The 54,811-nt window shown below is 68.6% G+C and carries 56 protein-coding genes and 1 pseudogene (2 of these 57 only partly in view); 23 read left to right on the top strand and 34 right to left on the bottom strand.

The features are described 5' to 3' along the window. Positions 1–1,412 carry the 3' portion of an ATP-binding protein gene (locus tag ABDW31_RS19370; RefSeq protein WP_221444740.1) on the top strand. Its footprint begins 250 nt before the window's first position, so the window shows 1,412 of its 1,662 coding nt (coding positions 251–1,662); its start codon lies beyond the left edge, outside the window; it ends in the stop codon at positions 1,410–1,412. Here the strand turns inward: ABDW31_RS19370 and ABDW31_RS19375 are convergent. Continuing rightward, positions 1,409–3,133: a S41 family peptidase gene (locus tag ABDW31_RS19375; protein ID WP_184722048.1), complete on the bottom strand. Its 1,725-nt coding sequence runs from the start codon at positions 3,131–3,133 to the stop codon at positions 1,409–1,411. The genes ABDW31_RS19370 and ABDW31_RS19375 overlap by 4 nt on opposite strands. Positions 3,134–3,328: 195 nt before the next feature. Here ABDW31_RS19375 and ABDW31_RS19380 point away from each other — a divergent pair, with 195 nt between their 5' ends. The 3 genes from ABDW31_RS19380 (at position 3,329) to ABDW31_RS19390 (ending at position 8,168) form a co-directional block, all read left to right on the top strand. Then, positions 3,329–4,477 (top strand): hypothetical protein, encoded by a 1,149-nt coding sequence (locus tag ABDW31_RS19380; protein ID WP_343699433.1) that lies wholly within the window; start codon positions 3,329–3,331, stop codon positions 4,475–4,477. Positions 4,478–4,553: 76 nt separating this feature from the next. Continuing rightward, positions 4,554–5,354: a response regulator gene (locus tag ABDW31_RS19385; protein ID WP_184722045.1), complete on the top strand. Its 801-nt coding sequence runs from the start codon at positions 4,554–4,556 to the stop codon at positions 5,352–5,354. 117 nt (positions 5,355–5,471) lie between these two features. Then, positions 5,472–8,168 (top strand): TonB-dependent receptor, encoded by a 2,697-nt coding sequence (locus ABDW31_RS19390; protein WP_184722042.1) that lies wholly within the window; start codon positions 5,472–5,474, stop codon positions 8,166–8,168. A gap of 156 nt (positions 8,169–8,324) precedes the next feature. On the opposite strand, the gene ABDW31_RS19395 is transcribed toward ABDW31_RS19390, so the two are convergent. After that, the gene (locus ABDW31_RS19395) at positions 8,325–9,053 is read right to left on the bottom strand and encodes an alpha/beta hydrolase (RefSeq protein ID WP_221444739.1); all 729 of its coding nucleotides are present in this window, start codon (positions 9,051–9,053) and stop codon (positions 8,325–8,327) included. A gap of 41 nt (positions 9,054–9,094) precedes the next feature. On the opposite strand from ABDW31_RS19395, the gene prmC reads away from it, so the two are divergent. The 7 genes from prmC (at position 9,095) to clpB (ending at position 17,652) form a co-directional block, all read left to right on the top strand. Continuing rightward, on the top strand, positions 9,095–9,964 hold the full coding sequence (gene prmC, locus ABDW31_RS19400) for a peptide chain release factor N(5)-glutamine methyltransferase (RefSeq protein WP_184722039.1): 870 nt from the start codon (positions 9,095–9,097) through the stop codon (positions 9,962–9,964). A 244-nt stretch (positions 9,965–10,208) separates the two neighbouring features. Beyond that, entirely contained in the window at positions 10,209–11,345 is a 1,137-nt protein-coding gene (locus ABDW31_RS19405; RefSeq protein WP_184722036.1) for a DUF4167 domain-containing protein, read from the top strand. Positions 11,346–11,444: 99 nt separating this feature from the next. After that, positions 11,445–12,686 (top strand): SGNH/GDSL hydrolase family protein, encoded by a 1,242-nt coding sequence (locus ABDW31_RS19410; RefSeq protein ID WP_184722032.1) that lies wholly within the window; start codon positions 11,445–11,447, stop codon positions 12,684–12,686. Further along, on the top strand, positions 12,683–13,465 hold the full coding sequence (locus ABDW31_RS19415) for a sialate O-acetylesterase (protein ID WP_184722029.1): 783 nt from the start codon (positions 12,683–12,685) through the stop codon (positions 13,463–13,465). The genes ABDW31_RS19410 and ABDW31_RS19415 overlap by 4 nt, the downstream gene beginning before the upstream one ends. Positions 13,466–13,520: 55 nt before the next feature. After that, entirely contained in the window at positions 13,521–14,111 is a 591-nt protein-coding gene (locus ABDW31_RS19420; protein ID WP_343699434.1) for a DUF4893 domain-containing protein, read from the top strand. A gap of 74 nt (positions 14,112–14,185) precedes the next feature. Beyond that, entirely contained in the window at positions 14,186–14,953 is a 768-nt protein-coding gene (locus ABDW31_RS19425) for a M48 family metallopeptidase (protein ID WP_184722024.1), read from the top strand. 104 nt (positions 14,954–15,057) lie between these two features. Beyond that, a complete protein-coding gene (clpB, locus tag ABDW31_RS19430; protein ID WP_184722021.1) occupies positions 15,058–17,652 on the top strand; it encodes an ATP-dependent chaperone ClpB in 2,595 nt (864 codons plus the stop codon). A 41-nt stretch (positions 17,653–17,693) separates the two neighbouring features. Here the strand turns inward: clpB and ABDW31_RS19435 are convergent, their stop codons facing one another. From ABDW31_RS19435 to ABDW31_RS19485, 11 genes are all read right to left on the bottom strand, one after another. Beyond that, positions 17,694–18,134: an SRPBCC domain-containing protein gene (locus ABDW31_RS19435; RefSeq protein ID WP_184722018.1), complete on the bottom strand. Its 441-nt coding sequence runs from the start codon at positions 18,132–18,134 to the stop codon at positions 17,694–17,696. Positions 18,135–18,211: 77 nt separating this feature from the next. After that, positions 18,212–18,676 (bottom strand): SRPBCC domain-containing protein, encoded by a 465-nt coding sequence (locus tag ABDW31_RS19440; protein ID WP_184722015.1) that lies wholly within the window; start codon positions 18,674–18,676, stop codon positions 18,212–18,214. Continuing rightward, positions 18,673–19,005 (bottom strand): metalloregulator ArsR/SmtB family transcription factor, encoded by a 333-nt coding sequence (locus ABDW31_RS19445; protein WP_343699435.1) that lies wholly within the window; start codon positions 19,003–19,005, stop codon positions 18,673–18,675. The genes ABDW31_RS19440 and ABDW31_RS19445 overlap by 4 nt, the downstream gene beginning before the upstream one ends. A 57-nt stretch (positions 19,006–19,062) precedes the next feature. After that, the gene (locus ABDW31_RS19450) at positions 19,063–19,626 is read right to left on the bottom strand and encodes a hypothetical protein (protein ID WP_184722009.1); all 564 of its coding nucleotides are present in this window, start codon (positions 19,624–19,626) and stop codon (positions 19,063–19,065) included. Positions 19,627–19,710: 84 nt separating this feature from the next. Continuing rightward, positions 19,711–20,436 (bottom strand): class I SAM-dependent methyltransferase, encoded by a 726-nt coding sequence (locus ABDW31_RS19455; protein ID WP_184722006.1) that lies wholly within the window; start codon positions 20,434–20,436, stop codon positions 19,711–19,713. Between the two features lie 16 nt (positions 20,437–20,452). Then, the gene (locus ABDW31_RS19460) at positions 20,453–20,878 is read right to left on the bottom strand and encodes a GtrA family protein (RefSeq protein ID WP_343699470.1); all 426 of its coding nucleotides are present in this window, start codon (positions 20,876–20,878) and stop codon (positions 20,453–20,455) included. 2 nt (positions 20,879–20,880) lie between these two features. Beyond that, complete coding sequence (locus tag ABDW31_RS19465; RefSeq protein ID WP_184722001.1) at positions 20,881–21,900, bottom strand: glycosyltransferase family 2 protein; 1,020 nt, start codon at positions 21,898–21,900, stop codon at positions 20,881–20,883. A gap of 60 nt (positions 21,901–21,960) precedes the next feature. Further along, entirely contained in the window at positions 21,961–23,073 is a 1,113-nt protein-coding gene (locus ABDW31_RS19470) for a TonB family protein (RefSeq protein ID WP_184721999.1), read from the bottom strand. A gap of 69 nt (positions 23,074–23,142) precedes the next feature. Next, positions 23,143–25,056, bottom strand: a complete 1,914-nt coding sequence (gene uvrC / locus ABDW31_RS19475; RefSeq protein ID WP_343699471.1) for an excinuclease ABC subunit UvrC — start codon at positions 25,054–25,056, stop codon at positions 23,143–23,145. 19 nt (positions 25,057–25,075) lie between these two features. Next, positions 25,076–25,357 (bottom strand): type II toxin-antitoxin system RelE/ParE family toxin, encoded by a 282-nt coding sequence (locus ABDW31_RS19480; protein WP_184721993.1) that lies wholly within the window; start codon positions 25,355–25,357, stop codon positions 25,076–25,078. 2 nt (positions 25,358–25,359) lie between these two features. Further along, on the bottom strand, positions 25,360–25,743 hold the full coding sequence (locus ABDW31_RS19485) for a hypothetical protein (protein WP_184721991.1): 384 nt from the start codon (positions 25,741–25,743) through the stop codon (positions 25,360–25,362). Here ABDW31_RS19485 and ABDW31_RS19490 point away from each other — a divergent pair. Beyond that, complete coding sequence (locus ABDW31_RS19490) at positions 25,736–26,356, top strand: TIGR02466 family protein (protein WP_184721988.1); 621 nt, start codon at positions 25,736–25,738, stop codon at positions 26,354–26,356. The genes ABDW31_RS19485 and ABDW31_RS19490 overlap by 8 nt on opposite strands. Here the strand turns inward: ABDW31_RS19490 and ABDW31_RS19495 are convergent. Together ABDW31_RS19495 and ABDW31_RS19500 are read right to left on the bottom strand one after the other, a co-directional pair. Beyond that, positions 26,353–27,049 (bottom strand): annotated as a pseudogene (locus ABDW31_RS19495) (DUF998 domain-containing protein). The gene ABDW31_RS19490 and the pseudogene ABDW31_RS19495 sit on opposite strands and share 4 nt — an antisense overlap. A 19-nt stretch (positions 27,050–27,068) precedes the next feature. After that, positions 27,069–28,763 carry a M20/M25/M40 family metallo-hydrolase gene (locus ABDW31_RS19500; protein WP_184721985.1) on the bottom strand — a complete coding sequence of 565 codons (1,695 nt, stop codon included), beginning with the start codon at positions 28,761–28,763 and terminating at the stop codon, positions 27,069–27,071. 376 nt (positions 28,764–29,139) lie between these two features. On the opposite strand from ABDW31_RS19500, the gene ABDW31_RS19505 reads away from it, so the two are divergent. Then, complete coding sequence (locus ABDW31_RS19505; RefSeq protein ID WP_184721982.1) at positions 29,140–29,379, top strand: flagellar basal body rod C-terminal domain-containing protein; 240 nt, start codon at positions 29,140–29,142, stop codon at positions 29,377–29,379. A gap of 389 nt (positions 29,380–29,768) precedes the next feature. On the opposite strand, the gene carA is transcribed toward ABDW31_RS19505, so the two are convergent. Next, positions 29,769–30,935 carry a glutamine-hydrolyzing carbamoyl-phosphate synthase small subunit gene (gene carA, locus ABDW31_RS19510; protein ID WP_184721979.1) on the bottom strand — a complete coding sequence of 389 codons (1,167 nt, stop codon included), beginning with the start codon at positions 30,933–30,935 and terminating at the stop codon, positions 29,769–29,771. Positions 30,936–31,196: 261 nt separating this feature from the next. Between carA and ABDW31_RS19515 the strand changes: the two genes are divergently transcribed. Together ABDW31_RS19515 and ABDW31_RS19520 are read left to right on the top strand one after the other, a co-directional pair. After that, positions 31,197–31,436, top strand: coding sequence for a DUF1272 domain-containing protein (locus ABDW31_RS19515; protein ID WP_184721977.1), 240 nt, complete (start codon positions 31,197–31,199; stop codon positions 31,434–31,436). A gap of 112 nt (positions 31,437–31,548) precedes the next feature. Beyond that, a complete protein-coding gene (locus tag ABDW31_RS19520) occupies positions 31,549–31,689 on the top strand; it encodes a hypothetical protein (protein WP_172263625.1) in 141 nt (46 codons plus the stop codon). Positions 31,690–31,729: 40 nt separating this feature from the next. On the opposite strand, the gene ABDW31_RS19525 is transcribed toward ABDW31_RS19520, so the two are convergent. The 4 genes from ABDW31_RS19525 to ABDW31_RS19540 all read right to left on the bottom strand — a co-directional run bounded on the left by ABDW31_RS19525 (position 31,730) and on the right by ABDW31_RS19540 (position 35,327). Continuing rightward, positions 31,730–32,302: an SCO family protein gene (locus ABDW31_RS19525; RefSeq protein ID WP_184721974.1), complete on the bottom strand. Its 573-nt coding sequence runs from the start codon at positions 32,300–32,302 to the stop codon at positions 31,730–31,732. Beyond that, complete coding sequence (locus ABDW31_RS19530) at positions 32,302–32,751, bottom strand: copper chaperone PCu(A)C (RefSeq protein ID WP_184721971.1); 450 nt, start codon at positions 32,749–32,751, stop codon at positions 32,302–32,304. The genes ABDW31_RS19525 and ABDW31_RS19530 overlap by 1 nt, the downstream gene beginning before the upstream one ends. A gap of 16 nt (positions 32,752–32,767) precedes the next feature. Beyond that, positions 32,768–34,855 (bottom strand): TonB-dependent siderophore receptor, encoded by a 2,088-nt coding sequence (locus tag ABDW31_RS19535; protein WP_184721969.1) that lies wholly within the window; start codon positions 34,853–34,855, stop codon positions 32,768–32,770. Between the two features lie 61 nt (positions 34,856–34,916). After that, positions 34,917–35,327 (bottom strand): hypothetical protein, encoded by a 411-nt coding sequence (locus ABDW31_RS19540; RefSeq protein ID WP_184721966.1) that lies wholly within the window; start codon positions 35,325–35,327, stop codon positions 34,917–34,919. Between the two features lie 110 nt (positions 35,328–35,437). Here ABDW31_RS19540 and ABDW31_RS19545 point away from each other — a divergent pair, with 110 nt between their 5' ends. After that, entirely contained in the window at positions 35,438–36,136 is a 699-nt protein-coding gene (locus ABDW31_RS19545) for an HAD family hydrolase (protein WP_184721963.1), read from the top strand. On the opposite strand, the gene ABDW31_RS19550 is transcribed toward ABDW31_RS19545, so the two are convergent. Further along, positions 36,133–37,209: an acyltransferase gene (locus ABDW31_RS19550; RefSeq protein WP_184721960.1), complete on the bottom strand. Its 1,077-nt coding sequence runs from the start codon at positions 37,207–37,209 to the stop codon at positions 36,133–36,135. The genes ABDW31_RS19545 and ABDW31_RS19550 overlap by 4 nt on opposite strands. Positions 37,210–37,251: 42 nt before the next feature. After that, positions 37,252–38,574: an oxygenase MpaB family protein gene (locus tag ABDW31_RS19555; protein WP_184721958.1), complete on the bottom strand. Its 1,323-nt coding sequence runs from the start codon at positions 38,572–38,574 to the stop codon at positions 37,252–37,254. 123 nt (positions 38,575–38,697) lie between these two features. Between ABDW31_RS19555 and ABDW31_RS19560 the strand changes: the two genes are divergently transcribed. From ABDW31_RS19560 to ABDW31_RS19570, 3 genes are all read left to right on the top strand, one after another. Next, a complete protein-coding gene (locus ABDW31_RS19560; protein WP_184721954.1) occupies positions 38,698–39,291 on the top strand; it encodes a TetR/AcrR family transcriptional regulator in 594 nt (197 codons plus the stop codon). A 104-nt stretch (positions 39,292–39,395) separates the two neighbouring features. Next, entirely contained in the window at positions 39,396–39,902 is a 507-nt protein-coding gene (locus tag ABDW31_RS19565) for a hypothetical protein (protein ID WP_184721951.1), read from the top strand. A gap of 105 nt (positions 39,903–40,007) precedes the next feature. Next, positions 40,008–40,436: a DUF4282 domain-containing protein gene (locus ABDW31_RS19570; protein WP_184721948.1), complete on the top strand. Its 429-nt coding sequence runs from the start codon at positions 40,008–40,010 to the stop codon at positions 40,434–40,436. Here ABDW31_RS19570 and ABDW31_RS19575 read toward each other — a convergent pair. The 4 genes from ABDW31_RS19575 to ABDW31_RS19590 form a co-directional block, all read right to left on the bottom strand. Then, positions 40,433–41,377, bottom strand: coding sequence for a WcbI family polysaccharide biosynthesis putative acetyltransferase (locus ABDW31_RS19575; RefSeq protein ID WP_184721944.1), 945 nt, complete (start codon positions 41,375–41,377; stop codon positions 40,433–40,435). The genes ABDW31_RS19570 and ABDW31_RS19575 overlap by 4 nt on opposite strands. 13 nt (positions 41,378–41,390) lie before the next feature. After that, the gene (locus ABDW31_RS19580) at positions 41,391–41,837 is read right to left on the bottom strand and encodes a MarR family transcriptional regulator (RefSeq protein ID WP_184721942.1); all 447 of its coding nucleotides are present in this window, start codon (positions 41,835–41,837) and stop codon (positions 41,391–41,393) included. Between the two features lie 11 nt (positions 41,838–41,848). Further along, positions 41,849–42,265, bottom strand: a complete 417-nt coding sequence (locus ABDW31_RS19585; RefSeq protein WP_172263605.1) for an organic hydroperoxide resistance protein — start codon at positions 42,263–42,265, stop codon at positions 41,849–41,851. A 96-nt stretch (positions 42,266–42,361) separates the two neighbouring features. After that, the gene (locus ABDW31_RS19590) at positions 42,362–43,063 is read right to left on the bottom strand and encodes a J domain-containing protein (RefSeq protein ID WP_184721939.1); all 702 of its coding nucleotides are present in this window, start codon (positions 43,061–43,063) and stop codon (positions 42,362–42,364) included. Between the two features lie 101 nt (positions 43,064–43,164). On the opposite strand from ABDW31_RS19590, the gene pdxH reads away from it, so the two are divergent. Together pdxH and ABDW31_RS19600 are read left to right on the top strand one after the other, a co-directional pair. Then, entirely contained in the window at positions 43,165–43,833 is a 669-nt protein-coding gene (pdxH, locus tag ABDW31_RS19595) for a pyridoxamine 5'-phosphate oxidase (protein WP_184721936.1), read from the top strand. Positions 43,834–43,946: 113 nt separating this feature from the next. Next, the gene (locus tag ABDW31_RS19600) at positions 43,947–44,960 is read left to right on the top strand and encodes a protein CsuE (protein WP_184721933.1); all 1,014 of its coding nucleotides are present in this window, start codon (positions 43,947–43,949) and stop codon (positions 44,958–44,960) included. Between the two features lie 15 nt (positions 44,961–44,975). On the opposite strand, the gene ABDW31_RS19605 is transcribed toward ABDW31_RS19600, so the two are convergent. From ABDW31_RS19605 to ABDW31_RS19620, 4 genes are all read right to left on the bottom strand, one after another. Then, positions 44,976–45,458 (bottom strand): hypothetical protein, encoded by a 483-nt coding sequence (locus tag ABDW31_RS19605; protein WP_221444738.1) that lies wholly within the window; start codon positions 45,456–45,458, stop codon positions 44,976–44,978. Between the two features lies 1 nt (position 45,459). Next, positions 45,460–45,834 carry a DUF6152 family protein gene (locus ABDW31_RS19610; protein ID WP_221444737.1) on the bottom strand — a complete coding sequence of 125 codons (375 nt, stop codon included), beginning with the start codon at positions 45,832–45,834 and terminating at the stop codon, positions 45,460–45,462. A 148-nt stretch (positions 45,835–45,982) separates the two neighbouring features. Continuing rightward, the gene (locus ABDW31_RS19615) at positions 45,983–46,516 is read right to left on the bottom strand and encodes a TIGR02594 family protein (RefSeq protein WP_221444736.1); all 534 of its coding nucleotides are present in this window, start codon (positions 46,514–46,516) and stop codon (positions 45,983–45,985) included. A gap of 172 nt (positions 46,517–46,688) precedes the next feature. Beyond that, complete coding sequence (locus ABDW31_RS19620; RefSeq protein ID WP_184721930.1) at positions 46,689–47,309, bottom strand: TetR/AcrR family transcriptional regulator; 621 nt, start codon at positions 47,307–47,309, stop codon at positions 46,689–46,691. 141 nt (positions 47,310–47,450) lie between these two features. Between ABDW31_RS19620 and ABDW31_RS19625 the strand changes: the two genes are divergently transcribed. Further along, on the top strand, positions 47,451–48,950 hold the full coding sequence (locus tag ABDW31_RS19625; protein WP_184721927.1) for a bifunctional aminoglycoside phosphotransferase/ATP-binding protein: 1,500 nt from the start codon (positions 47,451–47,453) through the stop codon (positions 48,948–48,950). 3 nt (positions 48,951–48,953) lie between these two features. Here ABDW31_RS19625 and ABDW31_RS19630 read toward each other — a convergent pair whose 3' ends face one another. Then, a complete protein-coding gene (locus tag ABDW31_RS19630) occupies positions 48,954–50,705 on the bottom strand; it encodes an ATP-binding protein (RefSeq protein ID WP_343699436.1) in 1,752 nt (583 codons plus the stop codon). A gap of 232 nt (positions 50,706–50,937) precedes the next feature. On the opposite strand from ABDW31_RS19630, the gene ABDW31_RS19635 reads away from it, so the two are divergent. Beyond that, on the top strand, positions 50,938–53,799 hold the full coding sequence (locus ABDW31_RS19635; RefSeq protein ID WP_184721920.1) for a long-chain-fatty-acid--CoA ligase: 2,862 nt from the start codon (positions 50,938–50,940) through the stop codon (positions 53,797–53,799). Positions 53,800–53,861: 62 nt separating this feature from the next. Here ABDW31_RS19635 and ABDW31_RS19640 read toward each other — a convergent pair whose 3' ends face one another. The 3 genes from ABDW31_RS19640 to ABDW31_RS19650 form a co-directional block, all read right to left on the bottom strand. After that, entirely contained in the window at positions 53,862–54,083 is a 222-nt protein-coding gene (locus tag ABDW31_RS19640) for a hypothetical protein (RefSeq protein WP_184721917.1), read from the bottom strand. A gap of 11 nt (positions 54,084–54,094) precedes the next feature. Continuing rightward, entirely contained in the window at positions 54,095–54,493 is a 399-nt protein-coding gene (gene arr, locus ABDW31_RS19645) for an NAD(+)--rifampin ADP-ribosyltransferase (RefSeq protein ID WP_343699437.1), read from the bottom strand. 84 nt (positions 54,494–54,577) lie between these two features. Continuing rightward, a protein-coding gene (locus ABDW31_RS19650) for an MBL fold metallo-hydrolase (protein ID WP_184721911.1) crosses the window boundary here: on the bottom strand, positions 54,578–54,811 show its 3' end. Its footprint extends 657 nt past the window's final position; the window shows 234 of its 891 coding nt (coding positions 658–891); its start codon lies off the right edge, out of view; the stop codon is at positions 54,578–54,580.

Below are 54,811 nucleotides of genomic sequence, written 5' to 3' on the forward strand. Positions count from 1 at the left end.
GCCCCACCTCGATGAAGTTCGCGGCGCTGATCGTGCTATTCGGCCTGATGATCGAGGCGATGAAGTACGCCGCCGTTAGCCGGGCGGCGATGCTGGCCATCCTGCCGGGACCGTTCATCGCCCTGACCCTGGCGCCGCTGCTGGGGACCAAGTTCAACACTTGGGACAAGACCATCGCCCTGGTCGCCATCTTCGGCCTGGCCGGCTACATGGCCGACGCTGTGCGGCTGATGCGCGATGCGGCCCGGGCGCTGGAGAAGGCCGAGGCCGACGCCCTGGAGGCCAGCCGCGCCAAGTCGGCCTTCCTGGCGATGATGAGTCACGAGCTGCGCACGCCGATGAACGGCGTCCTGGGCCTGGCCCACGCCCTGCGCGGGACCCCTCTGGACAATCGCCAGGCCCAGTACCTGGAAAGCATCGAGCAGTCGGGCCACGGCCTGCTGACCATCCTCAACGACATCCTGGACCTGTCCAAGGTCGAGGCCGGCAAGCTGGAGCTGGAGGTCGCGCCGTTCGACATCCGCAAGTCGGCCGCCCAGATCCTGCTGGTGTGGAGCGAGACCGCGCGGCTCAAGGGTGTGGACCTGGTTCTGGAGGTCGATCCCGAGACCCCCGCCTGGCTGGCCGGCGATGACGCCCGCGTGCGCCAGATCCTGCGCAACCTGGTCTCCAACGCCCTGAAGTTCACCGAGGCCGGCCGGGTGTCGGTGCATGTGGTGGCCATTCCCGACGGTCTCCTGCTGGCCGTGTCCGACACCGGCGTGGGCATGAACGCCGAGCAGTGCGCGCGTCTGTTCACCCCGTTCTCGCAGGGCGATCGCTCGACCGCCCGGCGGTTCGGCGGCACCGGCCTGGGCCTGGCCATCTGCCGCCAGCTGGCGACGATGATGGGCGGCGAGATCGGCGTCGAAAGCACGCAGGGGCAGGGTTCGACCTTCACCGTCCGCCTGGCCCTGCCGACCGCCGTCGCGCCCGACGAGGACGGCGACGCCGCACCCAGCCTGGACCTGGCCGGCGCCCGCGTGCTGGTGGTCGACGACAACCGCGTCAACCAGATGGTGGCCCGCGCCATCCTCGAAGCCGCCGGCGTCGCGGTGGCCACGGCCGACGACGGCCACACCGCCCTGGCGCGCCTGCGTGGCGAGGACTTCGACGTCGTGCTGATGGATGTCCACATGCCGGTGATGGACGGGGTCGAGACCGTGCGCCGCATCCGAGCGGGCGAGGGCGGCCGCATCGGCATGCCCGTGGTGGCCCTGACCGCCGACGCCATGGTTGGCGACGCCGAACGCCTGCTGGCCCAGGGCTTCGACGACGCCCATCCCAAACCGATCCAGCCCGCCGGACTGCTGGCCACGGTGGCGGGCCTGCGCCGCGCCCCGACGCCGGCCGAGGCGCGCCTGACCGCCTAGGCTTCGCCCGCCGCCAAGGCCACGCCACGTTCCAGCACCTCGTCCCGCCCGGCGCGGACGCCGGCGATCGTCTGGGCGACGGGGACGGTCGGCAGGATCCCGACGCCATGATGCGGCGAGCCATCATGCTTGCGCACGCGCATGCCCGTGAAGGTCACGCCATAGCGCCCGGGCAGAGGTATCCAATTGATGTTGCCGTTGGTCCCGGCCGTGGGGCCGCCGACGATGGGGCCGATGCGCTCGCCCTCGAACACGCCCGCCCAGCTTTCGGCATAGCTGATGGCCTCGCCGCCAGTCAGCAACACCAGGCGGCCGGTCAGCCGGGGCGTCTGGGGCGGAAGGGTCCAGCCGCCCCCGCCGTCGAACGTGATGTCCTGGCGATCTGGGGCGGTGATCAGGGGAACCTCGAACCGCGCCGAATGAAGCGGACGATCGCTGAAATGGGCCAGCAGCCGCCGGGCCGAGCCCGAAGGATAGCCGCGATCGTCGAACACCACGCCCTTGGCCTGGGCCAGTAGCGGAAGCTTGTCGCGCACGTCCTGTTCGCTGACCCGGCTCAGATCCACATAGACCACGCCGGGGCTGGGCTCGGAGAAGTTGGCGTGGACGGCCCTGGCGTTCACGGCGTTCGCCGTCGGCCAGTCGGTCGGCGTCAGCAGGGCCTTGAAGGTCGCGCCGTCCGCGGCCTGGCCTTCCAGCGTCGCCGCCGCCTTGTCGAGGCGGGCTCTCAGGCGAAACAGCGTCCTGGCGCGGCGCGAATGCGGCGTCGCGGCGCTGACCTGCTTTTCCAGGGCGGCGATGAGAGGGGCCACCTCGACGCCGTCGATCCGGGTGATGACACCGCCGACCGGTAGGTCCTGGGCGGTGGCGGGTGCGGCGGTGACGACCAGGCGATCCTCGATCCAGGCCCAGGCAACCGGCAGGTACCATCGCGGCTTGGCCTCTGAGACCTCGCCGTGACCGTCCCGCAGCGCCGCGATCATGTGGGCGAGCGTCTTGGAGAAGGCCGCGGCGTCGGCGTCCTGCGCCGAGGCGCGCAGACCCTTGGTCAGTTCGGCGTCCCAGTCGACCGGCACGACGTCGAAATACGGATAGAAATGCTGCAGCACGCCCCAGGCCAGGATGATGTTGGCCAGGCGGATGCGACGGTCCTCGGCCGATGGCGTCGCGGCGGGCATCTGCAGCAGCGGCCCCTCGGGAGGCGTCTGCTCGCTGTAGGCGGTCGTCGGCATCGTGGCGCTGACGCCTTCGCCCAGCGACAGCGAGAGGACCTTCGGCTGTCCGTCCGGCACGGGGACCCGCTTGCTGGCGTAGATGTTGGGGCGCGCCGAGGGCGGCGCTGGCAAACCCACACCGCGATGCGTCCACATGACCAGCTGGCCGGCGCCGGCGGGCAGGGCGGCGGGGGCTGGCGGGGTCTTGCGCGCATGGAGCGTCATGGTCGGGGCGATCGGCCGGAACATCGTGTCCAGGCGCGCGACCAGGTCAGCGGGCGAGCGCGCGCCCTCGACGGTTTCCACATTCGACACCACGAAGGCGTTCCAGTCCGTCGTCGCCGCCGCGTCGCTGGGGTGGAAGAAGCGGACATAGGCGACCAGGCGGGCGAAGGCGGCCAGGTTGGCTTCGCCACGCACCGACAGCGGCGCCGCGGCCACGGCGTCCGCGGCGTTCGCAGCGGCGGGTGCGGCCAGCAGTGCGCCGATCACTTCGCGACGGTTCATGGTGGTCCCTCTCGCGCCCCCGCGCCCAAGCTCCACCAGATAACGATGTGCGGGCGAAACTGTGGCGCTTTGCAGCCTGGGGGTGAGTGGGTAATGCCCACTTTGGGTTGCGTCGACCCGCCGGAACGCCGCTTGGTTAGCGTTTGTTAGCCGACTTGGCCCTATCCAAGATCCCTTGCAGACCTAGGGGGTTCCGTGTCCGCACTTGCGCGCCGTCACAAGCCGAAGCCGCTGAACAAGGCTGATCGGGTGATGCGCAGCCTGCGCGCGCTGGAACGCACGGCCTCGACCAGTCGCGTTCTGAACCTGATCGCGGTCGAGAACGACGGCGCTCATCGGCCCGAGTACCTGCAGGCGCCGCTGTTTCGCAATCGCGTGCTGAACACCGCCATCGTGCTGAAGCACCGCCTGCGCAACGACGACTTCTACCTGTTCGACGAGGCGCGGCCGACCGCGACCAAGGTCATCATTCCGTTCGACCGCCGGGACCTGGGCCTGGGCGGCCAGTCGGTGTTCGTGGGCCAGCGGGGCTGGACCGACCTGGTGATCGAGGCCACCAACGCCTCGGGCGACATGAGCCGCGACCTGGCGACCCTGCGGCTGATCGACATGCTGCCGTCGCTGGACCCGTTCCTGATGCGCGAGCACCTGCGCCAGCACGGCGTGATGGTGGCCAACTGCTATTTCGCCCTGTCGCAGGCCGATCTCGAGGCCATGCAGGGCTTTGTGACCATGGAGATCTCGCGGCTGATCGAGCTGGCCTATCGCGGGGCCGGCGGCGTCGGTCGCGCCCATGCCGCCCGCCTGGTCGAGGCCCTGCTGTCCACCGATGTCGACGAGCGCCTGGAGCCCCTGCGCCAGACCCTGGTCATGGAGGGCGAGAGCTTCAAGGAAGGCGTCTTCAGCTGGAAGGGCTTCCTCTATTACAAGTGGATGCTGACCCGCCTGTGGCCGCAGCTGACCACGGTGGGCCAGGAGCTGGGCCGCGTGGTGGTGACCGGCAATCGCGATGCCGAGACCGGCCGCTATGTCGACGACGCCCGCCGCCGCCTGCAGGGCGGGGTGCTGGTGGAGCGCTCGGCGATCCTGCGCACGCTCAAGGTCTATGATGACGCCTTCGAGGACCTGATCGAGAACGGCCGCCCGAAGGCCTTCCGCGAGTTCCTGCTGCGCGCGCCGGAAATGTTCCTGTCGCTTGGCGAGCGGGTGGGGGTGATCTCCCACATCTCCAGCTACTGGCGCTATCGTTTCCCGCAAGGGGAAGCCCTGACGGTCGACGTCGAAGAGGCGATCGACATCTTCCAGGACTTCGAGGCCGGGCTCTCCGTGCCCATGGCCAGTTAACGGCCGAAAATCATCAAGGCGTTTTTTACGATCTGGGCCTAATGCTCTTTCTCTAGATTTTAGGAGCCCCAGGTCCGTGTTCGACGGGAACGTGCGCACTCTTCAGCGTGTCGCCTCCAAGGTGCAGCGTGTGCTGGTCGTGGACCCCAATCCCGCGACCGCGCGCCTGCTGGCCGAACACCTGCGCCCGCTGGGCGCCGTGCAGATGTTCGCCGCGCCCAGCGCCGAGAAGGGCTACGCCATGGCCCGGGCGACCGATCCGCAGCTGATCTTCCTGGAGCACGCCCAGCAGGGCGTCGACGGCCTGGCCTTCGCGCGCAAGATCCGCCGCAGCGACCTGCCCTGCCGCGAGGCGCCGATCATCATGTGCACGGCCGAGGCCACGGCCGAGACGATCTTCGGGGCGCGCGATTCGGGCGTGCACGAGTTCATGCGCAAGCCGTTCACGATCAAGGATCTGGAACGTCGCCTGGAAGCGGTGACCCTGAAGCCGCGCGACTGGATCGAGGCCGTGGCCTATGTCGGTCCCGACCGCCGCCGCTTCAACTCGGCCGACTACAAGGGTCCTCGCAAGCGCAAGGCCGACGCGGCCGGCACGCCCGCCGCGCGCCTCTCCCAGGCCCTGCGCATCGTCAAGTCGGCCGCCACGGCCCTGGACAGCGATCCGGCCCAGGCCCGCCGCGCCCTGGCCGCCCAGGCGGTGGAGCTCAAGCGCGTGGGCGAGGCGGTCAAGGACCCCCGCCTGGTTCAAGCCGCGGAGGCCCTGGGCACGTTCATGGGCTCGGACCTGGCCGGTCCCGCCGGCCGCGCCGAACTGGTCAAGCGCATCGACGCCCTGATGGGCTTCATGTCGGATGAAGGCGGTCGCGCCGCCTAGCCAGCTTCACTGTCACGAGTCTGTCGTGGAACTGTCGCGTACTAGCCGCGTCTAGCCGTTAACAGCCCGCTCGAGGCCTTCAATCGCGCAAAGCGAGGGGTTCTCGGGGATAATTTCATGACCATTCGTCAACAGACGGCGCTGCTGCGCCGAGTCAGCGCGCTCGCGCTCGTCATCGCTGCGACCGCCGTGGGAGCCGCCCAAGCCGAAGTGACCACCGTCGGCCCCGACGACGACAGCACGTCCGTCAGCGACATCGTCGTCACCGGCCGTCGTCCCATGGCCGAGAGCCAGGCCGTGGCCCTGCAGATCCAGAAGAATTCCGACTCGCTGGTCAGCGTCCTGTCGGCCGACGCCGTCGGCGCCTTGCCGGACCAGAACATCGCCTTCGCCATCGGCCGCCTGCCCGGCGTCGCCGTCGAGCGCGACCAGGGCCAGGCCCGCTACGTCAACCTGCGCGGCGCGCCGGTGTACTGGACGACCCTGTCGTTCGACGGCCTCAGCGTCGTCAGCCCGGAAGGCCGTTCGACCCGCTTCGACAACATCCCGTCGGCCATCGCCAGCCTGATCACCGTCGAAAAGGCTATCGTGCCGTCGATGCCGGGCGACACCGTCGCCGGTAATGTCGACATCCGCACGCGCCGCGCGTTCGACTATGACGGCCAGCGCATCAACGGCAAGCTGGGTCTGGGCCGCGTGAAGCTGGGCGGCGGCGACGAAGTCGACGCCAACCTCGTCTACTCCAATGTCTTCGCCGACAAGCTGGGCATCGTGGCCCAAGCTTCGTACTACTCGCGCGAAATGGCGACCGACAACTGGGAAACCGATCCCTATCTCGCCAACACGACCTACCCGACCAAGCACTTCGCGCGCGAGCACGAGAACAAGCACTATCGCCTGACCCGCGAGAACATGTCGGCCACGGTTCGTCTGGACTACAAGTTCGACGAGAACCACTCGATCTTCTTCAGCACCGTCAACACCTACTTCCACGACGACGAGCTGCGCGACAACTTCATCTTCCGCCTGGACCAAGGCACGGACGCCGCCGGCAACGGTTACACCAGCGCCGCCTACGTCAACGGCAACAACCCGACCTTCGGCACGACCTACGGCGCGCGCATCAACGCCCGCATCGACTATCGTGACACCAAGGAAGCGATGACCACCAACACCCTGGGCGGTGAGCATCGGTGGAACAAGCTGAGCGCCACCTGGCGCCTGAACTACACCTTCACCCAGGACGGGCGCGACACCCCGGTGACGATCGCCTTCCAGAGCCCGTCCAGCTTCCTGCTGCGTCCGACCGTCGAGTACGATTTCCGCAACGGCGACGTGAACACCGTGAAGCTGTTCCAGACGGGCGGCGTGACCGGCGCCCGCACCCGCGGCGCCCAGGTGATGAACATCGAGGACTTCCAGTTCCCGATGACCAGCGCCGGCAACCTCAAGGGCGGTGACTTCACCAACGCCTACACCGCCAAGGCCGACTTCGATTACGAAGCCGAGCTGGGCGGCCACGAGACCAAGTTCGAGTTCGGCGGCCTGTGGACCGACCGCACCAAGAAGTCGCGCGAGAGCAGCTTCACCCGCAACTTCTCGGGTTCGGGCGTGCCGACCTGGGCGCAGTTCGCCAGCAACATCGAGTATCTGGGCAGCCAGAACCTCAACTACACCTTCCGCTACACCGACAAGGACACGACGACGGCGTTCGTCGACGGCCTCGTCGCCAACGGCACGGCCACCAAGAACGACACGACCGCCAACTACTGGCGTGTGGGCGAGACGATCACCGCCGGTTACGTGATGGGCACGACCCGTTTCGGCTGGGGTAACATGGTCTACGGCGTGCGCGCCGAGCACATCCAGAACCACGGGCAGGCCTATGTCACCGGCCTGGGCCTGGTGAAGACCAAGAACGACATGACGCTGTTCTATCCCAGCGCCCATGTGAACTGGAACCTGCGCGAAGACCTGAAGCTGCGCGTTGGCGTCACCACCTCGGCCTCGCGCGCCGACTTCGACGACCTGCGTCCGAACTTCACCTACAACGACTCGGCGATGACGGTTTCGGGCGGCAACCCGGACGCCAAGCCCGAGCGTCAGGTCGGCCTGGACACCTATCTGGAATGGTACGCCGGTCGCGAGACGTTCTTCTCGGCGGGCGTGTTCTACAAGGACCTGAAGGACGTTCTGGTCCAGACCTCGCGCGTGTTCGGCGACACCTCGCTCAACAGCGGCGGCATCGATCGTTCGGCCTATGACTACAGCGGCATCGGCAACGCCGGCTCGGGCCACCTGAAGGGCCTGGAGCTGTTCTTCAGCGGCACCGCCGAAACCTTCGTCCAGGAGCGCAACCTGCCCAGCTGGCTGGGCGGCTTCGGCGCCCGTCTGTCGGGCACCTGGACCTCGTCGGAAGTGGACCTGCCGTCGGTCGGCGGCGTGCCGGCCCGCACCATCTCGGTGCTGGGCACCTCGGACGCCGTCTACAACGTCCAGGCCATCTACGAAAAGTACGGCATGACCCTGCGTCTGGCCTACCAGTACCGCACCCCATGGGGTCAGTCGGTCGGCGCCTATCGGGTCATCAACGGCGGAACCTATCCGACCGACAACGGCGACATCTTCTGGGATAGCGACGAGGAGCTGGACTTCTCGGCCCGCTACCGGGTCAACAAGAACGTCGAGATGTTCTTCGACGCCAGCAACCTGACCAACCAGGGTTCGCGCCGCTACGGCGACCAGTCGCGCTATCCGATCGAGTACGAGAAGTTCGGTCGTCGCTTCGTCGGCGGCGTGCGCTTCAACTTCTAGAGCGCGTCAGGCGAAGTGTGGGCGGTTCGCCGCCCGGACGCGCTCCGGGCAAAAGACATCGGGGCCTTTCTTAGTCAGAAAGGCCCCGGGGCTGGGTAGACACCAGGCTCGACCAGAACCTCCCCGGAGCGATCCGGGGAGGTTTTTCTTTGCCCCCTAGCGGTGGCTGGCGGGGCGGGCCAGCCAGTGGCGCAGCGCGCCGTTGACCGAGCCGGGGGCCTCCATCGGTGTCATGTGGCCGGTGTCGGGTATGATCAGAAGGTGCGTGCAGCCGATCGCTCGCGCCATCTCGCGGTGGCCCTCGGCCGGCGTGATCTGGTCGTTCTCGCCGCAGATGATCACCTTCGGCACGCGCAGGGCCTTCAGGGCGGCCTCACCGTCCTCGCGCTCCAGGCTGTTCTGGCGCAGGAAAACCTCGCGGCCCAGGCGCTGGGTCATCTCGACGATGCGGCCGGTCAGGTCGGCGTCGTCCAGGCGCGAGGCGTCGACATAGCTCTTCAGAATGGCCTGGCCGATGCCCAGGAACGTGCCGCCCTTGGCGGCGGCCTTGTTCAGCGCCCGGCGCTGGGCGGCGCGCTCGGGCGTGTCGACCCGGATGGCGGTGTCCAGCAGGGCCAGGCGCTCGATGCGCTCCGGCGCCAGGCGGGCGATCTCCTGGGCGACGTAGCCGCCCATCGAGAAGCCGGCCAGGGCGAAGGTCGGCTCGGCCTGCGCCAGCACGCTCGTGGCCAGCTCATGGATGGTCTCGCCCTGGGTCAGGTCCGGGACCCAGCAGCGGGCGACGTCAGACAGGCCTTCGATCTGGTCGCGCCATAGCTCGGCGTCGTTGAGCAGGCCGGGAAGCAGGATGAGTTGGGGCAGGGCGGCGGTCATGGTCGCGACCATTAGCCGTTTCGCGCGGCCGCTCGAAGCGCTAAACCCGCCGCATGACCCTGACTCTCGTGAAAGCCTGGACCGCCGCCAAGGATCGTCTGAAGGACGCCGGCATCGATCAGCCGTCCATCGACGCGCGCCTGATGCTGGAGGTGGCCGCCAATGTCACCCGCACCGAGATCGTCACCGATCCCTATCGCGAGCTGACCGAAGAGCAGGTCGCGACCCTGAACGACTATCTGGAGCGCCGCGCCAAGCGCGAGCCGGTCAGCCACATCATCGGCCGCAAGGGCTTCTGGAAGATCCTGCTGCAGGTGAACAAGAACGTCCTGACCCCGCGTCCCGAGACCGAGGTCATCGTCGACGAGGTGCTGAAGGCCTATCCCGAGCAGATGGGCTTCTCGATGCTGGACCTGGGCGTGGGCTCGGGCACCATCCTGCTGGCGGTGCTGGCCGAGCGCCCGGCCGCCAAGGGCCTGGGCATCGACGCCTCGGACGACGCCCTGGCCGTGGCCCGCGAGAACGCCGCCAACCTGGACCTCAACAACCGCGCCGCCTTCATGCACGGCGACTGGACCGCTGGCCTGGGCGACGCCAGCTTCGACCTGGTGGTCTCCAACCCGCCCTACATCCCGTCCAAGGTCATCGAGACCCTGGAGCCGGAGGTTCGCGACCACGAACCGCGCCTTGCCCTGGACGGCGGCGAGGACGGCCTGGACGCCTATCGCCTGCTGGCCCCCGAAATCCTGCGGGTGCTCAAGCCCGCCGGCATGTTCGCCGTCGAGATCGGCTACGACCAGTCGGCGGACGTCGAGGCCCTGTTCCGCGAGGCGGGCGCCCAGCAGGTCCGGACGGTCAAGGACCTGTCCACCCACGACCGCGTTGTCACGGGGGTGAAAAATCCCTTGGAAACCGGGGCGTGAACCGTTAGACGAGTCTTGTCTCCTTCCAGATCGCCGGGTGACGGGAAAGACGAGCGTCGCTGACGTTCGCCAGGCTCCCCCGGCAGGCGCTCCCGGTCCGCCGGTCGTCGCGCCGAACGACAGGGTGGGGGGCTCTACGGAAACCAGTGTCTCTGATGCCTACCAGGGTTCGACCCGCCCAGAGACCAGCAAGGCCGGATGCGCCAGCACAAGACTGACCTCCGGACAGGTTCAGAAGAAGACCATGAGAGATTTCAAGGGCATGAAGCGCCAGCGCGGCCGCAACAATCGCGGTGGCAGCGGTGGCAAGCCTCAGCAGCACAACGCCAACCGCGCGTTCGATTCGAACGGTCCGGAAGGCGTGAAGGTGCGCGGCGCGGCCCAGAGCGTCTATGAAAAGTACCAGCAGCTGGCGCGCGACGCGACGTCGTCCGGCGACCGCGTGCTGGCCGAGAACTACCTGCAGCACGCGGAGCACTATTTCCGTGTCCTGCGCGCCATCCAGCCGAATCGGGCGGTGTCCGACATCATCGGCAAGGACGTCTACGCCGCCTACGAGATCGACTTCGAGGCCGAGCCGGAAGAAGTCGAAGCCGTCGAGACCCCGGCTCCGGCCGAGGGCCAGTCGGGCGAAGGCGTCGAGGGCGGTGAAGGCGGGGAACAGCGCCGCGACCGCTTCGAAGGCCGTGACCGCGATCGCAACCGCGACCGCGACCGCGACCGGGATCGTGACCGCGATCGCAATCGCGACAACCGTGACGGCGAAGGCCGCCGCGACCGCTGGCGCGACCGCGACGACCGCGATCGGGACCGCAACCGCGACGACCGTCCCCGTGATGATCGTCCGCGCGATGATCGTCCTCGCGACGACCGCCCGCGTGAGGACCGCTTCCGCGACCGTGACGACCGTCCGCGCGACGATCGCCCGCGTGATGATCGGCCTCGTGATGACCGTCCCCGCGAAGACCGCCCCCGTGAAGATCGAGTGGCCGCCGAGGGCGACCAGCCGCAGGGCGAAGGTGAATTCCGCGAGGGCCGCCGCCCGCGCCGCGAACGCAACCGCGATCGTGACCGTGACTGGCAGCCGCGCGGCGAACGCGACCCGATGGCCGTGATCGAGCCGGAAGCCTCGCCGTTGCCGACCGCCAGCGAAGCCCCGGCCAGCGAGGGTTCGCCTCTGCTGCGCGGCCAGGACGGCGCCGTCAGCGAAGCGCCGGCCTTCCTGGGCCGCAAGACCCGCTCCGCGCCGGCCGAGGAGGCCCCGGCCCCCGCTGCCGCCGAAGGCGGCGAAGAGGTCAAGAAGCCCCGCCGTCGCCGCGCCCCGCGCAGCTTCGAGGCGGGCGAGGGGGCTCCGGCCCCGTCGGAGTCGGAAGAGGCCTGAGCCTCGGACGCTTGAAGTTCGAAAGGGAGCCGTGAAAGCGGCTCCCTTTTTCTTTGGGCGGCGCCTAAGCTCCCGGCCAAGTTCGGTTGGGGAGTTTCCATGAAACAGGCGTTGCGGATCCTGACGCTGGCGGGCGCCCTGGTGCTGGCGACGGCGAACCCCAGTGCGGCCGAGCGGCGCGGGCCCTGGGTCAGCGCCTGGTCGACGGCGGTGGTCGCGGCCGAGCCCGACAAGCCGCCGCCGTTCCCGCAAGGTCCGTTCGTGCTGCGCCAGGTCGTGCGCCTGACCGCCGGCGGGCCGCGCGTGCGCCTGCGCCTCTCCAACGCCTTCGGGACTGCGCCGCTGCGCATCGACGCCGCCCACGTGGCGCTGTCGACCACGCGGGCCAGCGCCGCCATCGTCGCAGGCAGCGACCGCAAGGTGACCTTTGACGGCCGTGACGGCGTCACCATCCCGGCCGGGGCGGTCTATCTGTCCGATCCGATCGCTCTGCCGGCCAAGGCCCTGGATCGCCTGGCTATCAGCCTGCAACTCCCCGCGCCGCCCAGCCTGTCGACCCAGCACCGGGCCTCGCGCACCACCAGCTACCTGGCCGCCGGCGCGGCGCCCGACGCCGCCGACCTGCCGGGCGCGACCAGGACCGTGCAATGGCTGCAGCTGGCCGGGATCGAGGTCGAGAACGCCAGGGTGAGCGCCATCGCGACCTTCGGCGACTCGATCACCGATGGGGCCGGCACGGCGGTGGACGTCGACGAGCGCTGGCCCGACGTCCTGGCCGAGCGCCTGCAGGCCGATGCCCGCACCCGCAACCTGTCGGTGATCAACGCCGGCATCGGCGGCAACCGCCTGCTGACCGACGGCAACAGCCCCAGCGGCCTGGCGCGTCTGGACCGCGACGTGCTGACCCATCCGGGCGTCACGACCCTGATCGTGCTGATCGGCGTCAACGACATCGGCAACCTGTCGCGCGAAGGGCCGGTGACGCCGGAGAAGCGCCAGGCCGTCGTTCAGGGCCTGATCACCGGCTATCGCCAAGTGATCGAGCGCGCGCATGGCCTGGGCGTCCGGGTGATCGGCACGACGATCCTGCCGTTCGGCGGCACCAAGGTGTATCGCTCCGACGCGGACGCCGACGCCGACCGCCAGGCGGTCAACCAGTGGATCCGCACCTCGGGCGCCTTCGACGCGGTGATCGACTTCGACGCCGTCACCCGCGATCCGGTCCGTCCCGAACGCCTGAAGGCCGAGTACGACAGCGGTGACCTGCTGCACCCGTCGCCGGCCGGCTATCGCGCCATGGCCGCGGCCGTCCCGCTGTCGCTGCTGGCCCCGCGCAAGTGATCGCGTCCCTGGCCCTGGCGCTGGCCGTCACGACGGCGCCCGACGTCTATCTGCTGACCGGCCAGTCCAACATGTCCGGGCGCGGCCTGGTGGAAGAACTGACCCCCGAGGAGCGCTCCGCCGACCCGGGCATCCAGGTCTATGGCAATGACGAGCAGGTCCGCCCGGCCCTGGACCCGCTGGACGACGCGACCGGCCAGGTCGACACGGTCTCGTCCGACGCCGGCCTGGCGGCCGTGGGCCCCGGCCTGTTCTTCGCCCGCGCCACCCGCATCCTGCGGCCCAAGCCGATCCTGCTGGTCCCCTGCGCCAAGGGCGGTTCGTCGATGGCGCAATGGAGGCCTGGCGGCGGTCGCGACACCCTGTACGGTTCGTGCCTGGCCCGGGCCCGGGCGGTCGGCGGCAAGCCCAGGGGCGTGCTCTGGTACCAAGGCGAGACCGACGCCGGCCAGGCGGACTCGGCGCAAGCCTGGCGGGCCTCGTTCGAGACCCTCGTCACCCACTTCCGCGCCGACCTGGGCGCCAAGCGCCTGCCGATCGTCATCGTCCAGCTGGCCGACGCGCCGTCGCCGGCGATCAGCGCGCCCAAGACCTATCCCGGCTGGGCGGCGATCCAGGCGGTCCAGGCTGGACCGCTGCCAGCCTGCGTCGCCATGGTCTCGGCGAAGGGCCTGCCCAAGAAGCCCGACGATCTGCACCTGACGACCGCCGCCCAACGCGACCTCGGCCCGCGCCTGGCCCAGGCCATGGACCAGCTGCGCCGCGCCGGCTGCCGGTAGAACCGCTGGCCGGCTTCGGGAGTTGTTCCCGGACTGCAAACCCCAGGAGCCGCCCATGCGCGTCGCGTCCGTTCTCGCCCTGTCCCTGCTGACCGCCGTTCCGGCCATGGCCGCCTCCGGCGACTGGCGCGCCGACGCCAAGCGGTCGGACGTGCGGCGGATCGAGCGGCTGGACGAGGCCTGGCGCGAGGCCCTGGCGGACGCCCGCCGCGACGGTCATGGCCGCGAGCTTCGGGCCCTGGGCGCCCTGGTCGACCCGCGCGTCTCCCTGGCTCGCCCGCAGCCGACGCCGGGGACCTATCGCTGCCGGACCATCAAGCTAGGCTCGCAACTGCCGGGCCTCTCCTATGTCGCCTATGGCTGGTTCCGCTGCCGCGTCGCGCTGACCCCGGGCGGCGACCTGATCCTGGAAAAGACCACCGGCTCGCAGCGCCAGGCCGGCAACCTCTATCCCGACGCCGCCAAGCGCCTGGTGTTCCTGGGCGCGGTGGCCTGGGGGACCGACGAGGGGCGCGCTGAGTACGGCCGTAGCCCCGAGCGCGACCAGGTCGGCGTCTTCGAGCGCGTCGGCTCCAACCAGTACCGGCTGGCACTGCCGTGGCCGCAGCAGGAGTCCAAGCTGGACATCCTGGAGCTGCGTCGCTGACGGCTCAGGTTGCCTGAGGGAAGGTCGGCGCGATAAGGCTGCGTTTCACGTCTGAAACAAAGCCGACGGAGCCCATGGCCTTTCTTCACCGACTGACCTTGCCCCTCCTGATGGCCGTCGCGTTCGCCGCGTCCGGCTGCGCCTACAACGCCGACCTGGGCCGCGACCAATTGCTGATCGTCGGCGACGACAATCTGGCGGCCGAGGGCGAGAAGGCCTGGGCCGAGACCCTGCGCAGCGGCAACATCTCGCGCGAGCCGATCAAGGTGGGCCGGGTGCGGGCCATCGGCCAGCGGGTGATCGAGGCCGCGGGCATGGCCGACCGACCCTGGGACTATGCGGTGTTCCTGGACGAGGCGCCGAACGCCTTCGTGCTGCCCGGCGGCCATGTCGGGGTGACGGTCGGCCTGCTGGCCGTGGTGGAGAACGACGACCAGTTGGCGGCGGTGATCGGTCACGAGGCCGGCCACGTCGTCGCCCGCCACGCCGCGGAGCGGATCTCGCAGCAGCGCACCTCGGCCATCCTGCTGGGCATCGCCGGCGCGGCGGCGGGCAGCAGCGACTTTGGCCGGTTGGTCAAGGACCATGGCGGCTCCGCGGCCAAGTTCGGCGTGCTGCTGCCGTTCTCGCGCAAGCAGGAGCTGGAGGCCGACAAGCTGGGCGTCGACTACATGCAGCGGGCCGGCTATCGCCCGCGCGAGGCGGTGACCCTGTGGCGCAACATGCAGGCCCTGGACATCGCCCAGGGCAAGGCCGGTGGCGGCGAGCTGAGCTCGACCCACCCCTCCGACGCGGTGCGGATCCAGGCGCTGGAGGCTTATCTTTCGAGCAAGGGCTGGTAGGCCTTGTGTGGCCCATCAGCCACACCTAAATGCCCCTCTGGAACCCGCCGTGCTTGATGAAGGCGGCGGGTCCGGATCCGCCTAGGAAGGGGACACTCTAGACCATGAATATCGACCTCTATTCGGACCGCGCCAAACAGGCCGTTCAGTCGGCTCAGAGCCTGGCGCTCGCTCGCGGCCACCAGCAATTTGCGCCTGAACACATTCTCAAGGTCCTGCTCGAGGAGAAGGACGGCCTGAGCCGCGCCCTGATCCAGAGCGCCGGCGGCCGCCCTGACCAGCTGGACGGCGGCGTCGAGACCCTGCTGACCAAGACCCCGCGCGTCGACGGCGCCGGCGGCCAGCTGTACATGAAGCCCGACACCGCCCGCGTCTTCGCCGAGGCCGAAAAGTCCGCCAAGGCGGCGGGCGACGCCTTCGTCACCACCGAGCGTCTGCTGATCGCCATCGCCAAGGAAGGCGGCGAGGCCGGCAAGCTGTTCAAGGAAGCCGGCGTCAGCGCCCAGGCCCTGGAAACGGCCGCCAACGCCCTGCGCAAGGGCCGCACCGCCGACAGCGCCAATGCCGAGGAAGGCTATGAGGCCCTCAAGCGCTACGCCCGCGACCTGACGGCGGCGGCCCGCGACGGCAAGCTGGACCCCGTGATCGGCCGCGACGAGGAAATCCGCCGCACGATCCAGGTTCTGTCGCGCCGCACCAAGAACAACCCCGTGCTGATCGGCGAGCCCGGCGTCGGCAAGACCGCCATTGTCGAGGGTCTGGCCCTGCGCATCATCAATGGCGACGTGCCCGAGAGCCTGAAAGACAAGAAGCTGCTGTCCCTCGACATGGGCAGCCTGATCGCCGGCGCGAAATATCGCGGCGAGTTCGAGGAGCGCCTGAAGGCGGTCCTGGGCGAGGTCACGGCCGCCGAGGGCTCGATCATCCTGTTCATCGACGAGATGCACACGCTGGTGGGCGCCGGTAAGGGCGACGGGGCGATGGACGCCTCCAACCTGCTCAAGCCCGCGCTGGCGCGTGGCGAGCTGCACTGCGTCGGCGCCACCACGCTGGACGAGTACCGCAAGCACGTCGAAAAGGACGCGGCCCTGGCCCGTCGCTTCCAGCCGGTGTTCGTCACCGAGCCGACGGTCGAGGACACCGTCTCGATCCTGCGCGGCCTGAAGGAGAAGTACGAGGTCCACCACGGGGTGCGCATCAGCGACAGCGCCATCGTGGCCGCCGCGACACTCAGCAACCGCTACATCGCCGACCGCTTCCTGCCGGACAAGGCGATCGACCTGGTCGACGAGGCCTCCAGCCGCGTGCGCATGGCGATCGACTCTAAGCCCGAGGAACTGGACGAGATCGACCGCCGCCTGGTGCAGCTGAAGATCGAGCGCGAGGCCCTGTCGAAGGAAACCGACATCGCCTCGAGGCAGCGCCTCGAAAACCTCGAAGTCGAAGTGGAGGACCTGCAGTTCCGCAGCGATGAGATGACCGCCCAGTGGAAGGCCGAGAAGGAGAAGGTCGGCGGTGCGGCGCAAGCCCGTGAAGCCCTCGACCGTCTGCGCGCCGATCTCGCCACCGCCCAGCGCGCCGGCGACTTCGCCCGCGCCGGTCAGATCCAGTACGGCGAAATCCCGGCCCTGGAGCGCCGTCTGGAGGAAGCCGAGCAAGGCGACACCCAGGCCCTGACGCCGGAAGTCGTCGACGCCGAGCAGATCGCCGCCGTCGTCAGCCGCTGGACCGGTGTGCCGGTCGAGAAGATGCTGGAAGGCGAGCGCGAGAAGCTGCTGAAGATGGAGGACGAGCTGCGCGGTCGCGTGGTCGGCCAGGACGAGGCGCTGGTCGCCGTGTCCGACGCCGTTCGCCGCGCGCGGGCCGGCCTGCAGGATCCGTCCAAGCCGATCGGCTCGTTCCTGTTCCTGGGTCCGACGGGCGTGGGCAAGACCGAGCTGACCAAGAGCCTGGCCGAGTTCCTGTTCGCCGACGAGCACGCCATCACCCGGATGGACATGTCCGAGTATATGGAAAAGCACTCGGTCAGCCGTCTGATCGGCGCGCCTCCCGGCTATGTCGGCTACGACGAGGGCGGGGCGCTGACCGAGGCTGTCCGTCGCCGTCCGTACCAGGTGGTGCTGTTCGACGAGATCGAGAAGGCCCACCCGGACGTCTTCAATGTGCTGCTGCAGGTGCTGGACGACGGTCGCCTGACCGATGGCCAGGGCCGCACGGTCGACTTCCGCAACACGCTGATCATCATGACCAGCAACCTCGGCGCCGAATTCCTGGCCAATCAGGAAGAGGGCCCAAATGGGGAAAGTGCCGACGTGGAAGCCGTCCGGCCGCTGGTGATGGGCACGGTGCGCGGTCATTTCCGCCCCGAGTTCCTCAACCGGATCGACGAGATCATCCTGTTCAAGCGCCTGTCGCGACCGCACATGAACGATATCGTCCGCATCCAGCTGCAGCGGGTCGAGAAGCTGCTGGCCGACCGTCGCATGACGATGTCGATCGATGCGGAGGCCCTGAACTGGATCGCCGACAAGGGCTATGACCCGGTCTATGGCGCGCGTCCGTTGAAGCGCGTGATCCAGAAGGAACTGGTCGACCCGATCGCCCGCCGCCTACTGGCCGGCGAGATCGAGGACGGCGGCGTCATTGCCGTCGGGGTCGAGGATGGCGGCCTGTCGTTCGGAAAGGCGACGCTGCAATAGAAGCGATGAGGGCCGCTCCGGAAGGAGTGGCCCTTTTGCATCTAGTCCCAGTCGCCGATCGAGATCTCGTCGGGCCAGGGCTGGCCCTTGCCGGTCTCGAGCAGGGACTTCAGGCTCATCAGGAACAGCGCCCACTTGGTCGAGCAGTCGTGCATGAACTCGACCGGCTCGCGCCAGCCGGTGTGGCTGAACATCACCACCGTCCAGTCGCCTGACACATTCGGCGCCCAGACGATGCGCGAGCCGATCCATTCGGGCGGACCATCGGTGACTTCCCACAGGATGCGGTCGGGCTGGTCGGCCAGCACCTTCACGTCGATGAAGCCGCGCTCGCCGAACTTGAAGGCCAGCGCGCCGCCGGCCTGGCCCTCGCCGGTGGTGTCGGTGGTCCACCAGCCGGCCAGGCGGTCGACCTGGGTAAGGGCGGCATGGACGTCGGCCAGCGGGGCCTTGATCCCGACGCGGTGCAAAATGTCGAACATGGGCATGACTCTCCGGCGACCGGCGCAGGGCGCGCCGGCCTAATGGCGTTGCGGGGGAAAGAGCGGTTAGGGGCGGCTCAGGTCTCGTCGTCCAGCACGTCGTCCAGTCTGCGCACGACCGTCTTCCAGCCCTCGCCCATGTTGCGATAGGCGGCCTCGTTGCGCGGCAGGACGAAGCCGGCGTGGACCAGTTTCACCCGGGTGCCGGCCTCGGTGGGGGCCAGGGTCCAGGTGACCACCGTCTCCAGCCGCGAGCCGTAGCCGATATTGGCCGCGTCACCGCCGGACCACGAATAGGACAGGCGCTGATTTTCGGTGACCTCCAGCACCTGGCAGCGGATCACCCCGTCCCAGGCGCCGGCGGCGGTGGTCTGGAAGGTGAAGCGCTGGCCGATGATGGGTGCGAAATCGGTCGGCGGCATCAGCCAGCGGGCGATCAGGGCGCCGGTGGTCAGGGCCGTCCAGACGACGGAGGGCGCATGCGGGAAGACCTCGTCCAGGACGATGTCGTGCGTGGCCGGAGCCAAGGCTTGGGCGGTCATACGGAAGCATCCTTGGGCGGGGGGAGGACGACGGGATCGATCTCGCGCAGCAGCAGGCGCAGGGCGTCGACGCGGTCGCGCCAGAACACGCCGTAGAAGCTCATCCAGTCCAGCAGCGGGGCCAGGCCCTGCGGCTGGGCGCGGTAATAGACCTTGCGGCCCTCGGGCCGTTCGGCGACCAGGCCGGCCGTGCGCAGGGTCTTCAGGTGCTGCGAGACAGCGCCCTGGCTGACGCCGCTGTGCTGGGTCAGTTCGGCGACGGTGATCTCTTCGCTGCGGGCGATGCGCTCATACACGGCCCGCCGCGTGGGGTCGGCAAGGGCGCGCATGACGGTGTCGACGGGTGAGATCTCAAGCATAAAGAACAATTAGTGTGCGCTAATATATTAGTCAATGCTAATTGTTTTCCGCGTCTCCCGCCGCACGCCGTTGACCATGTCGTAGCAATGCCGGCGGCCCTGAGCGCTACTGCAGTAACCCGGCTCGGCCGAGCCCGAATGCAGTGTGACATAGGCATCGCGGCGGCACTCGAACCAGGCGCGCTGGAAGGCGACGTGGTCGGCGTCGCGATGGAACACCGGCTGGCGGTCGACGGTGTAGAACCGCACCATGCTGGCCAGGCCGCCGAAGCTGCCGCGGCCATTGACCAGGCCGCAGATCTGGCCGTCGCGGGTGGACCATACCGCGCCCAGCTCCAGCGGCGCGCCCTGGTCCAGCCGGGTTTCCAGACGGTCGCGCACGATCCGCCACTCGGCCTCGGCCCGGGGCCGCGCCTGGACAGCCTCGATCAGGGAGGGCGGCGACTTGATGGCGTTGGCGCGCTCGAACCGCACCAGATCCTTGGCCGTGAAGGCCAGGGCGCCCAGCAGGCCCACGACCGTCACGGCGGAGATGACTCGGGGCGTCAGCGCCCGCTTCGTGCTGGGGGTCCCGAAATCTCGCAGGGCCATGGCCGCGCCTCCCGTCCTGATAGGCGGCAGGTTCGGGTCGGCGTCGAGAAATTACAAGTATAAAATTTACAGAAGTAATTCGCGCTAGAGCTTGCGGGCGATGACCGCAATCGACAGGCCGAACGGCAGGCCCCCGCCGGCGGCCAGCGGGGCCTCCAGCGAGAAGACGCCGGCCAGGGCCTTGTTCAGCCAGGTGGGCGGCATGGCGTCGTCGGCGCTTTCGTCTTTAAGGAGGCGTTTGGCGGTCCGCTGGACGGCGGCCAGCGGGAACAGCAGGGTGTTGAAATAGGTCGCGGTCTCGACCGTCAGCCCGGCCTGGTCGAACAGGGCGCGATAGGCCGGCAGCAGGTAGCGGCGCTTGTGGTGGTGGGCCACGTCGTGATGGCTCCACATCCACTGATAGGCCGGCACGGTGGTCAGGATCGCGCCGCCCGGCTTGACCAGGGCGGCCAGAGCCTTGACCGAGCCGGCGTCGTCATCGACGTGCTCGACCACGTCGAAGGCGCAGACCAGGTCGAAGGTCTCGGGCGCGTAGGGCAGGCCGTCCGGCAGCAGGCCGGTGTCGATGGTCAGACCAAGGCGCTCGGAGGCATAGGCGCGCGACTCGTCGTCCGGCTCCAGGGCGGCGACCGTGCCGAACTCACGCAGCAGCGGGACATTGCCGCCCGCGCCGCAGCCGACCTCCAGGATCCGGGCGTTGGCGGGCGCGCCGATGCGGCGCAGCAGCTGGCGCAGGATCTTGCGCCGGCCGACGAACCACCAGTGGTCGGTCTCCAGATCACGGATGCGGTCGTAGATCAGGCGTTCCATGGCGCGAGTCCTGGTCTTAGGCGTCCGGCTGGTGGGCGAAGACCCAGAAGTGGCTCAGCAGGAACAGCGTCGCGGTGTAGCTGACCACGGCCACGCCCTGGGCCGCAACATCGAACACCGCGCCCGGCGGGACCAGCAGGTGGGCCAGGGTCAGAACGCCCTGGTTCACGGCGAAGGCGAACGCCACGGCGGTCAGGTAGCGCAACGGCGCGCGCGCCTTGGTCTGGCGGTCCTTGAACACGAACAGCTTGCTCAGGGCGAAGCTGACGCAGATGCCGACCGCATAGCCGACGGCGTTGGCCAGGTGAGCGTCGAAGCCCAGGCCGATATCCAGGGTGATGATGATCGAGAAGCCGACCAGGGTGTTGATCACCCCGGCCAGGCCGTAGCGCAGCGCCGAAAGCAGGAAGTCCCGTCGGGCCGGGGTCAGCATCGCGGCCACGCTCAAGCGTCCGCTCCGGACGTGGCGTCGAAGCCGTAGCGGTCCATGACCACGTACAGCGGGCGGCCCTTCACTTCCTGATAGATGCGGGCCACGTATTCGCCCAGCGAGCCGATAGCCAGCATCTGAATGGCGAAGCCGGTCAGGATCACCACCATCAGCGACGGATAGCCGGGGACCTTGTTGCCCTCCAGGAGGGTCCGCAGCACCAGGAACAGCGCGGCCAGGGCGGCCAGCACGCCGGCGACGACGCCGACATAGCTCCACACCCGGATCGGCGCGGTGCTGAACGAGGTGATGCCGTCCAGGGCGAAGTTCCACAGTTTCCAGTAGCGCCACGAGCTGGTCCCGGCCGCGCGCTCGGGGCGGGCATAGGGAATGGCCTCCTGGCGGAAGCCGACCCAGGCGAACAGGCCCTTCATGAAGCGGTTGCGCTCGGGCAGCTGACGCAGCACCTCGACCACGCGCTTGTCCATTAGTCGGTAGTCGCCGGCGTTATAGGGCAGGTCGACGTCCGACAGGCGGTTGAAGGCCTTGTAGAAGCCCTGGGCGGTGAAGCGCTTGAGGGCCGTGTCGCTGCTGCGGTCGACGCGGACGCCATAGGCGACGTCGGCGCCGTTCTCCCAGGCGGTGATGAACTGACCGATCAGCTCGGGCGGGTCCTGCAGGTCGACGTCGATCGGCACGACCATGTCGCCGATCACGGCGTCCAGGCCGGCCGACAGGGCGGTCTCCTTGCCGAAGTTGCGGGCCAGGTTGATGACCTTGATCTTCGGGTTGCGCTGGTGGTGGCGCAGCAGCACGGCCAGGGTGTGGTCGCGGCTGCCGTCGTTGACGCAGACGATCTCGTAGTCGACGCCCAGCTGGGCCAGCTCGTCCTCGATGCGGTCGAAGAACAGGTCCAGCACCTCCTGCTCGTTGTAGCAGGGGGCCACGATCGACAGGCGCTTGCCGGCGCGCGAACGCGGCGCGGCGACGGGCAGGGGGGGAAGAGACACGGGCGAAACGACAGGCTGAACCATGGCGATGGTTTAACCGCGTTGCGCGCGAAGGGGGAGGGGGCGCGTTACGCCGACGCCGGCCTAATCGTCGTCCGGCGCAGGGGGGATCGCATAGGTGATCGGCAGGACGCAGCCATGATAGCCGCTGGCCGGCGCATTGGGGCGGGCGCTCAGCACCAGGTTGCGGGCCGTGTCGCCGAATGCGGCCGATGGCTGGGCGGCCAGCACCTCGACCGCCCCGACCTGGCCCCAGGGCGCGACGTCGAAGCGCACGATGGCCCAGCCGGCCACCCGACGCTTGTCATAGGCGCTGGGATAGGTCCGAACCTTGGGCAGGTTCAGCGTTTCGGGCGGCACGGCGCAGGTGTCGCCGGGGCGGGCGAAGCTGGCGATGCTCGGCATGGGCGGTGCCTGGGTGGCGCGCGGCAGGGCCTTGAAGCTGGTGAAGCAGCCGGTGCGGGCCGGGCCGGGGAAATACTTGGCTTCGGCGACGGCCGAAGCCACGCTGTCGGCAAAGGCAACCTCGCCATTCTGGGCCGCGATCCGGACGTTGCGGACCGCGCCGCGGGCGTCGATGTCGTAGCGCACGGCCGCCCAGGGCGGATCCAGGCTCTTGTCATCGAAGGCGCGCAGGTCCGGATAGACTATGACCTGTGGTCGGCGGCGGACCCCCGCGGCGTAGCAGTCGCCCGCGCTGGCCAGCGCCTTGCGCACCGGGGGCGGGGTGTTGCGGCCCTCGGTGACCAGCACTTCGAACAGTCGGGCGGGCGAGGCCTCGGCCATCAGGCTGTAGGTCGGTGTGAGGCCGGCGGTGCAGCCGGTGGCCGGCGCGCCGGGGGCGAAGCGCCAGCTGGCGATCGCGGCGGCCTGCTCCTGGTCCAGCCAGTGGGTGGACGGCGTGGTCTTGACCAGGTCTAGCACCCGGCCCTCGGCATCGACCGAGAAGGTGTGAATCGCGCTTACCGGCGGGGGCGGAGGCGGCGCCTTGCTTTCAGCCGGCGGTCGCCAGGATTGCCAGAAGCGGGGCGAGGGCGTGACGCCCTCGATCAGGCGGGGCGAACCCTGGGCGCAAGTGACCGCCGGCGGCGTGAAGCTGACCAGCATCATCGGGGACAGATCGCCCGGGGGCGGCGCCACGTTCGCGGCGGCGGTGACGGGCGACAGGACAGCCAGGGCCAGCAGCAAACCGCGCATGAGCGCTCCGCGATCTAAGGTTGAGCCAGCTATCCTCGGCGTCGCCCCGGTCGTCAAGCGGGGTTGGCCCTAGCTCTTGCGGAAAAAGCCGTGGATGCGCTCGGCCAGGGCCTGGCTGACGCCCTCGACCTTGACCAGGTCCTCGACGCTGGCGCGGCCGACGCCCTTGGCCGAGCCGAAGGCGTGCAGCAGGGCCTTCTTTCGGCCGGGACCCACGCCCTCGATCTCGTCCAGCGGGTTCTTCTTCAGGTCCATGCTGCGGCGGGTGCGGTGGGCCCCGATCGCGAAACGGTGGGCCTCGTCGCGCAGGCGCTGCAGGTAGTAGAGCACCGGCGACTTGGGCTCGAGCATGAACGGCGGCTGGTCGGGCAGGAAGAAGCGCTCCAGGCCTGCGTCGCGATCCGGGCCCTTGGCCACGCCCACGACGGCGATGTCGTCGACGCCCAGGTCAGCCATGATCTCCAGCGCGGCGTCCAGCTGGCCCTTGCCGCCGTCGACCAGGACCAGGTCGGGGCGGTTCTCGCTATCGCCTTCTTCCTCTTCCTTGACCAGGCGGGCGAAGCGGCGCTTCAGCACCTCCTTCATCATGCCGTAGTCGTCGCCGGGCGTGAGCTCGGTGCTCTTGATGTTGAACTTGCGGTACTGGCCTTTCATGAAGCCTTCCGGCCCAGCCACGATCATGCCCCCGACCGCATTGGTGCCCTGGATGTGGCTGTTGTCGTAGACCTCGATCCGCTCGGGCGGGGCCTCCAGCTTGAACGCCTCGCACACCCCGGCCAGCAGCTTGGTCTGGGCGCTGCCCTCGGCCATTTTCCGTCCAAGCGCTTCGCGCGCATTGGTGAGGGCGTGCTGGACCAGGTCGGCCTTTTCGCCGCGCTTGGGGACGCTAATCTCGACCTTGCGGCCACTCTTGACGCAGAAGGCCTCGGACAGCAGCCCCGCCTCGGCCGGTTCCAGGTTCGACAGGATCAGGCGCGGGATCGGCTTGTCGTCGTAGAACTGGCCCAGGAACGCGGTGAGGATGCGCTGCTCCTCGGTGGTGGTCTCGTCCTCGGACTCATCGGCCGCGCCCGCGACGCGCGGGAAATAGGCGCGGTTGCCCCAGTTCTGGCCGGCGCGGAAGAAGAACACCTGCACACAGGCCTGGCCGCCCTCGACGTGCAGGGCCACCACGTCGGCCTCGTCCACGGTCTCGGGATTGATCTGGGTCTCCTGGGCCACGGCCGACAGGGCGCGGATGCGGTCGCGCAGGCGGGCGGCGCGCTCGAACTCCAGGTCCTCGGCGGCTGCTTCCATTTCCTTGGCCATCTGGCCCATCACCGCGCGGGACTTGCCGCGCAAGAACGCCTCGGCCTGATCGACCAGCGCCTTGTAGTCGTCCACGCCGATCAAACCGGTGCAGGGGGCGGCGCAGCGCTTGATCTGATACAGCATGCACGGCCGGTCGCGCGTCTCGTAGACGCTGTCGCTGCACGAGCGGAGCAGGAAGGCCTTCTGCAGAGTGTTCAACGTACGGTTCACCGCCCAGGCGCTGGCGAACGGTCCGAAGTAGTCGCCCTTGATCGTGTGGGCGCCGCGGTGTTTCCGAAGCTGCGGCGCATCGTGGTCTCGGCGGATGACGATCTCGGGGAAGCTCTTGTCGTCGCGCAGCAGCACGTTGAAGCGCGGCTTCAGCTGCTTGATCAGGTTGATCTCGAGCAGCAGGGCGTCGGCTTCGGTGCGGGTGGTGACGAACTCCATCGACCGCGTCGCATCGACCATGTGGGCGATGCGGTTGGTGTGAAAGCGGCCTTGCGCATACTGCACGACGCGCTTCTTCAGGCTCTTGGCCTTGCCGACGTACAGCACCTCTTCGGCGTCGCCGATCATCCGGTAGACGCCCGGCGCGTCAGGCAGGCGCGTGACCTCGTCCTTGATCAGGGCGGCGCCGATCAGGCGGGGGGAGGCGGTGTCTTCGGAGGTCGTGTCGGTCACAGGGGAGATATAGGCGAGTCCGGCGCGTTCAGCGACGTTCGAGGCTGTGTCGGATGCGCAGGATGACAACGACGTCCCCATGCACCTGGTATTGGATGACGTATTGGTTCGAGTGGAAGCTCACGTAGCGCCTGCGATGCCGGCCCGAAGGATTAAGGGACCCGCGTTCAGGAAAGTCGGTCAGCCCGTTGATCGCATCCGCCAACTCCGAACCAAGAGCACGCGCATACATCGCGCCGCGTTCGATGAGCCATGCTTCAAGCCTGTTAATGTCCGTATTGGCCAGCTCGGTGAGGACGATCTGGCGCACCTTCAGCGACGTTGGCCGAAATTCCGTAGCCGGGCTTCAACCTGCTCCCATGGGACGCCACCCGTGCGCAGCGCTTGGTCGCAGATCCGATCCAGCTCGTCGGCATAGGCTTCGGAGTCCTGGTCGAGGTCGTAAGACCCGAGGATCGTCGCCTCGGTCCATGGGATTTCGCTGTCCGCCACGCCGGACGGTTCGACTGCGTTGCCGAGAATGCCGAGCGCATAGTCCTCCACGCTCTGCCCTGCCGCCTTGGCGCGCGCGCGAAGGCTGTTGGAGAGCGCCGAAGTAATCTTCAGGGTTAGTCCATCATCGGCCATGTTCCGACTATGTTCCAGTCGCCGTTTGTCGTCAACGCACAGCCCCTGTATGACGCGCTTCATGACCACGCGCTCGCTCTTCGTGACCCCGCTCTATGAAGCCTCACTCGCCGGGGAGAAGGGCTTCGACACGTTCATCGACGACCTGCACGACGCGTGCATCGCCATCGCCGAGGACGACGATGCGGGCCAGGCCTGGGCCTATAACAAGGGCTATCTGGGCTATACGTCCTACGCCTCGCTGAACGACCTGGCGCAGCGCGACAGCCTGTTCGACGATCTCAAGCGCAAGCTGGACAAACACGCGGCCGCCTTCGCCAAGGACCTGCGCTTCGACCTGGCCGGCGGCAAGCTGGTGATGGACAGCTACTGGATCAACATCCTGGAGCCGGGCGGCCAGCACACCAGCCACATCCACCCGCACAGCGTCATCTCCGGCACGGTCTATATCACCATCCCGCCGGGCGCGTCGGCGCTAAAACTGGAGGATCCGCGCCTGGCGATGATGATGGCCGCGCCCACCCGCGAGGCCGACGCGCCCGAGGGCCTGCAACCGTTCGTCTATGTCCAGCCTGCGCCGGGCACGGTGCTGATGTGGGAAAGCTGGCTGCGCCACGAGGTGACGCCCAACCGCGCCGACGAGCAGCGCATCAGCGTCAGCTTCAACTACGCCTGGCGCTAAGCGGCCGCGGCCTCGGGCTCAGCGGTTGAAGCCTTCCAGCCCTTCTCCAGGGTCCAGGCGGCGATGGCCAGCCATAGCAGGCCCAGGAAGGCATGGCCGCGCTGCCAGAAGCCGACGTCATTGCCGGTGCGCACGTTCCATACGCCGGTCAGCAGGGCGAAGACCAGCAGCAGCCCCAGGAACCAGCCCAGCGAGAAATTGGCCAGGCGGCGATAGCCGGACTTGCCCCAGAGCGCCCAGGCGGTGAACAGCGGCGCGAACTGGATGGCAAGGCCCACGCCACAGGCGCGGTGCATGGGATCGGGCCAGTGGAACACGCCGGCGAAGAAGGCCCCCAGGCCCGTCAGCGCGACGAAGAGGCCTGCAAAGGCCGAGACGGTCCGCCGGCCGCCCGCCTGCTCCAGCGCGTGGGCGAAGCCCGCGCCGGCCAGCAGGCCCGCGATGCCGGCGACCATCATGCCGTAGTTGAACACCTCGGGCAGCGGCGCGGCCGGGCCGCCCAGCTCGCTGATGAACTGGGCGCCGGCGTCGAAGCCCGGGAATAGGCGCTGGGCCAGCCACACGTCGGCCACCATGATGGCCGGCGCGATCACGCCGATCTTCAGGAAGGCACCGGTGCGGAGGGTCACGCGAAATCCAGAGGTCTAAAAAGCAAGAGGGCGGCAGAATCCCTTCCGCCGCCCTCCGGGTCAATCAAGCTTTTCAGCGCAGCTTACTTGGCTGCGGACGGGTGACCGGCCGGGGCGAAGGCGCCGCCGAAGAAGTCGCCCTTCTTCCAGACCGGACGCTCGGGCTGATTGGCCAGCTCGCGGGCGATCTCGTAGTTCACCAGGGCGAACTTGGCGGCCGCCTGGTAGTCGATCGGCTGGTTCAGGTCGTCGCCGGGGTGGTGGTAGTTGGTCTTCAGGAAGGTGGTGAAGGCCTTCTCGCCGCCGTTCTGGAAGCCGGTCATCAGGAAAACCGACGGCACGCCCTGCTCGACGAAGCGATAGTGGTCCGAGCGGGTGAAGAGGCCTTCCTCCGGCATCGGATCACCCGACAGCGCCACGCCTACCCGGCCGGCGGCGCGACCCACGGCGGCGCCGATGGTCGAGCGGTCGGCGCCGAACGCGATCACGTCGGTGAACGGATACAGCAGCACCGGCATGTCCAGGTTCACGTCGGCGGCGATGTCGGCCTTCTTCACCGTCGGGTTGGTGGCGAAGTAGTCCGAGCCGACAAGGCCTTTTTCCTCGGCGGTCACGGCCAGCAGCACGATCGAGCGCTTGGGGCGCACCTTGCTGTTCTTAAAGCCGCGCGCGACCTCCAGCAGGGTGGCGATGCCCGAGGCGTTGTCCAGCGCGCCGTTGTTGATGCGGTCCTCGCCCGGCTTGGCGTTTTCCTTCACGCCGATGTGGTCGAGGTGAGCCGACAGGACGATGGTCTGGGCCTTCAGCGTCGGGTCCGAGCCTTCGATCAGGCCGACCACGTTGCTGCTTTCGCGCTTCTCGATCTCGGTCTTCAGGGCGACCTGAGCCTTGAACGGCAGGTCGAAGCCCTTGACCGCGCCGGCCGGGGTTTCGGCCTCGGCCAGGACCGTCGCCAGCGGCGTCGGGGCGCCGGCGAACAGCTTCTCGGCGCCGGGCAGGCTGACGCTGGCCAGGGCGGGGGCGCCCGGCGCGCGGATGGAGCCGACGTCCTGGGCGTTACGCCACACGACGCGCCATTCCTTCATGCCCGACAGGCCGCGCACGAACGGACGACGCTTTTCGCCGCTGGTGGTCGGAATGGTGATTACGCCGATCGCGCCGCGCTTCTCGGCTTCGGTACGCTTGGTGTTGGGGCTGCTGAGGTGGGCTCGCTCCTCGGTCTGGATCGAGGTCGGGGCGCCGCTCAGCATCACGACGATCTTGCCCTTCACGTCCAGGCCCGCGAAGTCGTCGCGGTTGCGGCTGGCGTCGACGACGCCGTAGCCGACGAAGACCAGCGGCGCGTTCAGGTTCAGCTCGGCGGCCTGGGCCTGGCCCGAGGGCAGATAGTCCTCGCCGTACTTCAGCGGCGTGGTCTTGCCGTCAGCGCCGGTGAGGGTCAGCACGCCTTCGCCGACCGGGCGGAAGGCCAGCAGCGGCACGGGCTGCAGGTAGGAACCGGCGCCGCCGGCCGGCTTGACGCCCAGCAGGGCGTATTGGGCGGCGACGTAGTTGGCGGCGATGTCATAGCCGCGCGTGCCGGCTTCGCGGCCTTCCATGGCGTCATCGGCCAGGAAGCCCATGTGAGCCTTGATGGCCTCGGCCGAGGGGACGAAGTCCGAACCGGCGGCCTTCACCGTCTTCTGGGCGGCGGGCTTGGCCGGGGTGGCCGCGAGAACCGGTTGCGCGACCATGAGCAGGGCGGCGCTGGCGAGCGCGGCGCGACGCGTGAACGACATATGCAGGGAAACTCCTAAGGCGCGGACGCCGCCCCTCGGGTCCGCAGCAGGGGGCGAACCATGTCGGTGTGCTGACGGCTTGTCGAGGGGCGCAACCTGAACGTTTTGTAATGTCGGGCAGGATTTCTCTCGCCGAACGAAGTTCCGGCAAGGTGGCGCCAATCACTGGCGCGCAAGGGCTTTCGGCGTTCCAAGGCCAACGCGGTTAGCGACGGATTCACCCTGTTTTCGGCCCGTCTGGATGTCCCCGAAAAGGGTTAACGCGCGCTAAAAAAGATGACCAGACTGTAAATTTTACCATTTTTGGTTGCATCTGCTTAACCCAACTGCCGCGATAACCAACGTCAAGAACGCCAACTCTCTGGGGGATTTCCTCATGCAGGCTCTCTCGATCGCCGCCGCCGGAATGATGGCCGCCGCGGACCGTCTCAGCAGCAGCGCCCAGCGCGTCGCTGCGGCGGGCGCGCAGGCCGAACGCATCGAGCAGACGAACAGTGTGGACTACGTTGCGGAGCGGACGCAGCAGATCGGCGCACAGGTCGATTTCGCCGCCAACGCCGCGGTGGTCCGGACCGCCGACCAGATGTCCGGCGCGCTGCTGAACCTCAAGGTCTAGCGCGCCGACAGGAGCGTCAGCGCTCCGAGCCGTATCGACATATCGCCCGACCGATCGCCGGACAGAGCTGTCCGGGGAAGCGGACGGGTGCGAGCCGCCGGGTCTTCCCGAAGCGCCCCCCTTTGCCCCGGGGAGGCCCGGCCGCCGCCTCCCGCAAGCGCCCCTAGTCTCGCGGGAGGCGGCCCCACGCCTGGAGCTGACATCCGGGAATAACGACGAAGAGACCTTAACTCGCCATTCCGCAGCCGGTGGGGCCGTCGGTGATGGCGAGTCTTTTTGCGTTCTGACGCTTAGCCAGAGTGGGACACCCAAACGAAAACCGCCGCGACCGGCCTTAAGCCCGTCGCAGCGGTCTGGGTCTTTTCAACGTCTCTCCAGAGGAGAGAAGCTTACTTCGCCTTGTCCATCAGGCCGGCGAAGCGCTCGAACAGGTACAGGCTGTCCGTCGGGCCGGGCGAGGCTTCGGGGTGGTGCTGCACCGAGAAGACCGGCTTGTCGGCCAGCTGAATGCCGGCGTTGGTGCCGTCGAACAGCGAGACGTGGGTCTCCTGCACCGGGGTAGGCAGCGACGCGCTGTCCACGGTGAAGCCGTGGTTCATCGAGACGATCTCGACCTTGCCCGTGGTCAGGTCCTTGACCGGGTGGTTGGCGCCGTGGTGGCCCTGTTCCATCTTCACGGTCTTGGCGCCCAGCGCCAGGGCCAGCATCTGGTGGCCCAGGCAGATGCCGAACACCGGCTTGCCGCTTTCCACCAACTTCTGGATTTCCGGCACGGCATAGGCGCCGGTCGCGGCCGGGTCGCCAGGGCCGTTGCTCAGCAGCACGCCGTCAGGGTTGCGGGCCAGGATGTCCTCGGCCGAGGTCGAAGCCGGCACCACCGTGGCGCGGGCCCCGACATGGGCCAGGGCGCGCAGGATGTTGCGCTTCACGCCATAGTCGATGACCACGACGTCGTACTTGGGCTTGTCCAGCTTGGCGTAGCCTTCCGGCCACGACCACAGGCCCTCGTCCCAGGTGAAGGTCTGGGTGGTCGAGGCGTCCTTGGCCAGGTCCAGGCCTTCCAGGCCGGCCCAGGCCTTGGCCTTGGCGACCAGGGCGTCGAGGTCGAACTTGCCCTCGGGCGAGTGGGCGATCACGCCGTGCGGCATGCCGGTCTCGCGGATCTTGCGGGTCAGGGCGCGGGTGTCGACGCCGGCCAGGCCGACCATGCCGCGCGCCTTCATCCAGGCGTCGAAGTCGCCGCCGGCGCGCCAGTTGGCCTGCTCGGTCGGCACTTCGCGGAAGAGAGCGCCGCGGGCGGCCGTCTCGGCCACGCCGGTGATCTGCTCGACGTCCTCGACGTTGGTGCCGACGTTACCCACGTGCGGGAAGGTGAAGGCCACGATCTGGGCCATGTACGACGGGTCGGTCAGGATCTCCTGATAGCCCGTCATGGCGGTGTTGAAGCACACCTCGCCGACCGCGTCGCCGACCGCGCCGCAGCCCACGCCTTGCAGGATCGTGCCGTCGGCCAGGGCCAGAACGCCGGTGACGCCGGGAAGAAGGTCTTGGGACATTCTGTGAAGCGCTCCTGCACGCGGGTTGGGGTGTTTATTTTTGCAAAAAAGCGGGCAGGGAGTAACCCCAGCCCGCCGCGCAAACGGCGCGGTGTGTAGGGGGTCTGGGGGAGGGGGTCAACCCCTGCCGATCACGCGAATTTCGCTTGGCTCCACATTCCCGTGATATGCGAACGCGCAGCCTCGCGCCGAGGGGCAAAAAGCCCTTATGGTGCAAGGCTTCCACACCAAGCGACAAGACGAACAAGGGAGGACGGACCCATGCTCGAACTGCGCCCCAATTGCGAGTCCTGCGACGCGGACCTGCCGCCGGCCAGCGGCGCGGCCCGAATCTGCACCTTCGAACACACCTTCTGCGCTGCATGCGCGGACGAGCGGTTCGACGCGGCCTGTCCAGACTGCGGCGGCGGACTGGTGGCCCGGCCCATCCGGCCCGAAAACCAGCTGCACCGGTTTCCGGCCTCTCTGCGCCGCGTGAGCCGGGGCCACCGGCCGCATTAGGTCCCGTAGAACGCCGGTCTCGGGACAATCTGTCGCAAGGCTGGCGGGCCCGATGCTTTCAGGTCATTAACCGCTCCCGGTGCAAGCTCCAGCATCCAAGGAGCCCCACCGAATGATTCCCGCCCAATCCCAGGCCAAGATCTCCGAGCTGTCGTCCCGCGTCGTGCTCGGCGTCGGTGAGACGCTGCTGAATCTGGCCCTGTCGGCGGCCGTTCCGGTGTCGATCGTAGTGTTCGCCGTCCTGACCTTCTAGGACGACGCGCCGGAGCTGGATCGCCCCGGCGCGAAGGCGTCTAGCGGGCCAGCAACCGGCGCAGTTGCGCCAGCGCCCGGTCCGGCGGCGTCTGATAGCCGATCGGCTCGACGAAGTTTCCCTGCCGATCGAACAGATAGATCGCCGACGAGTGGTCGATCGTGTACTCGCCGCCGTCCTGCGGCGCCTTCTGATAATAGACGCGGTAAGCCTTGGCGGTCTTGGCGATCTCGTCCGGCGTACCCGTAAAGCCGCGGATGTGCGGGTCGAAGTTCGACAGATAGAGCTTAAGCTGCTGGGGCGTGTCGCGCTCGGGATCGACCGAGATCAGGACCACGTTCAGCTTGTCGGCGTCCCGGCCCAGCGCCTGTAGCGACGCCGTCAGGTCGGCCAGGGTCGTGGGACAGACCTCCGGACAATAGGTGAAGCCGAAGAAGACCGCCGTGGGCTTGCCCAGCAGGCTCTTCTCGGTGACGGGCTTGCCGTCCTGGTCGATCAGGTTGAACGGCCCGCCGATCTTGATCGACGCGCGCGGCGCCTCGGCCGCGTCCTTGGCCCCGCAGCCCGCCAGCGGCAGGATGCATAGGCCAAGGGCCAGAACCAGACCGCGCATCAGTGGGCCATCCCCGGCATGGCCGGCAAGCGGACCACGGCGTCCAGCTTGACCGGCGGGGCGTTGCGGAACTTCAGCACCAGCGGGACCTTGGCGCCGGTCGTCAGGGCGATCTTCGGGCCGATGATCATCACGTGCTCGGCGCCGGGCTTCAGCGCCACGGTCTGACCGGCCGGCAGGGCGATGCCGTCGGCCAGCTTGCGCATGCGCATGACGCCGCCGTCCATCGACATGGTGTGGATCTCGCCGCGATCGGCGGCGGTGGTCTCGACCGACACCAGGCGGTCGTCGGCGCTGACCTTGAGGGTGACGTAGCACCCGCCGGCCAGGGCGCCCGTGGGGGCTGGGCGGCACCAGGCGTCGGTCGCCGCCACCTTGGGCGCGGGGGCGGCCTGGGCGCAGGCGGAGATGGCCAGGGCGGCCAGGGTCGTGAAAGCAAAGGTCTTCATGGTCGGGCTCCGGGGATCAGAAACGATAGGCCAGGCTGACCGAGGCGTTGCGCCCCTGGGCCGGCAGGATGTAGCGGGCGACATGCACGTGGCTGCCGGCGAAGTAGTCGTGGTCCAGCAGGTTCTCGATGTTGAGCTGCACCTCCAGGGGGCGGCCCTGCACCGAGACTTTCACGGCCTGTACCAGGTCCAGGCGGACATAGCCGGGCAGGCGGGTGGTGTTGGCGCCGTCGGCATAGCGGTCGCCCTGGGCGGCCAGGCCCAGGCCCGTGCGCCAGTGGGCGTCCCACCGCATATTGGCCCAGACGCTGCCGGAGTCGCGGGCGACATTGGGGATATGCCGGCCGGGATAGAGGCTGGCCGCTCGGTACTTGGCGTCGGTGTTGGCATAGGCGAGGTTCAGCGACAGCCGGTCGGTGACCTGGCCGTTGACCGAGACCTCCAGCCCCTGCGAGCGGGCCTCGCCCCCGATCAGGAAGCGACCGAAGAAGGCCGGATCACCGGCGATCATGTTGCTGTGGTCCAGGCGAAACAGGGCCGCGTCGGCGCGCAGCCGGCCCTTGCCAAGATCCAGTTTCCAACCGGCCTCGTATTGCTGCGAGTGGCGCATCGGCGCGGACTGGCCCGAGGTGGTCATCACCGGCTGGAACGCGCTGCCGGTGCTGTAGGAGGCATAGAGGCTCTGATGCGGCGTCAGGGCGTAGGTCACGCCGAGCTTGGGCGACCAGCGCTGCTCGCTCACCGGCTTGACCACGCCCACGACGCCATAGGCCGAGTCCAGGTCGACATACTGCAGGCCGGCGACAAGGTTGAAGCGGCCGATCTCGACGCGGTCCTGGACGGTGACCAGCCAGCTCTTCGTGTCCTGGATCGTCAGGCTGCGCGGCAACACGCCGGTCGGGGTCACGACCAGGCCGCAGACCGGGTTGTAGACATTGATCCGCGGATTGTTGGCGGCCGGCACGGTCAGCGACGGCAGGTTCAGGTCCTCGGCATAGTACTCGGCGCCGACATAGAGGTTGTGGGTCACGGCGCCGGCCTTGGCGACCGAGGTCGCCCCCAGCGCCAGGGAGTCGATGATCCGCTTGCCGCCGGGCTCGTAGGCGGTGGCGCGGTTGTAGGTCCCGACCGGCTGGCCGGCGGCGATCGAGAACACCGAGTTGCGCACCGACGACGTCTTGCCGTCCAGATGGGTGTAGTCCAGCGACAGGCGGGTCTGGTCGGTCAGGCGATAGTCGCCGTGCAGGCTGTAGACCCGGTTGTCGGTCGTGGAGTCGGCGAACGGCTCGCCCAGCTGGCGGTCGCGCGGCACGGCCACGACCCTGCCGTTTAGGGCCGGCAGGCCGAAGTCGGGATTGTAGGTCTGGTTGGTGGCCTCGAAATCCAGGGCCAGATGATAGCGGTCGCCGTCGGTCTTGGAGAGGCCCAGCTTGACGCCCTGCAGCTCGTCCTTGACGTGGCGCCACTCGCTTTCGGTGGAGTGCACCAGCACGACGCGGCCGGCGACGCCGTGGCGCTCGGACAGCACGCGGTTGACGTCCACCCAGGCCTCGCGGGCGTTGTGCGCGCCGACCCGGGCATAGGCCGTGCCGAAGTCGCGCATCTGCGGCGCCTTGGTGACCAGGGCCACCGTGCCGCCGGGCTCCGAACGGGTCGAGGCCGCCGCGCCGGGGCCGCGCAGCACTTGCACCTCGTCCACGAAAGCCGACGTGAAGGCGTAGTTCGACAGGCGGGCGCCGTCGCGCAGGATGCGGCTGCTCTGGGTGCCGCTGTCGGCGATCGAGCCGCGCAGCACCACCACCTGCGAGTGGCTGCCGCTGAAGCTGAGGTCGGCCTGGGCCCCGGGCACGTTGCGCAGGGCGTCCAGCAGGGTCGTGCCGCCCTGGTCCAAAACGAGGTCGGTCGGCACGCTGGAGGTCGACATCGGCGTGTCGAGATAGGCGGCGGGCGCGCCCAGCAGCAGGCTCTGGTCCTTGCGAGCCTGGGTGATGGTCACCGAGGAGACGGTGGTGTCGGCGTCGTCGCCCTCGGCGTGGGCGGCGTTCGCGAGCAGAAGCGTGGCGGCGCCCATCAGGAGGGCGCGGCGGGTCGAAACGTAAGACATGGGAATTCCGATCGTCGGACAGCATCAGGCCGCGCGCAGTGATGCGGGCGGCGGCGAAGGGTCAGGCGATGGACGGGGGACCGGTCTTGGGCGGCGGCGGCGCGGCCAAGCCACGGCCGGGCGCGAGGGTGCGCGCCGGCGGAACAGGAGCCTCGACATAGGCGACGGCCAGGGTCTGACCTAGGGTCGCGACGGTCGGCGGCGGGACCAGAGCGCCCTGGGCCGCGAACGGGCAGGGCTGGTCGTGTGTGGCGCCCGCAGGCTCGTCGGCGGTCTTGTGGGCCTCGCCCGGCTGGACGACCTTGGCGCCGTCGGCGGTGCAGAGCACCAGGGCGAAGGGCAGGCCATTGGCCGGCGCCGCGCCCGGCATGAACCCGGCCGGCAGCATGATCTTCAGGGCGATCGCCAGGGTCGCGAGCACCAGGAAGGCGTCGCGGGCGATCGGTCTGACGAGGGCGGTCAGGCGGGGCACGAAGGCGGCTTTATCGCACCGCGCGATCGATGTCTTGAGGCGTGATGTCTCGCCCCCTCCTTAAGGGTGAGCGCTCGCGGCGGTCGCGCACCCCTGCTAAGGCAGGGGCCATGACGACCATCACGACGGTCGGCGTCGACGCCGACGACACCCTCTGGCACTGCGAAAGCCTGTTTCGCCTGTCGCACCAGCGCTTCATCGACCTGCTGGCCGAGCACGGCGATGTCGACACGATCGAGGCCCAGCTGACGGCCGTCGAGAAGCGCAATCTGCGGGTCTATGGCTACGGGGCCAAGGGCTTCACCTTGTCGATGATCGAGACGGCGCTGGAGCTGACCGACGGTCGCGTCGACACCCGCGTCATCCGCGAGATCCTGGCCGTGGGCCGCGAGATGCTGACCGAGCCGATCGAGCCGCTGCCCGGCGTCGAGAAGGCCCTGGCGACGCTGTCGGAGCATTATCGCCTGATCCTGGTCACCAAGGGTGATCTGCTGCACCAGGAGCAGAAGCTCGCCTCGTCGGGCCTGGGAGACTTCTTCGTGGCCGTCGAGATCGTGTCCGAGAAGGACGCCGGCACCTATCGCCGGGTGTTCGAGCGCTATGGCACGGGCGCCGAACAGGCGGTGATGGCTGGCAATTCGATGCGCTCGGACGTGTTGCCGGCGCTGGAGGCCGGTTGCTGGGGCGCGCTGATCCCGTATCCGCTGGTCTGGGCCCACGAGGCCGCCGAGGCGCCGGTGGGCCATGCCCGCTATGCCGAACTGGCCAATATCGGCGAGTTGCCGGCCTGGGTGGACAGCCTGCGCTAGGCCTTGCGGCCCAGCTTGGCGATCCAATCCCGCGCCGGCCGCTCGAAGCCTATCAGCGAGAAATAGGCGATCGGGAAGAGGGCGATCACCCAAAAGAGGCACCATAGGCGCATGGCGTCGCCGTTCAGGCCCCAGGCGCCGAGGCCGATCCAGTTGAGGGCGATCTTCAGCGCGATCGGGTGCAGCAGATAGAGGCTGAACGACAGCTGGGCCCAGGGCGCCAGGGCTCGGCTGACGCCGCCCTGGACGCCGGCCGCGTCGGCCGCGACGCTGGCCAGGCCGACGGCGTAGATCACGAACAGCAGGCTGGTGCGCGACGCGCCCAGGCCTGAGGCGATCACGAACGCCGCCAGCAGCGCCCACATCACGAACCGCGCCATCGGCAGCCTGGCCAGCACGTCCTTCATCTGGAAGGCCAGCATGCCCAGCATGAAGCCGGGCACGGCGCGGGCGACGCCGAAATTGAAGGTCCATTGCGAGAAGGTCTCGCCGTCGCGCGAGATCCCCAGCAGCAGAGCGAGACTTCCGAACGCCACGGCCGCTGTGGCCCAGCGGCCCTTGGCGGTGATCCAGAACAGCAGGGGGAGGGCCAGATAGAGGCCCATCTCGGCGCTGATCGCCCAGCTGGCGAAGTTCCATGTCTGGGCCTTGCAGGTCCCCCAGGCGTGGATGAACAGCACGTTCTGCGGGATGCAGGTGACGTCGTAGCGTGAGGCGTCCCGCTCGTTGATCACCCCGGCCCAGCCGAGGGCGGCGATGACCACGAACACCAGCATCGTCGCCCAGTGCAGGGGTCCTAGGCGCGCCACGCGCTTCTGCAGGAAGTCGCGGTACTTGGCGAAGCTCGTCAGCTTGCCCGTATAGATCGCCGCCATGACGTAGCCGGAGATCAGAAAGAACAGGTCCACGATCAGGCTGAAGCTCTTGATCGTGTCATCAGCCAGCTGCCAGCGGCCGTCCAGATTGATGAACCGGTTGAAGTGGAACACCACGATCATTACCGCCCCCACGATGCGCAGGGCGTCGAGGTGCAGCATCTGGTCGGAGTCGGGCTTCAGGGGCGGCAGGCGCATGGCTCAAGCTGTGCCACGCGCCGCCGTCCTCTGCCAGGGCCTCTAAGCAGCCGCCGCCTTGGCCCCCGCCGGCCGGTACTTCTCGGCGTCGCTGGTGAACTCGGCGTGGCCGTAGCGCTTGAGCTGGCGGCGCAGCTTGGCGGTCAGGTGGGCGTCGGCCAGGCTGGACAGCACGGGCACCTGGCGGGCGGCGCGATAGGCCATCAGCTGGCTGGTGACGATCAGGGCCACCAGACCGAACAAAGCAAAGTCGCGCGGGCCGATCTCGACGCCCATCCGCCGGGCGGCCGCCATGTCGTTGTTCATGAAGTTGCGCAGGAAGAACACCTTGGAGAAGCCGCGCTCGACCTTGTCGAACAGGCGGTTCTCGGGGCGCTCGTCGGGTGGCAGGTAGGCGGTCAGGGTGGCGCGGACCAGCTCGCCGCAGGTCTCGTCGTCGAAGCCGGCGCGCAGGGTGCCGCTGCGGGCGTTCATGGTGTCGACGATCCCCTGCGGGGTGTCGGCCAGCAGGTCCTCGGGCAGGCCCAGCAGGAAGCAGCGATAGCGGGCCAGCTCGACCCGGGCGCGCTCGTCCGGCGTGAAGGTCGTGCGGCCCTTGGCGACGATCTTGTAGCTCATCAGGAAGATCGGGATCAGGCCGGCCGGCATCTGGTCGACCTGCGGGATCGGAATGCCGTAGACGCCGACATTCCAGCGATCCGAGCGCTTGAGGGCGTTGAACCGCACCATCGAGTGCATCAGCCGCACCATGGCCGCAGCCTTGAAGCCGGCCCCGTGCCGCTCCAGCGAGCCGGGCAGCAGGGTGGTGGTGAAGAAGGTCGCCGTCTCGTTGACCCGGCGGGCGGCCGTGTCGTTCGACAGGGTCCCGGTCAAGGCCATAGGCAGGGCGGCGTACTTGTTCATGAAGGTGGCGATGAACGCGCCGCGAATGGCGAACGGGCCCAGATTGGCGGCGGCGTTGCGGTCCAGGCGCTGGCCCTCGCGCACCAAGTCCATGTCGACCCAGTCGGGCGTGGCCTCCATGTCGGCGATGAAGGCCAGGAGCTCCGGCGGCGCGTCGGGTACGGCCTGGACGCCTTTCTCGCAGGCCGTGGTCAGCATCTGGATCAGCGGCCGAAAGCCGTATTTCGGCATCAGGGCGGCATAGGCGTCGGCCACCACGTCGCCCAGCATGGTGTAGGCCTTGATCAGGGCGACCTTGTCGTCGGCCAGGGCGGTCTTGGACAGCTTGGGGGCGACGCTCTTCTTTGGATCGTCGGTGAAGCGCTCGGGCGTGATGTCGAAGTCGACGTCGCCATAGAGCGCCGGCAGGGCGGTCTTCTGCGACGCGACCTTGGCCCGGACGCGGTCCAGCGGCGTTTGCATCTCATCCTCGTGACGTAGCGGACCCGTGACGGGTCCTTCGATTGCGTCCTAGGGTAAGGGGCTGAGGGGCGAGGACTACTCGCCTTGCCCATGACAGGTCTGGACGCGGGAGCGACGCGGCAAGTGACTGAAAAGACGAGGCGAACGCCGCGCCAGTCGCGGTCCGAGGCGACGGTCGAGGCGATTCTCGAGGCGACCTTTCAACTTTTGGAGCAGGACGGGCCGGACGCCCTGACCACCAACCGCGTCGCCGAGCGGGCGGGGGTCAGCATCGGTACGCTCTACCAGTACTTCGGCGGCAAGCAGGCGATCCTGGCGGCCCTGGCCCAGCGCCGGGCCGATGCGGCCCGTGATCGAATCGCCGAGCTGGTGATCGCGCGGCCAGAGCTGGGGGCGGTGCGGTTGATCGTGCGCACCCTGACGACCTCGTTCGAGGGCTCGCCCGCCACCCGCCGGGCCTTGCTGGACGCGCTGTTCCTGGAGGGCGGCGACCAGGTGATCATGCGCCACCATCTGTCGTTCCTGGAGACTATCGCCGGCAAGGCCAGCCTGGGATTCGACCTGTCGCCCGAGGCCGGTTTCGTGCTCACCCATGCGGTGGTCGGCCTGCTGCGCGCGGCCACCATCGAGGCCGATCTGCAGCTGGATCCGGAGCGTCTGGAGGACGAATTGGTGCGGCTGATGGAGGCCTATGTCTTCGCCCTGCTCAGCGCATAAAACGCGCGGGGGTAGAGTGCTGCGTCGACTCGCCGACGGAACCGTCCCCGCAAGGTGACGTTGTTTTATCACCGGGTGGGGCCCTCGACGGAGAGAGAGTGAACATGACCAACAAGATCGCGCTGCTCGCCGCCGCTGCGTCCCTGACGTTCGCTGGCGCTGCTTTCGCCCAGGAAATGACTCCGCAAACCGCGCCGACCGCGCCGCAGGCCACGCCGCCCGCCGCGACGACGCCGGATCCGACCGCCCCGGCCTCGCCGACCGCGCCTGCGCAGTCGATGACGCCCGCTCCGACCACCGAGAGCACGGCCCCGGCCGCTGCGACTCAGCCTTCGGCCACCCCGGCTGACAGCGCCGCGACGCCCAGCTCGGCGACCGCCGCCGACTTCAAGGTCGGTGCCGCCGTGAAGGATTCGCAAGGCGTCTCGGTCGGCCAGATCACCGGCACCAGCACGGGCGCCGACGGCTCGACCAACGTCATCGTCACCAACGGCGGCGTGAAGTTCGCCCTGCCGGGCAACAGCCTGAGCGCGGGCGCCGATGGCAGCGTTTCGACCACGGCCACCAAGGCCCAGATCGACGCTACGGTTGCGGGCGCCAAGCCTCAGTAACCCCGTCTTTGACTTGATCTGAGACAACGCGAGCCCGCCCGGCATTGCCGAGCGGGCTTCTCGCTGGTAGCGATGGAGCCTCAAAGCGGGGCGGTTCTCGCCGACTTGGGGTTCAGTATGCCTCCGGCTAATAAGACCAAGCGTGGGTCCAACTCGCTGCTTTGGGATCTGCTGACGTTCGACCGCCTGGTTACCGGGCCGGTGATTCACTTCATCTATTGGGCTGGGCTGGGCGTCGTGACCCTGTTCGGCTTCTCGGTCGTGGGCGCGGCCGTGGGTCTGGCGCTCAAGGAGCCGGGCGTGGGCTCGCTGCTGCTGGCCTTCCCGATGCTGATCGCCGGCCTGCTGGTCGCCGGGGCGCTGGTGCTGCTGTGGCGCGCCTTCTGCGAGTTCTACGTCGCCATCTTCCGGATCAGCGAGGACCTGCGGGCCCTGCGCCAGACCAGCGACGCCGACCACGCCGCCTACCAGGCGCGCCGCCAGGCGGCTCCGCCCCCGCCGCAGGGCCAGGCCCCGCAGCCGCCGCTGCGCTAGTCGGTCGTCAGTAGCGGTCCGTACCAGGGCCGCGCCGTCGGCTGGGCCATGGTCTCCACCGCCTCGATGAACTGCTGGCGGGGAATCGCTTCATAGAACGGACGCTGGCCCTTGATGTAGGCCGCCAGCCCCTGACGGCCGTGGGTCTTGGTCAGGGTCACGGGCTTGTCCGGAAAGGTCATGCCGAACGCCTGGCGCACGAACGGCGCGGTGAAGAACTGGATGTCCTTCAGCGGATCCCCATGCAGCGACCAGCGCGCGCTCAGGGTCTTGCCGATCATCGGCTCCAGCCGCGCCAGGATGTCGTCGGCGATCCAGCGCATGGGCAGGACGGACGGATGGTTGGGCGTATGGCCCAGCCGCTGATCCTTCCAGATCGCTCTCACGCGGTCGGAGATTCGCACGTCCAGCGGCCGGTCGCCGTCCAGCACGCGGTCTTCACGCACCCCGAACTCGTAGAAGCCGGCGGCGACCATTCCCTCGACGAAGGGCTCCAGGCCCTGGAGGTGCAGCAGCCGGTCGGCGATCTTCTCGTCGCTGAAGCCGCGGGCGATCAGCGCGCCCAGCAGATAGTCCATGTACTCGGTCGGCGGCTCGGGCAGGCCGGGCAGGGCCGAGGTGATGAACGGCGTGTAGACCTCGAAATGGTAGTAGGCGAAGCTGATCAGCGTCGTGTACGCGCCGGCGGCCTCGACAATGCGGGCCGAGGCGAACTGCGGGCCGCGATAATTGGCCGAGATCGGCTGGTACAGCACCACGTCCAGGTCGGGGACCGAGGCGATGAAGGCCTCCATGTCCTCGGGCGTGATGTTCATCACCGCCGGCACGGGCGTGAACACGATCTTGCGGTTCAGGCCCGGAATGCCGTTCAGCAGCTTGAGCAGGGCGTTGGCGTGGCAGGCGCCGAAGATGGCGGCTCGGATCGGTTTCTGGCGCGGCATCGGGATCGGGGCGTTAGCGGGCCAGGACCTTCAGTCGCTCGCGCAGGGTCGAGATGGCGTCCATCTGCAGGTCCAGCGCACAGATCATCTGTTCGGGGATCGCCTTGGCGTCCTCGCGCAGCGTGCGTCCGGCGTCGCTGAGATCGACGATCACCCGGCGCTCGTCCTCCGGATCGCGATGGCGCTCGACCAGGCCGGCCGCCTCCAGCCGCTTCAGCAGCGGGGTCAGGGTGCTGGAATCCAGGTCCAGCGCCTCGCCCAGCGCGCCCACGGTGCGGGGGCTGCTTTCCCACAGGACCAGCATCACCAGGTATTGCGGATAGGTCAGGCCCATCGCGTCCAGTAGCGGACGGTAGAGCCGCGTCATCCGGTTGGCCGCCCCATACAGGGCAAAGCACAGCTGGTTGTCGAGCTTGAGGGCTTCGACGGACGGATCGGATGACGCGTTGTTCTTGCTCATTACACCACTAGTTACGCCGCCTTGACGGTGATGGCCACGTCAACATTGCCGCGCGTGGCGTTTGAATACGGACAAACCTGGTGCGCGGTGGCCACCAGGGCCTCGGCGTCGGCCTGGCTGAGGCCTTGGGTCTCGACCTCGAGGGCGACTTCCAGCTTGAAACCAACCTCCTGGGTCGCCAGGCCGACCTGGCCGGTGACGGTCGAACCCGTCAGGGCGATCTTCTGCGTGCGGGCGACGTGGGCTAGGGCGCTCTGGAAGCAGGCGGCGTAGCCAGCGGCGAACAGCTGCTCGGGATTGGTGCCGGTTTCCTTGCCGCCCAGGGCCTTGGGCATCGACAGTTGCAGGTCCAGAAGACCGTCATCGGTGCGGACATGACCTTCGCGGCCGCCGACGACCGTGGCGCGGGTGGAGTAGAGAGTGCTCATCGGAAAGCTCCAAGGCTTGAATGATGAGCGCGATTTAATCGCGCACAACTGTTCTTCAAGTGGTGAAGCTCGAGAAAATCGCGCAGAGCGTCGGATTTACGCCGCCCAGGCGGCCGCGAAGCGCTTCAGCAGCGAGCGGGCGGGGCTTTCGGCGCCGGCCTCGGCGGCTTCCAGGCGCAGGAACAGGTCGCCGGCCTTGTGCTCGGCGCGGGCCGGCAGGCCTTGGCCGGGCAGGCGGACTAGGCCGCGGGCGGCGGCCTTGGTCGAGATCCAGGCCAGGCGCGGGCCCAGCGGGGTGTCGGCCTCGACGCGACCGCCCTCGGCCAGCACACGCGGATCGACCTTGCCGGTCAGCCACAGGTCCGAGCCGCGCACCAGCGCCCCGTCCTGGCCGCGCAGGCGAGCCTCGAACAGCACGCCGTCGACGCGGACCCGGTCGCCGTCGCGCAGGCCGGCGGGCAGCTTCAACCGCAAGCGGCGGCCGTCGATGTCGACGTCCTGGCTGCCGCCGGCGACGGCGGTGGCGATATCGATCTCCAGGAACACCCGATCCGATACCGGCGCGGCCGAGGCCACCACCGGCGGGAAGGTCGTGCGGACGATCGGCGTGTCCTGCAGCAAGCGATAGGCGGCCAGCACGTCACGGAACAGGGCCGCGTCGCCGGTCGGACGATCCGGATGCGCCCTTTTGGCGGCCTCACGATAGGCCTTGCGCAGCTCGCGTTCGTCCGCGTCCGGCGTCACACCCAGCAGGGCGCGGGCGGCCGATAGCGATAGAGCGGCGGGACGGGCAGTCATGGTCCGACCCTTGCGCCCGGATGGTCAACGACGCGTTAAGTTAAGACTTTAAGGGTCCGCATGGTGTGGCCCCCTGCGCGCGACCGGCCTATATCGGACGCATGAGCGCCGACCCGACCCTGATCCCCGCCTCGCCCAGCGAAGACGACTATGTCCGCCAGGTCACCGAGGCCACGCCGCCGGCCCTGCTGAGCGAAGAGGATCCGTTCGCCCTGTTCGCCGAATGGCTGGAGGAAGCGGGCAAGAAGGAGCCCAACGATCCCAACGCCATGACGGTCTCGACCGTCGACGCCGACGGCATGCCCGACTCGCGCATGGTGCTGCTGAAGGATTTCGACGCCCGCGGCTTCGTCTTCTACACCAACACCCACAGCGCCAAGGGCCAGGAGCTGACCGGCCAGCCCAAGGCCGCCCTGCTGTTCCACTGGAAGTCGCTGCGCCGCCAGGTGCGCATTCGCGGCATCGTCGAGCCGGTCACGGACGCCGAGGCCGACGCCTATTTCGCCAGCCGCGCCCGTCACAGCCAGATCGGGGCCTGGGCCAGCGACCAGTCGCGGCCGCTGCCCGACCGTCTGGCCCTGGAAAAGCGCGTCGCCGAGATGGGCCTGAAGTTCGGCCTGGGGAAGGTGCCGCGTCCGCCGCATTGGTCGGGCTATCGCATCGTCCCGGTGGCTATCGAGTTCTGGCGCGATCGGCCGTTCCGCCTGCACGAGCGCCTGGTGTTCGCGCGTGTGGGCCAGGGCTGGTCGACCCAGCGCCTGTTCCCGTAGGACGCTTTTCTAGACCAAAGTCTAGGGGTTGAGCGCCTTCGTGCGCCACATCCTTGAGGGGCGATTAACCGTGAGGGCCTAGGTTTTCGGGTGAAATCCGGAAGACCTTCACGATGCGGCTGAGCGCCTTCTTCACTTCCCTGGCGGCGTTGGGATTGCTGTTCGCCGCCTCCAGCGCGTCGGCGGGCTGTTCGGCGGCCACGACGTCGACGGCGACGGTCTCGTACTCGCCCTATGCCAGCGCGCCGACCTTGCCCGGCTCGCCGGGAGGCTTCGGCTGCACGGCCGGCTCGCCGGTCCTGTCGGTGCTCGGCGCCAACTATCTGAAGGTGTCGGTCACCAGCACCAACAGCTTCAAACTGACTCAGTCCGGCGCGACCGATCTCTATTACACGCTGTCGGGCAACGCCGCCGGAACCATGCCGCTGTCGGGCACGCCCACGGCGCTGATCAACGGCACGACCGATGTGCTGGGGCTGCTGGGCTCGGTGCCGGCCAGCGTGCCGCTCTACATCAAGCCCACAATCGTGGGACCGCTGAAGTCCGGCGTCTATACCGGCTCGTTCAGGGCCATCTGGGACTGGAGCTTCTGCACGATCGTGCTGGGGAACGTCTGTATCGGGGCCACGGATTCGGGCGTCGCCAAGCCGACCGACATCACGGTCTCACTGACGATCGTCGGCGGCATGCCCGCGACCATCACGATGACTACCACGACCACGGCCGACGACGTGAACGGGACCAGCAATCCCAAGGCGATCCCGGGCGGCCGGCAGCGCGTCACCATGACGGTCACCAACCCCGACAGCACCCCCCTGGCCAGCAATACGATGGAGTTGAAGTTCCCGACGCCGACCAACGCCACGGTCGCGCTGGACGGCGACGGCACGAGCGGCGTCTTCGCCGCGTTCACCGAGGGCACGCCCGCTTCGGGGCTGGCGTTCTCCTATGTGTCAGGGACCAGCACCGCCGACGACGTCGAGTTCTCGACCAATGGCGGGGTGTCATGGACCGCCGCGCCGACGGCGGCGACCGAGAGCCAGGTGACGCATGTGCGGCTCAAGCCGCGCGGCGCGATGGCGGCGGGGTCCAACTTCAAGATCACCCTGTCCTACAAGGTGAAATAGCCCGCGCGACGGGCTTCAGGCGTAGGCGATCAATCGGCCCAGCGCGGCCACGGTCAGCCACAGCAGCAGCGACAGCGCCGCCAAGCTGCGGGCGGCCGGCGGCACGGTCTCGCCCCAGCGATCCAGCCGCGCGCCCCAGACCCGGCGGAAGGCGATGGCGTTGGCGACGGCCAGCCCGATCAGCGCGATCTTCCAGCGAAACAGCGGCGATCCGGCCAGAGCCCGGGCGTCGGCCGCGAACATCGTGAAGCCGCTGGGGATCATCAGGATCAGGCCGGTGATCGCCAGCGGCGTCAGGGCTCGCGACAGCGGCGCGACCGGCAGGCTGCGCCATAGCCCGGCCACCCTCAGGTCCAGCACCCCGATGCCGCCGACCAGCAGCACCAGCCCCAGCAGATGCGCCAAGTTGGCGATCGGATAGGCATAGGCCGAACCCCGCGCCCAGGTCGCGAACCCCGAGTTCTGCAGCGTGGTGGCGGCGTCGACCAGTCCGTTCACGTCAGCGCAGCTCGACCGTCTTGCCGTCGACGGTGATGCGCTCGATGCGCATCTCGGCCACGCCGTCCTTGCGCGGATAGCCTTCCAGGGTGACCGGCTTGCCGGGGGCGAGCATCGCCCGGGTCAGGCCCCGCGCCTCCATCCGCGTCACGGGCGCCAGCACCACGTCCCAAGTCTTGCCGTCATGGCGAACCTTGGCCGCGCCATGCGGATTGCCCCAGGTGACGTCACTGACCGGCGCCGTGACCTTGATGACCTTCTCGGCGTCGTAGGCGCTCCAGCCGTGGTGGGCCAGCGCAGCGACGGGCAGGGTTAGGACGGGTATTGCAGAAAGGACCGCCAGGGCGCGCAGCGGCGCGAGCAAAGGTCTGAACATGAGCATCACCTCTGTCTACCCCGACGGCCCAGAGGGCCACGAAGCGCAGACAAGCTCAAGGGGGCGCTGCTCGGCGTCTTGAGGGGGCGGGCGGAGGACGCTTCGATGTCCTCGGCTACGCTCCAAGTCGTCGATCTGCGGCGTCGCCTCAGAACTCGTTCACCGATTTCTGGCCGTTGGGCGAGAGGATGTAGACCTTCGCGGTGCTGGGCTTGTTGTTGTAGGGCGGCTGGCGCACTGCATAGAGGCGCTCCTTGGCGATGCGAGTGAAACAGACGCTGTTGCTCTGGTTCCCGCCCAGCACGTGATAGCACTCGTCGTCCTCGCCGATGTAGAGCCCCACATGGCCGCCTTCCTTGCGGGTGAAGACCAAAATGTCGCCCAACTCGGGCTGTCCGCCTTCCTCGCCGAACTTGGCCCAGTTCAGAGCCCACAAGGGTTTGGTTGGGATGACCTTGCCGCTGACCTTGGCGACATAGGCCATAAGCAGGCCGCACCACGGTATGGCGTCGGCATTATAGGATGACTTCAGGCCGGTCTGGGCCGCCCAGTTCATGATCTGGGGCGTATTGCCTGGGCCGTCCGTCTCCTTGATGCCGACCAACGGCAGCGCTGCGGCCACCATCTTGGGCAGCAGATCCAGCTTCTCAAGCCACTGATAGTCCTTGGGCAGGTTGGGCACGCGCGTCTCCCATGCAGGGATCGGCGCCAAGGCCGATCCGCTCGCCGGGGAAGCAAAGTCCGCACGCACTCAAAAACTGGAAGCCCCCCGGCCGTTAACGCGATTAACACACGGGTGTCGGAAAAATAAAAGTCAAAATTGTATTTAAGGACAACTCCCTCTTTGGTGGTTTTCAGTCAGCTCCATACCGCGCCAGGAAGGTCTCGACGGCGTCTTCGGCGATGTCCTGGACGGGACGGCGGGGCTGGATGTCGTCGCCGGCCGACAGGCCCAGCACCAGGGTGACGTGGTCCATCATGCCCATCAGCTGGCCGGCGGCCCACGAGGGCTTGTCGACTTTCAGTTCGCCCGCCCGGGCCAGGTCGTTGATCACCGACAGCATGGCCCCGCCCAGCTCGTCGCGGGCGCTCTGCAGGAAGTATTCGGCGACGTCCTCGAACCGGCGGCGCTCGGCGGTGACCATGCGGAACAGGCCGCGCACGTCGGGGCGGGCGAAGAAGCCGGCATAGGCCGTGGCCAGGGCGTTCAGGCGCGTGCGGGCGTCGCCCTTGACGCGGGCGGCCTCGCGCACCGGGGCGGCGACGTCGGTCACCGTCTCCATGACGATGGCCTTGAAGAGGTCGGCCTTGCTGGGGAAGTAGGCGTACAGCGTCGCCGTCGACACCCCCGCGGTGCGGGCCACCACCTCCATGCCGGCGTCGGCATAGCCGGTGCGCAGGAACAGGGCGCGCGCCGAGGCCAGGATCTCCTCGCGCTTGAGGCTAGACCGTTTCAGACCCGCGCCGACAAGCATGCGCCCCTCACGAAAGTTGCTGATACAATCTAACCGCGAAAATGAAGGTGTGGCAAGGTCGGCGCGAGGCGACTTGTGGCGCGGTTTCGGCTATGCAGCGCCCGCGCCGGATTTTCAGGCGCGGAAGATGGGAACACCGGCGTGATCAAGGACGTGGAAGCCGCGCGCGAGCAGGAAGTTGCAGCCTGGTTCGGCGAGCGGGCGGAAAACACGATCGAGACCTCGTGCGCCCGGGTGTTCCTGATTGGCGGCTCGGCCTTCAAGGTGAAGCGGCCGGTCGACTTCGGGTTCCTGGACTATTCGACGCTGGAGTTGCGCCGCTGGTCGCTGGAGCGCGAGCTGTCCTTCAACCGCGCCGCGGCGCCGGACATCTATCGCGAGGTGCGCTGCCTGACCCGCATGGCCGACGGCGGCATCGAGATCGACGGCGAGGGCGAGATCGTCGAGTACCTGCTGGAGATGCGCCGCTTCGACCAGAACGGCGTCCTGGCCACCCAGCCCTGGGCGATCGACGACGCGCTTGAGGATTCGCTGGGTCGCACGGTGGCCCGCTTCCACGCCGGTTCGGCCCTGCGCCCCGAGGGCGGCGGCGTCTCGGCCCTGGGCTACACCATCTGCTCGAACGCCAACCTGCTGCGCGGCCTGGCCCCGCGCCTGGGCAAGCAGGCGGTCGAGCGCCTGGTGCACGAGACCGACATCGCCCTGGAGCGCCTGGGTCCGCTGCTGGACGGCCGGGCCGCCGAGGGTTTCGCGCGCCACTGTCACGGCGATCTGCACCTGGGCAATATCCTGATCGAGAACGGTCAGCCGATCCTGTTCGACTGCATCGAGTTCAACGACACCCTGTCGGACATCGATGTGCAGTACGACCTGGCCTTCCTGCTGATGGACCTGGACTTCCGTCGTCGCCGCGACGCCGCCGGCCGGGTGCTGAACGCCTATCTGGACGAGGCCGCCCGCACCTTCGGCGAAGGCCTTTGGACGGGCCTGGCGGCGCTGCCGCTGATGCTGAGCGTCCGCGCCGCCGTGCGCACCCACGTCTGGGCGTATACCGGCGACGACGAGGCCGCGCGGGCCTATCTGCAGACCGCCCTGGAACACCTGGCGCCGCGTCCGGTCAGCCTGGTGGCGGCCGGCGGCCTGTCAGGCTCGGGCAAGTCGACCTTCTCGCGGGTCTGCGCCCCCGGCCTGGGCTCGGCCCCCGGCGCGGTGGTCCTGCGCACCGACGAGATCCGCAAGCGCCTGTGGGGCGTGCCCTCTCTCCAGAGATTGCCGCGCGAGGCCTACACGCCCGAGGTCAGCGCGCAGGTCTACGACAAGCTGTTCGGCGACGCCGAGCTGTGCCTGAAGGCCGGCCGCTCGGTGGTGCTGGACGCGGTGTTCCTGAAGGCCGAGGAGCGGGCCCGCGCCGAGGCCCTGGCCGAGCGCGCCGGCGTCGCCTTCCAGGGCGTGTGGCTGGAAGCCCCGCCTGAAGTGCTGCGCGCCCGCGTGGCCGCCCGCGTCAACGACGCCTCGGACGCCGACGTGGCGGTGCTGGAGAACCAGCTGACCCGCGACACCGGCGAGATCACCTGGCGCAAGGTCGACACCGTCAGCGCGTTCGAGGACGAGGCCCGGGCCCTGGCCGAGGCGATGGGGTAGGGGTCAGGCCGCCTTCAGGCCGTTGGTCGGCGGTTCGGGGCTGACGGCGCGGGCGATCGCGGTGATCAGGTCCATCGGCTTGACCGGCTTGCCCAGATGGTCGTCGAAGCCCAGGCCCAGGAACCGCTCGCGGTCGCCGGCCATGGCCGAGGCGGTCAGGGCGATGACGGGCAGGGCGGGATCGCCGGCCTGGCCATTGCGGATCGCCTCCAGCGCGGTGATGCCGTCCATCACCGGCATGTTGATGTCCATCAGTACGCAGTCGTAGCGGCCTTCGCTCATCGCCCTGAGGGCCTCGGCGCCGTTCTCGACCACGGTCAGGTCGACGCCGGCGGGCTCGAGCATGGTGCGGACGACCAGCTGGTTGATGGCGTTGTCCTCGGCCATGAGGATGCGCAGCTGTTCCAGCGGCTCGTCCTCGTCCAGGTCCGCCTGCGGCTCGGCCTGGGGCGGCGCGTCGGTCTCGGACGCCAGCAGGCTGAACACGAAGCAGGCGCCGTCCGGATCGGGGCGCAGCACCAGGTCGCCGCCCATCTGCCGCGCCAGGGCGCGCGAGATGGCCAGGCCCAGGCCCGCGCCGCCGTGACGGCGCGACACGGTCTCGTCGGCCTGGGTGAAGCTGTCGAAGACCCGCTCGGCGGCGTCCTCCGGCACACCCGGCCCGGTGTCGCGCACCGACAGGCGGATCAGCCAATCGGTCCCGACGCGCTCGCCCTCGACCGCCACGTGAACGTGGCCGCGCGGCGTGAACTTGATGGCGTTGGAGATCAGGTTGGCCAGCACCTGGCGGATGCGCAGCGGGTCGGCGGCGATCCAGGCGGGCACCTCGGCGCCGAACTGGCATTCCAGCGAAAGATCCTTGACCTGCGCCGCGTCGCGCCAAGCGTCGACGATGTCGGACACGGCGGCGCGCGGGTCGATCGGCTCGGGGACCAGCTCGACCTTGCCGGCGTCGATGCGCGACATGTCCAGCACGTCGTTCAGCAGCTGCATCAGGCTGTCGCCCGACTTGATCATCAGCGCCACGTGCTCGCGCTGGACCGGGTCGAGCGCCGAGCGCTGCAGGGCGTGGGCCATGCCCAGGAGGCCATTCATCGGCGTGCGCAGCTCGTGGCTGGTGACGGCGATGAAGGTCGACTTGGCGCGAGCGGCCTCCAGGGCCTTTTCGCGTTCCTCACGCAGGCTGCGGGTCAGGGCGTCCATGCGCTGGGCGGCGGCGCGGTTGCGCAGCGAGACGTTGACGGTGACGCCGATCAGCAGCACCAGCGACCAGCGCGTGGCCATGGTCACGGGGTCGTTGCCGTCCAGATAGAGGAAGGGGAAAACGACCAGGCACAGGATGGGCGTCAGGCCGCTGATCGCCAGCAGGGCCAGGGGCTGGTGGCGGTATTGCTGGGCGAAGACCAGCTGGCCGCACCAGATGGCCACGGCCGCGATCTTCAGCCGGTCGGGACCGTGGATCCAGAGCAGGGTGGCCAGGGCCGCCCAGCTGGCGTTGACGGGAATGGCGGCCAGGATGAAGCCGGCGCGATCGCGGGCCGAGCCCGGACGGCCTTGGCCAAAGTTGCGGGTGGCGAGGGTCGCCAGGGCCTCGGCGACCAGGAAGCTGGCCAGCCAGGCCAGGGCGGTGCCGTAGCCGAGCCCCAGGCCGATCACGCCGGCGGCCAGGCAGCCAGAGATGATGCGCGAGACGCCCAGCCGACGGATATCGGCTGCGACCTCGTCCAGGCGCTCATCCGCCAGTGTGTCGGCCACCCAACCCAAGCGTCGTTTCTCCACCGACGAACCACGTCCGCCTCGGGAGAGACTATCCTCCCATCGCAACCAAGAGTCTCCTTACCGGCGCTGCGACCGATCACCGCGTGCGGTCAAGGTGGCGTGGGGCAAGGCTTTTTCCCGCTGGGGGCGCTGCGCGTTGCGCGTTCGGCCGCGCGTCGATAGCCTTGCCTGAACGACGATAAGAGAGAGCCGGGAGAGCAGGAAACCGATGCAAGGGCTGATGCAGCACGGGGCGCTGACCCTCGACAAGATCATCGACCACGCCGCCCGCTGGAACGGCGACCGCGAGGTGGTCAGTCGCTCGGTCGAGGGACCGATCGTGCGCACGACCTATGCGCAGATCCGCGACCGGGCCAAGCGCGTGTCCAACGCCCTGCTGGCTCTGGGCATCAAGCCGGGCGATCGGGTCGGCACCCTGGCCTGGAACACCGGCCGCCACATGGAGGTCTGGTACGGGATCATGGGCATCGGCGCGGTGTGCCACACCCTGAACCCGCGCCTCTTCCCCGAGCAGATCGCCTGGATCGCCGACCACGCCGGCGACCGCGCCATCTTCACCGACCTGACCTTCCTGCCGATCATCGCCGGCATCCTGCCGCGCCTGCCCCATGTCGAGCACGTGGTCGTCCTGACCGACCGCGCCCACCTGCCGGCCGATTTCGCGCCCGCCGGGGACGCGCCGCACTTCAAGGGCCTGCTGGCCTATGAGGATTTGGTCGAGCAGCATTCGGCCGACTGCGCCTGGGGCGGGTTCGACGAGGGCACGGCGGCGGGCCTCTGCTACACCTCGGGCACGACGGGCGACCCCAAGGGGGTGCTGTACTCGCACCGCTCCAACTTCCTGCACACCTTCATCACCATGCAGCCCGACGTGATGGGGTTGTCGCAGAAGGACGTGATCCTGCCGGTGGTGCCGATGTTCCACGCCAACGCCTGGGGCGTGGCGTTCTCGGCGCCGGGCGCGGGCGCCAAGATGGTGATGCCGGGCGCCAAGATGGACGGGGCCTCGATCTATGAATTGCTTGATAGTGAGGGCGTCACCTTCTCGGCCGCCGTGCCCACCGTCTGGCAGATGCTGCTGCAGCACCTGGAGGCCACCGGCGCCAAGCTGCCGGTGCTGAAGAAGGTGGTGATCGGCGGGGCGGCCTGTCCTGAGAGCATCATCCGCGCCTTCCACGACAAGTACGACGTCGAGGTGGTCCACGCCTGGGGCATGACCGAGACCTCGCCGGTCGGGACCTTGTCGGTGATGACCGACGCGCTTTCCCAGCTGCCCTACGACCAGCAGATCCCCTACCGCCTGAAGCAGGGCCGGCCTCCACTCGGGGTCGAGATCTGCCTGAAGGACGACGAGGGCCAGCGCCTGCCGCACGACGGCCAGGCGTTCGGCAATCTGAAGATCCGCGGCCCGATCATCGCCGCCGAATACTTCCGGGGCGCCGGCGGCAAGATCCTCGACGACGAGGGCTTCTTCGACACCGGCGACGTGGCCACGATCGACGACCATGGCTTCATGCAGATCACCGACCGCGCCAAGGACGTGGTGAAGTCCGGCGGCGAATGGATCAGCACCATCGAGATCGAGAACATCGCCGTCGGCCATCCCAAGGTGGCCCTGGCCGCGGTGGTCGGCGCCGCGCATCCCAAGTGGGACGAGCGCCCGGTGCTGCTGATCAAGCTGAAGGACGGCGAGACCGCGACCAAGGCGGAGTTCATCGACTACCTGCAGGGCAAGATCGCCAAGTGGTGGATGCCCGACGACGTGCTGTTCGTCGACGACATCCCGCTGGGCGCAACCGGCAAGATCGACAAGAAGCTGATCCGCAAGCGCTTGGCCGATCAGGGCTATGTGCTGCCGGAAACGCCGGTCCAGGGTACGTCCCAAGAGCCGGCGAAACCTCAGACCCTGGCGGCCGCCGACGGCTCGCACGGCGCGGTGATCTATGCCCCCGAGCCGGTCGATACGCCGTCGGACGTCGATCCGGTCCTGGCCCCCGAGCCGGAGCTCGTCGCCGTCGAGGTCGTCCATGCGCCCGAGCCGGTCGCGGAGGCGGAAAAGCCTGAGGACACCAGCCGGGCCGACGCCCTGATCGCCGCCGCGGCGGCGGCTGCGGCCGCAGCGCCCGTCCCCGAAACGCCGCTGCGCCTGCACGAGCCGGCCGCTGCGCCCAAGCCGACGCTGATCGTCGATCCTTCAGCCGAGGAAGAACTGCCCTTCGCCATGCCGATCACGCCCGGCAAGAAGGGGGCCCGGTCCAAGGCGGCCAAGGCCGAAGGGGCCAAGTCCGGCAAGCCGCCGATCTGGGCCTCGCTCTATGTCGACCTGGCTGTGCTGGCGGCCCTGGCCCCGGCGATCCTGGCCGGCGGCGGCGCGCTGGGCGTCAAGCTGGGCCTGATCGACCTGCCGCTGGGCTACGGCGCCATGACCCTGGACTGGGCGCCCAAGGCTGCCTTCGTCAGCGTCGCCACCAGCCTGCTGGCGTTGGTGATCGCCCTGGTCGGCGGCTTCTCGAAGCTGGGCAAGGGCGCCCTGCTGGCCCTGGCCCTGACCGCGGCCAGCTTCGCGGCCATGTTCGGGGCCAAGGCGCTGTCGGGCCAGTCACCGCCGATCCATGACGTCGCCACCGACTGGAAGACGCCGCTGGCCTTCTCGGACGCGGCCCTGGCCGCGCGCGGCGGCTCGGCCCAGATTGTCGACGACGACCCCAGCCTGCCGGTCGGCTCGGCCGCCTATGCCGGCCGCAGCGTGGCCGACGTCAACGCCGAGACCTGTCCCGCCGCCCGTCCGCTGGTCAGCCCGCGCGCGCCGACAGACGCCTATGAGGCGGTCAAAGCCGCGGTCATGGCCTCGGGTATGACCCTGATCACAGACGACCCGATGGACGGCCGCCTGGAGGCCACCGGCAGCAGCTTTTGGTACGGCCTGACCGACGATCTGGTGGTCCGCGTTCGTCCCGACGCCCAGGGCTCGCGCGTCGACATGCGCTCGATCGGCCGCGACGCCGGCCCCGACCAGGGCCGCAACTGCGCGCGGATCGGCAGCCTGATCGCGGCGGTGCGCGGGACGTAAGGACTAGAAAAGCCGGGTCCGCGGTTCGATCCGCGCCGCCTCGAAACCGGTCTCGGCCTCGATCAGGACGCACAGCGTGCGCCAGACGGCGTCGGGCCGGCTATCCGCGCCCTGAGGTCAGGCCCAGAGCCGGGCGCGATCCGCGCAACCAGCGCCTGGTGAAGATCGCCGATCGTGCTCCAGCGGGTGGTTTCGTCGCCGAAGCGGACTTGGAAGGACTGCTCGATGGCCTGCAGCAGGTCGACATCGTCGCCGTCGCCGACGAGCCCGATCGTATCGGCCATGCGCGCGTCCCCTAGTCCTCGATCGCTTCTATGCCTTGGCGCCGGAGTGCTGCCAAGTGGTCCTGCATCGCCTGCAGCTGCTCGGGCGGATGGCCGGTCCACTGCTCGACCTCGCCGATGATCCGCAGGGGATCGCGGGTGCGGTAGGACTTGGTCGGATTGCCGGGGAATTTCTGGTCGGTGAGGTTGGGGTCGTCCTCGTACGGACCGGTGGGCTCAACGATGTAGATCCGGCCCCGCTCCGCGCCCTGGGCCAGTTCCGCCCCCCAGGTTGCCGCGTCCAGGGTGGCGCTGAAATAGACGAACGTCGCCGCTTTGCGCTGGCCGTAGTTGGAGGCGTAGCCCGCGCCGATCAGGTCGCCGGCTTTCAGGTCGGCTTTCGTGCCGTGGTAGAAGGGAATGTCGCTCATGACCGGCATAACGGCGCAAAATGCGCGTACCGCCAATTCTTGAACTGTCGTTTTTCGACCCCAGTTCTCCAGTGGGCGGAGTGATCAGGACAACCGATATTCCGCGTCCAGACCCGGCGCTGTGTCGCTGACGACCCGTCCCTCGCGCACCAGCTGGATCATGTGGGCTAGCACCGAGTGGGCCGCGGCCGGATGCAGACGCGGATCGACGGCGGCGTACAGGCTGGGGACCATGGTCTTGATGGTCGTCAGGCCCGCGGCCAGGGCCTCCAGGATCTGAGCCTCGCGGGCCCGGCGATGGGCGACATAGGCGTCGAT

The organism is Caulobacter sp., assembly GCF_039596335.1.
Taxonomy (GTDB): Bacteria; Pseudomonadota; Alphaproteobacteria; order Caulobacterales; family Caulobacteraceae; genus Caulobacter.

What these genes read in the sequence shown, in the direction of transcription:
- ABDW31_RS19410 (WP_184722032.1), top strand. Translation starts at nt 11,445, where the DNA reads ATGAAACAGGCGTTGCGGATCCTGACGCTGGCGGGCGCCCTGGTGCTG.
- ABDW31_RS19590 (WP_184721939.1), bottom strand. Translation starts at nt 43,063, where the DNA reads ATGACTGCCCGTCCCGCCGCTCTATCGCTATCGGCCGCCCGCGCCCTG.
- ABDW31_RS19435 (WP_184722018.1), bottom strand. Translation starts at nt 18,134, where the DNA reads ATGTTCGACATTTTGCACCGCGTCGGGATCAAGGCCCCGCTGGCCGAC.
- ABDW31_RS19610 (WP_221444737.1), bottom strand. Translation starts at nt 45,834, where the DNA reads ATGTTCAGACCTTTGCTCGCGCCGCTGCGCGCCCTGGCGGTCCTTTCT.
- arr (WP_343699437.1), bottom strand. Translation starts at nt 54,493, where the DNA reads ATGAGCGACATTCCCTTCTACCACGGCACGAAAGCCGACCTGAAAGCC.
- carA (WP_184721979.1), bottom strand. Translation starts at nt 30,935, where the DNA reads ATGTCCCAAGACCTTCTTCCCGGCGTCACCGGCGTTCTGGCCCTGGCC.
- ABDW31_RS19420 (WP_343699434.1), top strand. Translation starts at nt 13,521, where the DNA reads ATGCGCGTCGCGTCCGTTCTCGCCCTGTCCCTGCTGACCGCCGTTCCG.
- ABDW31_RS19575 (WP_184721944.1), bottom strand. Translation starts at nt 41,377, where the DNA reads ATGCCGCGCCAGAAACCGATCCGAGCCGCCATCTTCGGCGCCTGCCAC.
- ABDW31_RS19445 (WP_343699435.1), bottom strand. Translation starts at nt 19,005, where the DNA reads ATGCGCGCCCTTGCCGACCCCACGCGGCGGGCCGTGTATGAGCGCATC.
- ABDW31_RS19455 (WP_184722006.1), bottom strand. Translation starts at nt 20,436, where the DNA reads ATGGAACGCCTGATCTACGACCGCATCCGTGATCTGGAGACCGACCAC.
- prmC (WP_184722039.1), top strand. Translation starts at nt 9,095, where the DNA reads ATGACCCTGACTCTCGTGAAAGCCTGGACCGCCGCCAAGGATCGTCTG.
- ABDW31_RS19500 (WP_184721985.1), bottom strand. Translation starts at nt 28,763, where the DNA reads ATGTCGTTCACGCGTCGCGCCGCGCTCGCCAGCGCCGCCCTGCTCATG.
- ABDW31_RS19395 (WP_221444739.1), bottom strand. Translation starts at nt 9,053, where the DNA reads ATGGTCGCGACCATGACCGCCGCCCTGCCCCAACTCATCCTGCTTCCC.
- ABDW31_RS19635 (WP_184721920.1), top strand. Translation starts at nt 50,938, where the DNA reads ATGCAAGGGCTGATGCAGCACGGGGCGCTGACCCTCGACAAGATCATC.
- ABDW31_RS19535 (WP_184721969.1), bottom strand. Translation starts at nt 34,855, where the DNA reads ATGTCTTACGTTTCGACCCGCCGCGCCCTCCTGATGGGCGCCGCCACG.
- ABDW31_RS19555 (WP_184721958.1), bottom strand. Translation starts at nt 38,574, where the DNA reads ATGCAAACGCCGCTGGACCGCGTCCGGGCCAAGGTCGCGTCGCAGAAG.
- ABDW31_RS19440 (WP_184722015.1), bottom strand. Translation starts at nt 18,676, where the DNA reads ATGACCGCCCAAGCCTTGGCTCCGGCCACGCACGACATCGTCCTGGAC.
- ABDW31_RS19375 (WP_184722048.1), bottom strand. Translation starts at nt 3,133, where the DNA reads ATGAACCGTCGCGAAGTGATCGGCGCACTGCTGGCCGCACCCGCCGCT.
- ABDW31_RS19450 (WP_184722009.1), bottom strand. Translation starts at nt 19,626, where the DNA reads ATGGCCCTGCGAGATTTCGGGACCCCCAGCACGAAGCGGGCGCTGACG.
- ABDW31_RS19390 (WP_184722042.1), top strand. Translation starts at nt 5,472, where the DNA reads ATGACCATTCGTCAACAGACGGCGCTGCTGCGCCGAGTCAGCGCGCTC.
- ABDW31_RS19580 (WP_184721942.1), bottom strand. Translation starts at nt 41,837, where the DNA reads ATGAGCAAGAACAACGCGTCATCCGATCCGTCCGTCGAAGCCCTCAAG.
- ABDW31_RS19545 (WP_184721963.1), top strand. Translation starts at nt 35,438, where the DNA reads ATGACGACCATCACGACGGTCGGCGTCGACGCCGACGACACCCTCTGG.
- pdxH (WP_184721936.1), top strand. Translation starts at nt 43,165, where the DNA reads ATGAGCGCCGACCCGACCCTGATCCCCGCCTCGCCCAGCGAAGACGAC.
- ABDW31_RS19465 (WP_184722001.1), bottom strand. Translation starts at nt 21,900, where the DNA reads ATGGTTCAGCCTGTCGTTTCGCCCGTGTCTCTTCCCCCCCTGCCCGTC.
- ABDW31_RS19520 (WP_172263625.1), top strand. Translation starts at nt 31,549, where the DNA reads ATGATTCCCGCCCAATCCCAGGCCAAGATCTCCGAGCTGTCGTCCCGC.
- ABDW31_RS19600 (WP_184721933.1), top strand. Translation starts at nt 43,947, where the DNA reads ATGCGGCTGAGCGCCTTCTTCACTTCCCTGGCGGCGTTGGGATTGCTG.
- ABDW31_RS19515 (WP_184721977.1), top strand. Translation starts at nt 31,197, where the DNA reads ATGCTCGAACTGCGCCCCAATTGCGAGTCCTGCGACGCGGACCTGCCG.
- ABDW31_RS19620 (WP_184721930.1), bottom strand. Translation starts at nt 47,309, where the DNA reads ATGCTTGTCGGCGCGGGTCTGAAACGGTCTAGCCTCAAGCGCGAGGAG.
- ABDW31_RS19525 (WP_184721974.1), bottom strand. Translation starts at nt 32,302, where the DNA reads ATGCGCGGTCTGGTTCTGGCCCTTGGCCTATGCATCCTGCCGCTGGCG.
- ABDW31_RS19425 (WP_184722024.1), top strand. Translation starts at nt 14,186, where the DNA reads ATGGCCTTTCTTCACCGACTGACCTTGCCCCTCCTGATGGCCGTCGCG.
- ABDW31_RS19490 (WP_184721988.1), top strand. Translation starts at nt 25,736, where the DNA reads ATGACCACGCGCTCGCTCTTCGTGACCCCGCTCTATGAAGCCTCACTC.
- ABDW31_RS19405 (WP_184722036.1), top strand. Translation starts at nt 10,209, where the DNA reads ATGAGAGATTTCAAGGGCATGAAGCGCCAGCGCGGCCGCAACAATCGC.
- ABDW31_RS19470 (WP_184721999.1), bottom strand. Translation starts at nt 23,073, where the DNA reads ATGCGCGGTTTGCTGCTGGCCCTGGCTGTCCTGTCGCCCGTCACCGCC.
- ABDW31_RS19585 (WP_172263605.1), bottom strand. Translation starts at nt 42,265, where the DNA reads ATGAGCACTCTCTACTCCACCCGCGCCACGGTCGTCGGCGGCCGCGAA.
- ABDW31_RS19530 (WP_184721971.1), bottom strand. Translation starts at nt 32,751, where the DNA reads ATGAAGACCTTTGCTTTCACGACCCTGGCCGCCCTGGCCATCTCCGCC.
- clpB (WP_184722021.1), top strand. Translation starts at nt 15,058, where the DNA reads ATGAATATCGACCTCTATTCGGACCGCGCCAAACAGGCCGTTCAGTCG.
- ABDW31_RS19565 (WP_184721951.1), top strand. Translation starts at nt 39,396, where the DNA reads ATGACCAACAAGATCGCGCTGCTCGCCGCCGCTGCGTCCCTGACGTTC.
- ABDW31_RS19550 (WP_184721960.1), bottom strand. Translation starts at nt 37,209, where the DNA reads ATGCGCCTGCCGCCCCTGAAGCCCGACTCCGACCAGATGCTGCACCTC.
- ABDW31_RS19640 (WP_184721917.1), bottom strand. Translation starts at nt 54,083, where the DNA reads ATGGCCGATACGATCGGGCTCGTCGGCGACGGCGACGATGTCGACCTG.
- ABDW31_RS19505 (WP_184721982.1), top strand. Translation starts at nt 29,140, where the DNA reads ATGCAGGCTCTCTCGATCGCCGCCGCCGGAATGATGGCCGCCGCGGAC.